General features: G+C 53.4%; 47 protein-coding genes and 1 pseudogene (2 of these 48 cut by a window edge). 15 read left to right on the top strand and 33 right to left on the bottom strand.

Features of this window, described 5'->3' with window-relative positions; all coding sequences use genetic code 11:
- From OGX89_RS09260 to OGX89_RS09245, 4 genes are all read right to left on the bottom strand, one after another.
- Positions 1-41, bottom strand: partial view of a DnaA inactivator Hda gene (locus tag OGX89_RS09260; RefSeq protein ID WP_211924219.1) — the 5' portion only. The gene continues 661 nt to the left of window position 1, outside the view; the window shows 41 of its 702 coding nt (coding positions 1-41); the start codon lies at positions 39-41; its stop codon lies beyond the left edge, outside the window.
- A gap of 95 nt (positions 42-136) precedes the next feature.
- The gene (gene uraA / locus OGX89_RS09255; protein ID WP_125112685.1) at positions 137-1,426 is read right to left on the bottom strand and encodes a uracil permease; all 1,290 of its coding nucleotides are present in this window, start codon (positions 1,424-1,426) and stop codon (positions 137-139) included.
- 96 nt (positions 1,427-1,522) lie between these two features.
- Positions 1,523-2,149, bottom strand: a complete 627-nt coding sequence (gene upp / locus OGX89_RS09250; RefSeq protein WP_003835110.1) for a uracil phosphoribosyltransferase — start codon at positions 2,147-2,149, stop codon at positions 1,523-1,525.
- Between the two features lie 183 nt (positions 2,150-2,332).
- The gene (locus OGX89_RS09245) at positions 2,333-3,763 is read right to left on the bottom strand and encodes a 6-phospho-beta-glucosidase (protein ID WP_125112686.1); all 1,431 of its coding nucleotides are present in this window, start codon (positions 3,761-3,763) and stop codon (positions 2,333-2,335) included.
- A gap of 295 nt (positions 3,764-4,058) precedes the next feature.
- Here OGX89_RS09245 and purM point away from each other — a divergent pair, with 295 nt between their 5' ends.
- The 4 genes from purM to ppx all read left to right on the top strand — a co-directional run bounded on the left by purM (position 4,059) and on the right by ppx (position 9,561).
- The gene (purM, locus tag OGX89_RS09240; protein WP_020996702.1) at positions 4,059-5,096 is read left to right on the top strand and encodes a phosphoribosylformylglycinamidine cyclo-ligase; all 1,038 of its coding nucleotides are present in this window, start codon (positions 4,059-4,061) and stop codon (positions 5,094-5,096) included.
- Complete coding sequence (purN, locus tag OGX89_RS09235) at positions 5,093-5,734, top strand: phosphoribosylglycinamide formyltransferase (protein ID WP_003835118.1); 642 nt, start codon at positions 5,093-5,095, stop codon at positions 5,732-5,734. Before purM ends, purN begins: the two co-directional genes overlap by 4 nt.
- Positions 5,735-5,948: 214 nt before the next feature.
- Positions 5,949-8,015, top strand: coding sequence for a polyphosphate kinase 1 (gene ppk1 / locus OGX89_RS09230; protein ID WP_032944192.1), 2,067 nt, complete (start codon positions 5,949-5,951; stop codon positions 8,013-8,015).
- Between the two features lie 4 nt (positions 8,016-8,019).
- Positions 8,020-9,561: an exopolyphosphatase gene (gene ppx, locus OGX89_RS09225; protein ID WP_003835121.1), complete on the top strand. Its 1,542-nt coding sequence runs from the start codon at positions 8,020-8,022 to the stop codon at positions 9,559-9,561.
- On the opposite strand, the pseudogene OGX89_RS09220 reads toward ppx, so the two are convergent.
- Positions 9,541-11,811, bottom strand: a pseudogene (locus tag OGX89_RS09220) (bifunctional diguanylate cyclase/phosphodiesterase). The gene ppx and the pseudogene OGX89_RS09220 overlap by 21 nt on opposite strands.
- Positions 11,812-12,161: 350 nt before the next feature.
- Between OGX89_RS09220 and OGX89_RS09215 the strand changes: the two are divergent.
- Positions 12,162-12,365 carry a YfgG family protein gene (locus tag OGX89_RS09215; RefSeq protein WP_071692595.1) on the top strand — a complete coding sequence of 68 codons (204 nt, stop codon included), beginning with the start codon at positions 12,162-12,164 and terminating at the stop codon, positions 12,363-12,365.
- 357 nt (positions 12,366-12,722) lie between these two features.
- Positions 12,723-13,601, top strand: coding sequence for a small-conductance mechanosensitive channel MscS (gene mscS / locus OGX89_RS09210; protein WP_063941703.1), 879 nt, complete (start codon positions 12,723-12,725; stop codon positions 13,599-13,601).
- A 134-nt stretch (positions 13,602-13,735) separates the two neighbouring features.
- On the opposite strand, the gene guaA is transcribed toward mscS, so the two are convergent.
- Together guaA and guaB are read right to left on the bottom strand one after the other, a co-directional pair.
- Positions 13,736-15,313, bottom strand: a complete 1,578-nt coding sequence (gene guaA / locus OGX89_RS09205; RefSeq protein WP_003835152.1) for a glutamine-hydrolyzing GMP synthase — start codon at positions 15,311-15,313, stop codon at positions 13,736-13,738.
- A 63-nt stretch (positions 15,314-15,376) separates the two neighbouring features.
- On the bottom strand, positions 15,377-16,843 hold the full coding sequence (gene guaB / locus OGX89_RS09200; RefSeq protein ID WP_003037756.1) for an IMP dehydrogenase: 1,467 nt from the start codon (positions 16,841-16,843) through the stop codon (positions 15,377-15,379).
- Between the two features lie 160 nt (positions 16,844-17,003).
- Between guaB and xseA the strand changes: the two genes are divergently transcribed.
- Complete coding sequence (gene xseA / locus OGX89_RS09195) at positions 17,004-18,377, top strand: exodeoxyribonuclease VII large subunit (RefSeq protein ID WP_125112728.1); 1,374 nt, start codon at positions 17,004-17,006, stop codon at positions 18,375-18,377.
- Here the strand turns inward: xseA and OGX89_RS09190 are convergent.
- The 13 genes from OGX89_RS09190 to OGX89_RS09130 all read right to left on the bottom strand — a co-directional run bounded on the left by OGX89_RS09190 (position 18,374) and on the right by OGX89_RS09130 (position 38,088).
- On the bottom strand, positions 18,374-18,589 hold the full coding sequence (locus OGX89_RS09190) for a zinc ribbon domain-containing protein (RefSeq protein ID WP_063941705.1): 216 nt from the start codon (positions 18,587-18,589) through the stop codon (positions 18,374-18,376). The genes xseA and OGX89_RS09190 overlap by 4 nt on opposite strands.
- Before the next feature lie 52 nt (positions 18,590-18,641).
- Complete coding sequence (locus OGX89_RS09185; protein WP_125112729.1) at positions 18,642-19,724, bottom strand: Gfo/Idh/MocA family oxidoreductase; 1,083 nt, start codon at positions 19,722-19,724, stop codon at positions 18,642-18,644.
- A gap of 63 nt (positions 19,725-19,787) precedes the next feature.
- Complete coding sequence (locus OGX89_RS09180; protein ID WP_003835166.1) at positions 19,788-21,329, bottom strand: peptide MFS transporter; 1,542 nt, start codon at positions 21,327-21,329, stop codon at positions 19,788-19,790.
- A 300-nt stretch (positions 21,330-21,629) separates the two neighbouring features.
- Complete coding sequence (gene der / locus OGX89_RS09175) at positions 21,630-23,102, bottom strand: ribosome biogenesis GTPase Der (protein ID WP_003835168.1); 1,473 nt, start codon at positions 23,100-23,102, stop codon at positions 21,630-21,632.
- Between the two features lie 117 nt (positions 23,103-23,219).
- Positions 23,220-24,398 (bottom strand): outer membrane protein assembly factor BamB, encoded by a 1,179-nt coding sequence (bamB, locus tag OGX89_RS09170; RefSeq protein ID WP_125112730.1) that lies wholly within the window; start codon positions 24,396-24,398, stop codon positions 23,220-23,222.
- A 10-nt stretch (positions 24,399-24,408) separates the two neighbouring features.
- Positions 24,409-25,029, bottom strand: a complete 621-nt coding sequence (locus OGX89_RS09165) for a YfgM family protein (RefSeq protein ID WP_003835172.1) — start codon at positions 25,027-25,029, stop codon at positions 24,409-24,411.
- Between the two features lie 13 nt (positions 25,030-25,042).
- Positions 25,043-26,317, bottom strand: a complete 1,275-nt coding sequence (gene hisS, locus OGX89_RS09160; RefSeq protein WP_003835173.1) for a histidine--tRNA ligase — start codon at positions 26,315-26,317, stop codon at positions 25,043-25,045.
- Positions 26,318-26,427: 110 nt separating this feature from the next.
- Positions 26,428-27,546, bottom strand: a complete 1,119-nt coding sequence (gene ispG, locus OGX89_RS09155) for a flavodoxin-dependent (E)-4-hydroxy-3-methylbut-2-enyl-diphosphate synthase (protein ID WP_003037720.1) — start codon at positions 27,544-27,546, stop codon at positions 26,428-26,430.
- Between the two features lie 26 nt (positions 27,547-27,572).
- On the bottom strand, positions 27,573-28,559 hold the full coding sequence (gene rodZ / locus OGX89_RS09150) for a cytoskeleton protein RodZ (protein WP_125112731.1): 987 nt from the start codon (positions 28,557-28,559) through the stop codon (positions 27,573-27,575).
- Between the two features lie 283 nt (positions 28,560-28,842).
- The gene (gene rlmN, locus OGX89_RS09145; RefSeq protein ID WP_003037713.1) at positions 28,843-30,009 is read right to left on the bottom strand and encodes a dual-specificity RNA methyltransferase RlmN; all 1,167 of its coding nucleotides are present in this window, start codon (positions 30,007-30,009) and stop codon (positions 28,843-28,845) included.
- Between the two features lie 251 nt (positions 30,010-30,260).
- A complete protein-coding gene (gene ndk, locus OGX89_RS09140; RefSeq protein WP_003037710.1) occupies positions 30,261-30,692 on the bottom strand; it encodes a nucleoside-diphosphate kinase in 432 nt (143 codons plus the stop codon).
- Positions 30,693-30,840: 148 nt separating this feature from the next.
- Positions 30,841-33,153: a peptidoglycan glycosyltransferase PbpC gene (pbpC, locus tag OGX89_RS09135; RefSeq protein ID WP_125112732.1), complete on the bottom strand. Its 2,313-nt coding sequence runs from the start codon at positions 33,151-33,153 to the stop codon at positions 30,841-30,843.
- The gene (locus tag OGX89_RS09130) at positions 33,154-38,088 is read right to left on the bottom strand and encodes an alpha-2-macroglobulin family protein (protein WP_125112733.1); all 4,935 of its coding nucleotides are present in this window, start codon (positions 38,086-38,088) and stop codon (positions 33,154-33,156) included.
- A gap of 206 nt (positions 38,089-38,294) precedes the next feature.
- Between OGX89_RS09130 and sseA the strand changes: the two genes are divergently transcribed.
- Positions 38,295-39,140 carry a 3-mercaptopyruvate sulfurtransferase gene (gene sseA, locus OGX89_RS09125; RefSeq protein ID WP_063941712.1) on the top strand — a complete coding sequence of 282 codons (846 nt, stop codon included), beginning with the start codon at positions 38,295-38,297 and terminating at the stop codon, positions 39,138-39,140.
- A 43-nt stretch (positions 39,141-39,183) separates the two neighbouring features.
- Here the strand turns inward: sseA and sseB are convergent, their stop codons facing one another.
- The 11 genes from sseB to trmJ all read right to left on the bottom strand — a co-directional run bounded on the left by sseB (position 39,184) and on the right by trmJ (position 47,960).
- Positions 39,184-39,960 carry an enhanced serine sensitivity protein SseB gene (sseB, locus tag OGX89_RS09120; protein ID WP_063941713.1) on the bottom strand — a complete coding sequence of 259 codons (777 nt, stop codon included), beginning with the start codon at positions 39,958-39,960 and terminating at the stop codon, positions 39,184-39,186.
- A gap of 70 nt (positions 39,961-40,030) precedes the next feature.
- Positions 40,031-41,314 carry an aminopeptidase PepB gene (gene pepB / locus OGX89_RS09115; RefSeq protein ID WP_286560307.1) on the bottom strand — a complete coding sequence of 428 codons (1,284 nt, stop codon included), beginning with the start codon at positions 41,312-41,314 and terminating at the stop codon, positions 40,031-40,033.
- 61 nt (positions 41,315-41,375) lie between these two features.
- Positions 41,376-41,576, bottom strand: a complete 201-nt coding sequence (gene iscX / locus OGX89_RS09110; RefSeq protein WP_003037694.1) for a Fe-S cluster assembly protein IscX — start codon at positions 41,574-41,576, stop codon at positions 41,376-41,378.
- An 11-nt stretch (positions 41,577-41,587) separates the two neighbouring features.
- A complete protein-coding gene (fdx, locus tag OGX89_RS09105) occupies positions 41,588-41,923 on the bottom strand; it encodes an ISC system 2Fe-2S type ferredoxin (RefSeq protein WP_003037690.1) in 336 nt (111 codons plus the stop codon).
- Position 41,924: 1 nt separating this feature from the next.
- The gene (hscA, locus tag OGX89_RS09100; protein WP_125112734.1) at positions 41,925-43,775 is read right to left on the bottom strand and encodes a Fe-S protein assembly chaperone HscA; all 1,851 of its coding nucleotides are present in this window, start codon (positions 43,773-43,775) and stop codon (positions 41,925-41,927) included.
- 15 nt (positions 43,776-43,790) lie between these two features.
- Complete coding sequence (gene hscB, locus OGX89_RS09095) at positions 43,791-44,306, bottom strand: co-chaperone HscB (protein WP_125112735.1); 516 nt, start codon at positions 44,304-44,306, stop codon at positions 43,791-43,793.
- A gap of 108 nt (positions 44,307-44,414) precedes the next feature.
- The gene (gene iscA / locus OGX89_RS09090; protein WP_003835203.1) at positions 44,415-44,738 is read right to left on the bottom strand and encodes an iron-sulfur cluster assembly protein IscA; all 324 of its coding nucleotides are present in this window, start codon (positions 44,736-44,738) and stop codon (positions 44,415-44,417) included.
- A 20-nt stretch (positions 44,739-44,758) separates the two neighbouring features.
- On the bottom strand, positions 44,759-45,145 hold the full coding sequence (gene iscU, locus OGX89_RS09085; protein WP_002913991.1) for a Fe-S cluster assembly scaffold IscU: 387 nt from the start codon (positions 45,143-45,145) through the stop codon (positions 44,759-44,761).
- Between the two features lie 25 nt (positions 45,146-45,170).
- Positions 45,171-46,385: a cysteine desulfurase gene (gene iscS, locus OGX89_RS09080; protein ID WP_003835233.1), complete on the bottom strand. Its 1,215-nt coding sequence runs from the start codon at positions 46,383-46,385 to the stop codon at positions 45,171-45,173.
- A gap of 112 nt (positions 46,386-46,497) precedes the next feature.
- Positions 46,498-46,989 (bottom strand): Fe-S cluster assembly transcriptional regulator IscR, encoded by a 492-nt coding sequence (iscR, locus tag OGX89_RS09075; protein WP_003037674.1) that lies wholly within the window; start codon positions 46,987-46,989, stop codon positions 46,498-46,500.
- A gap of 239 nt (positions 46,990-47,228) precedes the next feature.
- Positions 47,229-47,960, bottom strand: coding sequence for a tRNA (cytosine(32)/uridine(32)-2'-O)-methyltransferase TrmJ (trmJ, locus tag OGX89_RS09070; protein WP_063941714.1), 732 nt, complete (start codon positions 47,958-47,960; stop codon positions 47,229-47,231).
- A 118-nt stretch (positions 47,961-48,078) separates the two neighbouring features.
- On the opposite strand from trmJ, the gene suhB reads away from it, so the two are divergent.
- Positions 48,079-48,882: an inositol-1-monophosphatase gene (gene suhB / locus OGX89_RS09065; RefSeq protein ID WP_003835237.1), complete on the top strand. Its 804-nt coding sequence runs from the start codon at positions 48,079-48,081 to the stop codon at positions 48,880-48,882.
- 103 nt (positions 48,883-48,985) lie between these two features.
- Here suhB and OGX89_RS09060 read toward each other — a convergent pair whose 3' ends face one another.
- Together OGX89_RS09060 and OGX89_RS09055 are read right to left on the bottom strand one after the other, a co-directional pair.
- Positions 48,986-49,966: a nickel/cobalt transporter gene (locus tag OGX89_RS09060; RefSeq protein WP_003835239.1), complete on the bottom strand. Its 981-nt coding sequence runs from the start codon at positions 49,964-49,966 to the stop codon at positions 48,986-48,988.
- Positions 49,957-50,595: a DUF1007 family protein gene (locus tag OGX89_RS09055; protein ID WP_125112736.1), complete on the bottom strand. Its 639-nt coding sequence runs from the start codon at positions 50,593-50,595 to the stop codon at positions 49,957-49,959. Before OGX89_RS09055 ends, OGX89_RS09060 begins: the two co-directional genes overlap by 10 nt.
- Positions 50,596-51,015: 420 nt before the next feature.
- Between OGX89_RS09055 and OGX89_RS09050 the strand changes: the two genes are divergently transcribed.
- From OGX89_RS09050 to OGX89_RS09025, 6 genes are all read left to right on the top strand, one after another.
- A complete protein-coding gene (locus tag OGX89_RS09050; protein WP_003037665.1) occupies positions 51,016-51,999 on the top strand; it encodes an autoinducer 2 ABC transporter substrate-binding protein in 984 nt (327 codons plus the stop codon).
- Positions 52,000-52,102: 103 nt separating this feature from the next.
- Positions 52,103-53,611, top strand: coding sequence for a sugar ABC transporter ATP-binding protein (locus OGX89_RS09045; protein ID WP_125112737.1), 1,509 nt, complete (start codon positions 52,103-52,105; stop codon positions 53,609-53,611).
- Positions 53,604-54,593, top strand: a complete 990-nt coding sequence (locus OGX89_RS09040) for an ABC transporter permease (protein WP_003835246.1) — start codon at positions 53,604-53,606, stop codon at positions 54,591-54,593. The genes OGX89_RS09045 and OGX89_RS09040 overlap by 8 nt, the downstream gene beginning before the upstream one ends.
- 1 nt (position 54,594) lies before the next feature.
- Positions 54,595-55,548, top strand: coding sequence for an ABC transporter permease (locus OGX89_RS09035; protein WP_003037658.1), 954 nt, complete (start codon positions 54,595-54,597; stop codon positions 55,546-55,548).
- 17 nt (positions 55,549-55,565) lie between these two features.
- A complete protein-coding gene (locus OGX89_RS09030) occupies positions 55,566-57,203 on the top strand; it encodes an FGGY-family carbohydrate kinase (RefSeq protein WP_003835250.1) in 1,638 nt (545 codons plus the stop codon).
- Positions 57,200-57,671, top strand: the 5' portion of a protein-coding gene (locus OGX89_RS09025; RefSeq protein ID WP_125112738.1) for a KpsF/GutQ family sugar-phosphate isomerase. The gene runs 128 nt beyond the window's last position; 472 of the gene's 600 nt are visible here — the first part of the coding sequence; it begins with the start codon at positions 57,200-57,202; the stop codon falls past the right edge of the window. The genes OGX89_RS09030 and OGX89_RS09025 overlap by 4 nt, the downstream gene beginning before the upstream one ends.

Here is a 57,671-nt window from a genome sequence, read left to right as displayed (position 1 = left end):
GGAAGATAAAGTGGCAAAGAGAGCTGTGCCGGTGTGTTCAGAGATACCTCAACCCAGGATTTCATAAAATCGCGTTGAGTTTAACACAGAAATACGTCGCGATAGAACCGGGCAGCGCTGCCGCCCGGTCAGAGATTTACTGTTGCGGACTGTCTGCATCTTTCGCGTCAAGCACGACTTCTTCCGGACGCAGCAGGCTGATAACTTTGAAAATCAGGCTCAGACAGACACCAACGATGGTCGCCAGCGCCATGCCTTTCAGCTCTGCGGCACCGATGTGAACTTTCGCGCCACTTACGCCGATAATCAAAATAACCGAGGTCAGGATCAGGTTCTGCGCCTTGTTATAGTCAACCTTCGACTCGATCAGTACGCGAATACCAGAAGCACCAATCACACCGTACAGCAGCAGCGATACGCCGCCCATAACCGGCAGTGGAATGATTTGGATCGCTGCAGCCAGTTTACCCACGCAGGAGAGCAGAATGGCGAAAATTGCCGCACCGCCGATAACCCAGGTACTGTAAACGCGGGTGATCGCCATTACGCCGATGTTTTCGCCGTACGTGGTGTTCGGCGTAGAGCCGAAGAAACCAGAGATTACCGTAGACAGACCGTTGGCAAACATAGAACGATGCAGGCCAGGATCGCGAATCAAATCTTTTTTCACGATATTTGCCGTTACCACCAGGTGCCCGACGTGTTCAGCGATGACCACCAGCGCTGCTGGCAGGATGGTCAGAATGGCAACCCATTCAAAACGCGGCGTGTAAAACGTCGGCAGCGCGAACCAGTGGGCCTGCGCAATCGGCGTAGTGTCCACAACGCCCATCACGAAGGAGAGCGCATAACCGGCCAGCACCCCGATCAGAATCGGGATAATCGCCATAAAACCGCGGAACAATACGGAACCCAAGACCGTTACCGCCAGCGTTACCATAGAAATGATGATGGTTTTTGAATCCGGTAATTGCCCCTCAGCAGGCAGTAACCCCGCCATACCCGCAGCAACGCCAGCCAGCTCCAGACCGATGACGGCAACGATTGCGCCCATCGCCGCAGGCGGGAACATGACATCCAGCCAGCCGGTTCCTGCCTTCTTAACAATGAAAGAAACCAGGCAGAACAGGACGCCACACATAATGAAACCGCCCAGCGCCACTTCATACCCTAACGGCAGCAGCAGCAGTACCGGGGAAATAAAGGCAAAGCTGGAACCCAGATATGCGGGAATTTTACCCTTACAAATAAAGAGATACAGCAACGTACCAATGCCGTTAAACAGCAGAACTGTAGCTGGGTTGATGTGGAACAGGACTGGCACCAGCACCGTTGCGCCAAACATGGCGAACAGGTGCTGCAAACTAAGCGGGATTGTCTGTAAAAGCGGCGGTCTTTCACTCACCCCGATAGCACGGCGCGTCATAGTGTTTTCCTCTGAGTGTTGTTTGTTATTAGCCATTGGGTTGTTTTATTCAAAAAAAAGCCGACTCTTAAAGTCGGCTTCTTTTCACTTATTCGTTTACTTAGTACCAAAAATCTTATCGCCGGCATCGCCGAGCCCCGGAATAATGTATCCGTGCTCGTTCAGTCCCTGATCGATGGAGGCGGTGTACAGCTCCACATCCGGGTGCGCTTTTTCCAGTGCCGCGATACCTTCCGGTGCCGCAACCAGGACCAGCACTTTAATGCTGGTGCAGCCTGCATTTTTCAGCAGATCGATAGTGGCGATAACAGAGCCGCCGGTTGCCAGCATTGGGTCAACGATCAGCGCCATACGCTCATCGATGTTAGAAACCAGCTTCTGGAAATACGGAACCGGCTCCAGCGTCTCTTCGTTACGGTACATACCAACAACGCTGATACGCGCGCTCGGAACGTTTTCCAGAACGCCTTCCATCATGCCCAGGCCCGCACGCAGGATAGGCACAACGGTGATTTTTTTGCCTTTGATTTGGTCAACTTCAACTGGACCGTTCCAGCCTTCAATGGTCACCTTTTCGGTTTCCAGACCAGCGGTTGCTTCATAAGTCAGCAGGCTGCCAACTTCCGAGGCGAGTTCACGAAAGCGTTTAGTGCTGATGTCGTTTTCACGCATCAGTCCCAGCTTGTGTTTGACGAGTGGGTGTTTGACTTCCACGATCTTCATACTCTTCTCCTTTCCTCAGACGAATGGCAACCACAAAAAAAATCGCCGGATTATACCGCTTTTCCTCTCTGGCGCAACACTGCATACGCTTGATATGGATCAACCAAAGTCATTTGCGTCTGAATGATGAGTATAAAACAAGCCCCGCACTGATGGCGGGACTAGCTGTCAATGCTATGAATTTTAAAGATATTCAGCATTGGTCTGGATAACGTTTTGATACCATGAAAAAGATTTTTTAGGTGAGCGCGTTAATGTCCCGCTACCATCATTATTTTTATCGACATAGATAAACCCGTAGCGTTTTTTCATCTCTCCCGTCCCGGCCGAGACTAAATCAATGCAGCCCCACGGGGTATATCCCATCAGATCCACGCCATCTTCCACCACCGCTTTTTTCATCTCACGTATGTGGGCGGCAAGGTAGTCGATACGATACTGGTCGTTAACTGTACCATCGTCCTCGCGCACGTCGATGGCGCCAAATCCATTCTCCACAATGAATAGCGGCAACTGATAATGATCCCAGAACCAGTTTAGTGAATAGCGCAGGCCAACCGGATCAATCTGCCAGCCCCAGTCCGATTTCTGCACGTACGGATTGGAAACCAGGCTTTTCGACTCATCGTAATCCAGTTGCGGGTTGTCGGCCGTAGCCTGGGTTGCGAAAGACATATAATAGCTAAAGCCGATGTAATCAACGCAGCCCTCGGTCAGCGCCTGACGGTCTTCCTCGGTGATATCCAGTTCAAAGCCACGACGGGCAAAGTAGTTGAGAAGATGCTGCGGGTATTTGCCGCGCACATGGACGTCGGTAAACCAGTAACGCCGGTGCATGGCATTCATCGCCATCATCATATCGTCTGGCGCGCAGGTCAGCGGATAGATTGGACACATGGCAATCATGCACCCTATCTGTAATTCCGGGTTAATCTCACGCGCGACCTTTACCGCCAGCGCGCTTGCCACCAGCTCATAGTGCGCCGCCTGGTACATGACCGGCTCGCGGTCTTCGCCGGGCTGGTATTTCAGACCTGAGTTAGTAAAGGGCGCGAAATCTTCGTGATAATTTGCCTGGTTGTTAATCTCATTAAACGTCATCCAGTACTTCACTTTGTGCTGGTAACGAGTGAATACCCCCCTGGCAAAACGGACAAAGAAATCGATAAGCTTGCGGTTGCGCCAGCCGCCGTACTCTGTCACCAGATGGTAAGGCATCTCAAAATGCGACAACGTAATCACCGGCTCAATGCCATATTTCAGGCATTCGTCAAACAGGTCATCATAGAACTGTAGGCCAGCCTCATTGGGTTGTTCTTCATCGCCTAAGGGGAAAATACGCGTCCAGGCAATAGAGGTGCGAAAACATTTAAACCCCATTTCGGCAAACAGCTTTATGTCGTCTTTATAGCGATGATAAAAATCGATGGCCTCGTGGTTAGGGTAATTTTTACCGGCAATCACACCGTCGGTAATCTCACGCGCCACACCATGCGCTCCCGCGGTCATGACATCGGCAACGCTAATACCTTTTCCGCCCTCCTGCCAGCCACCTTCCAGTTGATGAGCGGCGACAGCGCCACCCCACATGAAATCTGCTTTAAATCCTGACATACCCTTCCCCTATCATGATGACTCTGCGCAAAACGCTGTTGATGAGGTCTGCAACAGAAAACAGAAACCGGTTTCAGTACGATACTGTGCATTCGGCTAACAGGATTCAAGCACAAGACTGTACCCGGTTTCATTTTCGTGGCGCAGCTCAAACAAATAGATAAATGATTGTAAAATGCTGAAAAAACCAGCAGATAAAACTTGATGCAGAGCAGGCTCGCAAACGTTTGCTTTCCCTGTTAGAATTGCGCCGAATTTAACTTTTACTGCAAGTAAACATGTGGGGAAGCAGGCAGTGACCGATAAAACCTCTCTTAGCTACAAAGATGCCGGTGTTGATATTGATGCAGGTAATGCTCTGGTTGATCGAATCAAAGGCGTAGTAAAGAAAACGCGTCGTCCGGAAGTTATGGGTGGTCTGGGTGGCTTCGGTGCGCTGTGCGCATTGCCGCAAAAATATCGTGAACCGGTACTGGTTTCCGGCACTGATGGCGTTGGTACAAAACTGCGTCTGGCGATGGATCTGAAACGCCACGACACTATCGGCATTGACCTCGTCGCAATGTGCGTCAACGACCTCGTGGTTCAGGGCGCTGAGCCGCTGTTCTTCCTCGACTACTATGCGACCGGCAAACTGGATGTGGACACCGCAGCCAGCGTCATTAACGGGATTGCCGAAGGCTGCCTGCAGTCTGGCTGTGCGCTGGTCGGTGGGGAAACAGCTGAAATGCCGGGGATGTACCACGGCGAAGATTACGACGTGGCAGGTTTCTGCGTTGGCGTCGTCGAAAAATCAGAGATTATCGACGGTTCAAAAGTGGCTGACGGTGACGTACTGATTGCGCTCGGCTCCAGCGGCCCGCACTCCAACGGTTACTCTCTGGTGCGTAAAATTGTAGAAGTCAGCGGTTGTGACCCAGAAACCACCGAGCTTGAAGGCAAGCCGCTGGCCGATCACTTACTGGCCCCTACCCGCATTTACGTGAAATCCATTCTGGAACTGATCGAGAAGGTTGATGTGCACGCCATTGCCCACCTGACCGGCGGCGGCTTCTGGGAAAATATTCCGCGCGTTCTGCCGGACAACACGCAGGCAGTGATCGACGAATCTTCATGGCAGTGGCCAGCCGTCTTCAACTGGCTGCAAACGGCGGGTAACGTCAGCCAGCATGAGATGTATCGCACCTTTAACTGCGGTGTAGGTATGGTTATCGCCCTGCCAGCTCCGGAAGTGGACAAAGCCCTTGCTTTGCTCAATGAGAAAGGTGAAAACGCCTGGAAAATCGGTATCATCAAAGCATCTGATTCCGAACAGCGTGTGGTCATTGAATGAAAAACATTGTGGTGCTCATTTCCGGCAACGGAAGCAATTTGCAGGCGATAATCGACGCCTGCGAACAGAAAAAAATCAATGGCACCATACGTGCAGTATTCAGTAACAAGGCCGATGCGTTCGGCCTTGAACGCGCACGCGAAGCGAATATTCCGGCGCACTCGCTGGAAGCCGCCCAGTTTGCCAGTCGCGAAGCATTCGACCGCCAACTGATTCAAGAGATTGACGCCTATGCACCCGATGTCGTGGTGCTGGCCGGTTATATGCGCATCCTCAGCCCGGCGTTTGTCGCTCACTATGCTGAACGATTGCTGAATATCCACCCGTCTTTATTGCCGAAATATCCCGGCCTGCACACGCACCGTCAGGTTCTGGAAAACGGCGATGAAGAACATGGCACCTCCGTCCACTTCGTCACCGATGAACTGGACGGCGGACCGGTTATTCTCCAGGCCAAGGTTCCGGTATTTGAAGGCGACAGCGAAGATGATGTCACGGCACGAGTCCAGGCTCAGGAGCATACCATTTACCCACTGGTGGTAAGCTGGTTTACCGATGGTCGCCTGAAGATGCGTGATAACGCTGCATGGCTGGACGGCGTTCGTCTGCCGCCACAAGGCTACGCCGCCGACGAATAATAAAATTCAACCTGTAAGCCGGATCTCACCATCCGGTCTACAGGCATAACTACCTTTTCCGGTTAATACTACCGGTATTCATCTACGCTCCCCCTTTCTCTTTGCTATCAGACGGTTTATTGTCATATTTTTCTGGCACAGTTGGACATCTGAGAGCAATGCTCGCCATAATAAATCGGTAGTGTCCCGTGAATGAAACGGAGTAAAAGTGGTAATGGGTCAGGAAAAGCTATACATCGAGAAAGAACTCAGCTGGTTAGCGTTCAACGAACGTGTACTCCAGGAAGCTGCTGATAAGTCAAACCCGTTGATCGAACGGATGCGTTTCTTAGGCATCTATTCCAATAATCTCGACGAGTTTTATAAGGTTCGTTTTGCCGAACTGAAGCGCCGAATCATTATTAGCGAAGAACAGGGTTCAAACTCTCACTCCCGCCATTTGTTAGGCAAAATCCAGGCCCGCGTATTAAAAGCCGATCAGGAATTTGACGGCCTGTACAACGAGTTGCTGTTGGAAATGGCGCGCAATCAGATTTTCTTAATCAACGAACGCCAGTTGTCGGTCAATCAGCAAAGCTGGTTGCGTCATTACTTCAAGCAATATCTTCGCCAGCACATCACGCCGATCCTGATTAACCGCGAGACGGATTTAGTCCAGTTTTTAAAAGATGACTACACCTATCTGGCGGTAGAAATTATCCGTGGTGATACGATACGCTACGCGCTGCTGGAAATCCCTTCCGACAAGGTTCCCCGTTTTGTGAATCTGCCGCCGGAAACCCCGCGCCGTCGCAAACCGATGATCCTGCTGGACAACATCTTACGTTACTGCCTTGACGACATTTTCAAAGGGTTCTTTGACTACGACGCACTGAACGCCTATTCGATGAAAATGACCCGTGACGCCGAATACGATTTGGTGCATGAGATGGAATCGAGCCTGATGGAGCTGATGTCATCCAGCCTGAAACAGCGTCTGACCGCAGAACCTGTACGTTTTGTCTATCAGCGAGACATGCCCAATGCGCTGGTCGAAGTACTGCGTGAAAAACTGACAATTTCTCGCTATGACTCGATTGTTCCCGGCGGGCGTTATCATAACTTCAAAGACTTTATTAACTTCCCTAACGTTGGCAAAGCTAACCTGGTGAACAAACCGCTGCCGCGTCTGCGCCATATCTGGTTCGACAACGAGAAGTTTCGTAACGGCTTTGACGCCGTTCGTGAACGCGACGTGCTGCTGTATTACCCCTATCACACCTTTGAGCACGTTCTTGAACTGCTGCGCCAGGCCTCTTTCGACCCGAGCGTGCTGGCTATAAAGATCAACATCTACCGTGTGGCAAAAGATTCACGCATTATTGATTCAATGATCCATGCCGCGCACAACGGTAAGAAAGTTACCGTTGTGGTGGAATTGCAGGCCCGCTTCGATGAAGAAGCCAACATCCATTGGGCCAAGCGTCTAACCGAAGCAGGCGTTCACGTCATCTTCTCCGCGCCAGGCCTGAAAATTCACGCCAAACTGTTCCTTATCTCGCGTAAAGAAGGTGATGAAGTCGTGCGCTATGCGCATATCGGGACGGGGAACTTCAACGAAAAAACGGCACGCCTGTATACCGACTACTCATTGCTGACCGCAGATTCGCGCATTACCAACGAAGTGCGTCGGGTGTTTAACTTCATCGAGAATCCGTATCGCCCGGTGACGTTCGATTATCTGCTGGTTTCCCCGCAGAACTCACGCCGTCTGCTGTACGCAATGATCGACAAAGAAATCGCCAACGCGCAGCAAGGACTGCCTTCCGGCATTACGCTAAAACTGAATAACCTGGTCGATAAAGGTCTGGTTGACCGCCTCTATGCGGCCTCAAGTTCAGGCGTGCCGGTCAATTTGTTGATTCGCGGAATGTGCTCGCTCATCCCGAATCTGGAAGGTATCAGCGACAATATTCGCGTTATCAGCATCGTTGATCGCTATCTTGAACATGACCGGGTCTATATCTTCGAGAACGGGGGTGACAAGCAGGTGTATCTCTCCTCCGCTGACTGGATGACAAGAAACATCGACTATCGTATCGAAGTTGCCACACCGCTTCTTGACCCGCGCCTTAAGCAACGCGTGCTGGATATTATCGATATCCTGTTCAGCGACACGGTGAAAGCCCGCTTTATTGATAAAGAACTGAGTAATCGCTACGTACCGCGCGGAAACCGCCGTAAGGTTCAGTCACAATTGGCGATTTACGATTACATCAAATCACTCGAGCAACCTGACTAAAGATATGCCAATACACGACAAGACTCCACGACCGCAGGAATTTGCTGCGGTCGACCTTGGTTCAAACAGTTTCCATATGGTCATTGCCCGCGTGGTTGATGGCGCAATGCAAATTATTGGGCGACTGAAACAACGCGTACATCTGGCGGATGGTCTCGGCGAAGATAACAAGCTGAGCGAAGAGGCCATGGAGCGCGGGCTAAGCTGTTTATCACTGTTCGCCGAACGTTTGCAGGGGTTTCCTCCATCAAGCGTATGTATCGTGGGAACCCATACTTTGCGTCAGGCACTGAATGCGACTGATTTTCTCAAGCGAGCGGAAAAAGTCATCCCCTACCCAATTGAGATTATTTCCGGCAACGAAGAAGCCCGATTGATCTTTATGGGCGTTGAACATACGCAGCCGGAAAAAGGTCGCAAGCTGGTTATCGATATCGGCGGCGGCTCAACCGAATTAGTGATCGGCGAGGATTTCGAGCCTAAACTGGTCGAAAGCCGCCGCATGGGCTGCGTCAGTTTTGCTCAGATGTATTTCCCAGGCGGTGTAATTAACCGTGAAAATTTCCAGCGTGCCCGCATGGCGGCTGCGCAAAAGCTCGAAACCTTAACCTGGCAGTTTCGCATTCAGGGCTGGAACGTTGCGCTGGGCGCATCGGGCACCATTAAAGCAGCCCATGAAGTGCTGCTGGAGATGGGTGAAAAAGACGGTTTTATCACCCCCGAACGTCTGGACAAGCTGACATCTGAAGTGTTGAAGCACGCGTCATTTGATGCGCTCAGCTTGCCGGGGTTGTCAGAAGAAAGAAAAGCAGTGTTTGTACCCGGACTCGCGATTCTGTGCGGCGTTTTTGACGCGTTAGCTATTCGCGAACTTCGCCTTTCTGATGGTGCGTTACGTGAAGGCGTGCTGTACGAGATGGAAGGCCGTTTTCGCCACCAGGACGTTCGTAGCCGTACCGCCAGCAGCCTGGCGAACCAGTACAACATTGACAGCGAACAGGCCCGGCGCGTACTGGAAACGACGATGCAAATGTACGACCAGTGGCATACGCAGCAGCCAAAGCTGGCCAATCCCCAACTGGAAGCGTTACTGCGTTGGGCAGCAATGCTGCATGAGGTTGGGCTGAACATCAACCACAGCGGTCTGCATCGCCACTCTGCGTATATCTTACAAAACAGCGATCTACCTGGTTTCAATCAGGAACAACAGCTGATGATGGCAACATTAGTTCGTTATCATCGCAAAGCGATTAAGCTCGACGACTTGCCCCGCTTTACGCTGTTTAAGAAGAAACAGTTTCTGCCGTTAATTCAGCTGCTGCGCCTGGGCGTGCTATTGAATAATCAGCGTCAGGCGACCACCACGCCGCCGACTTTGACCCTGATAACCGACGACAGCCACTGGACCTTACGCTTCCCGCATGACTGGTTTAGCCAAAATGCGCTGGTGCTGCTCGATCTGGAGAAAGAGCAGCAATACTGGGAAGCCGTAACAGGCTGGCGACTCAAAATTGAAGAAGAGAGCTCACCCGATATCGCCGCATAAGATCTCAGCAGGTGTCAGTTCATCTGGCACCTGCTTTTCCAGAGTTTCATTCAACGGCAGTGGCTTACCAATCAGATACCCCTGCATGTAATCAATCCCCAGCGAAATCACCGCACTGCGTATTTCCTCGCTTTCGACGTACTCCGCAACCACCAGCATTCTTTTCATCCGCGCCAGATGGCAAATAGAGGCCACGATTTGGTAGTCGAGGCTGTTCGAAACAATATTGCGAATAAAGCTACCGTCAATTTTCAGGATATCGGCATTCACATTTTTCAGCCGCGCATAGCTGGCATATCCAGTACCAAAATCATCAATCGCAATCTGACAGCCCAGTGATTGCAGTTGCAGCAACGTTGCCTGTGCCTGTTCCGCATTGGTCAAGGCATTGCTTTCCGTCACTTCAAAGATAAGTTGCCATGCTTCAACCTTGTACTTATTCAGTAACTGATTGATGTCATTAGGAAGTCTCGCGCGACATACTGAGGTGGGTGATAAGTTGATAGCAAACCGGTGGGCGGGCATTTTTTCCCGATTCTGCGCCATAAATTTCAGCGTATTTTCAATCACCCACAGATCGATACGGGAGGACAAACCAAACTCATGGGCTACCGGCAAGAAGCTATCAGGGGCAATAGTTTCACCGTCATCCCCCTCAAGCCGCAGCAGGATTTCGTGATAAACGTCTCCACGCACACCAAAAATCGGCTGCGCCTTCAGGAAAAAGCGATTGTTCTCCAGCGCCTGCTGAATACGGTTCATCATCGCAACTTTATCTTTCAGGTCACGTTGCAGGTGCATCACACCACGCCGCTGCAAATTCTCTGGTGAATTGGTTGCCAGCGATAATTCGGCAATGGTACTTAACTCTCCCAGCAACAAATAGATATGGTTAACAGGAGAACGGACATAGCAAAAGCTGATCCCAACCTGCGGTTGCAAAGGCATACCGTCCCAGACAAAACGAAACTGCTTGATATGCCTGTCCAGTGCTTCAATGCGTTCCTAGTGTAGCTCAGTGTTAAAACGCAGGATTAGATCATTACCCGATAATTGATAGACATGCTCATCCTGTTCAAGCAACGGTGTTATCCACTGAGCCAGTTTTTGCTTGTACTGGATACGCAGCATAATGCCGTAATTTTTCACCAGCAGCTCCATGCCCGGAACCCCCAAAAAGCAAAGCACTGACCATGGCGAGTTTTTCAAATCCCGGTTCAAAGCGCGCAAATTCGGAATATGCACCATAGGGTCAAAGAAGGCCAGGCGATGGTTGCGCCGGGTAACAAAACGTTGACGCGTTGCCAGGACAGCAATGAAATTCACGATGAAGGAAAAAACCAGATAACTTGATGAGGTAATGGCAAGCTGCGTATCGTAACCCGAATACCATGGCATATAGCGCTGATAATAATGAATTGCGGTAATAAGTACGACCGCCCATATCAACGAAATAAATTTATAACCGTAACGCATTGCCCCCCACAGCATGACGGGAAGTAACAGTGACAATGTATAATTCGTGCTGAATATTGAGCTTTGTTCATTGAGCGGCATACACAACATTGCCATTAACACAGTCAATATAATCAACCAGACCGCAAACTCTGTTTTAGTCACTTTGGTATCAAACTGCTGTTTTAACTGAGAAAAATAGCCTCTCAGATGCAAGGGGTTGCGAATTGTTCGAATGATGAAATAACACAGCGGCACACCTACAAGATTCCCTGCGAGTATGGACTGATAGTTGATCAATGTGCCTGTATTGAAGGGCATAACGCCCACCATGCCAGATTTGCTTTCATAAACACCCACAAATGCGGCAAACTGAAAGAGTATCAGAAACAGCGTAGCCGGGCAGAAGACTTGCCAGAACATACGCTGAAACAACAGATGAGAGTCGCCGTGGGAAACGTTGTTTCGTCGGGGAGAAAATACTTTATATCCTCCCCAGCTAAGCACGATTGTAACTATAAAGTGCGAAATTATTGAAAGTGTTTCAAATAACCCGACCTGCGGATATTTGTACCAGATAATGGAAATGATAATACCTGGCAATGCCGCCCAGCCAAAAAAAAGCATCAGGCTAATCATCAGCGCTAACGGCAGGTAGAAAAGAATTACTGTCCCCGTACTAATATGGGCATAGGTAGTGGCAGTGCTCAATATAGGCAACAACAAAGAAGGTAAGATGAGAGGTAATGCCCACCATCTATCTCTAATACCAATATAATTTTTATTGAGTTTCATAGATGCTCAGTAGAATCCCGCACATCCTGTAGGGGGTATTCAGACAGGCATCCCACCTGACTTTAAAACGATAAAGTAAAATACATCACAATGATTCATCGATTTTAGTTGTCAGCAAAGTGTGATGCTTGATACATATCAAAAAACATGCCCCTCATTCATCAATTATTACTCTTTTCATTATTTTTTATCGTTAATACATTATTCATGCAAATAATAATATTAATTTCCATAACATAAGAAGATAAAACAACTGAAGCAATTTTACATAAGGAAGAATTGACCATTTCCTCTCAGTGTGCCTTAATGTGAGTATCGCCCTCAGTTGGGTACACTACAAGGAACCTTTTGTGAGCCAGGTTACCAGCCTACGCAAACGACACCGATTTAACAGTCGCATGATCCGGATCGTACTGCTTATCAGCTTTCTCTTCTTCTTCGGACGCTTCGTCTACTCCGCCATTGGTGCGTGGCATCACCACCAGGACAAAAAAGAATCTCAGCAGACCACTCAGCCGCAACAGACATCTTCTGCACAAATCGACGTACATTGATCGCTCGCGCCTGTGATACCCCCAGCATTAAGATCCCTTACCGGATGGCTAATCGCCTGACATTTAACCATCCGGTAAGGGATTTGAGTGATGAAACTTTACCCCCCTCTCTCGCTTAATTATCAGATAATCGGCCGTATTTTTCGCACAAATGCACAATCTTTTCATCCCACTTCGCCGCACCATTCGCGCTGATTTTTACGTTCCGGTTTAGCGGACATAAAAAGACAAAAAGTGCTCAAATAAACGCTAATTAATATCACCAGCAAATATCACTGACGCAAGCATTTATATTTCGCATGAAAATTAAATAGTTATTTGAATTGTTATCATTTTTAAATACTACAGGGTAATGCCATGAGTGGTTTTTTATTATTTCCAAAGATAAGAAGCGGTCTTGAGTGGGTCGCCGGGCACAGTGATGCGGTCATTCAATTCGGCTGGAATATCGTTGCCGCCGTGATCTTATTGTTTGTCGGTAAATTTATCGCTCGCCTGCTCTCTCGTGGGCTGGAAAAGTTACTGCTTAAACGTAAAGTCGACAGAACCATCATTCAGTTCTTCACCGCGCTGGTACGTTACATCACCCTCGCTTTTTTCGTCGTCGCTGCGTTGGGTCGCGTCGGCATTGAAACATCCTCCATTATTGCCGTCATCGGCGCCGCCGGACTGGCTATTGGTCTCGCGCTACAAGGATCGCTTTCCAACTTTGCCGCTGGCGTGCTGTTGGTTTCCCTGCGGCCTTTTCGCGCAGGGGAAGTAGTGCAGATTGGTGCAGTCACCGGAACAGTAGAAAAAGTGCACATCTTCTCCACCACCCTGCTCACCGCGGACAGCAAAGAAGTGGTGATTCCAAACGGTAAGATCATCGCTGACAACATCATTAACTATTCCCGTCATCCTTTTCGCCGTATCGATCTGGTGATTGGCGTGGGTTATCAGAGTCGGATTGCAGAGGTTAAGCAAGTTATTAATCACATTATCGAGCAGGACAGCCGTATCGATAAGCAACGTGGGGTAACCGTTCGCTTGGGCGAACTGGGCGCTTCAGCGTTGAATTTTTACGTGCGCGTATGGGTGCCCAACATCGAGTACTGGAACACCTATTACGATCTGCTGGAAAACATTAAAGAGGCGCTGGACGCCAACCATATTGACCTGCCCTATCCACAGATGGATGTGCGTATTCAGAATGTCGCACCTCAGCAGCAGCCTCAGCTGCAACTGGTCGATTAGCGTACTATCCGACAGAACATACGCCAGAAGTATTTACTGAAGTATTTGCTGAAATGCGTGCAATAAAAAAACCCTCTGTAAACAGAGGGTTTTTTACATATTACCGGTTCAAAAACCGCTAACGGAAAGGGATATTATTCCCACTCAATCGTAGCTGGCGGCTTACCGCTGATGTCATACACCACGCGGGAAATACCGTTCACTTCGTTGATAATGCGGTTAGAGACGCGGCCTAAGAAGTCATACGGCAGGTGCGCCCAGTGCGCGGTCATAAAGTCGATGGTTTCTACCGCACGCAGGGAAACAACCCAGTCGTACTTGCGGCCATCGCCCATCACACCAACGGAACGAACCGGCAGGAACACGGTGAACGCCTGGCTTACCTTGTTGTACAGGTCAGCTTTGTGCAGCTCTTCAATGAAGATAGCATCCGCGCGACGCAGCAGGTCGCAGTACTCTTTCTTCACTTCGCCAAGCACACGTACGCCCAGACCCGGTCCAGGGAACGGGTGACGGTACAGCATGTCGTACGGCAGGCCCAGCTCCAGACCAATCTTACGCACTTCGTCTTTGAACAGCTCACGCAGCGGCTCAACCAGACCCATCTTCATCTCTTTCGGCAAACCGCCCACGTTGTGGTGAGATTTGATAACGTGCGCTTTACCCGTGGCAGATGCCGCGGATTCGATCACGTCCGGGTAGATGGTGCCCTGCGCCAGCCACTTAACGTCTTCCAGCTTCAGCGCTTCTTCATCGAATACTTCCACGAATACGCGGCCGATGATTTTACGTTTAGCTTCTGGGTCGTTCTCGCCTTTCAGCGCGTCCAGGAAACGCTGCTCGCCTTCCACGTGAATGATGTTCAGGCCAAAGTGGTCGCCGAACATATCCATCACCTGCTGAGCTTCGTTGAGACGCAGCAGACCGTTGTCAACGAACACGCAGGTCAGGTTTTTGCCGATAGCACGGTGCAGCAGCATCGCGGTGACGGAGGAGTCAACGCCGCCGGACAGGCCGAGGATAACTTTATCATTGCCAACCTGCTCACGAATGCGGGCAACGGCGTCATCGATAATTTTTGCCGGCGTCCACAGCGCTTCACACTGGCAGATGTCGCGCACAAAACGCTCCAGCATGCGCATACCCTGACGGGTGTGGGTAACTTCCGGGTGGAACTGCACGCCGTAGAAGCGTTTTTCTTCGTGCGCCATGATAGCGAACGGGCAGCTGTCGGTGCTGGCAACGGTCACGAAACCTTCCGGAATGGCGGTCACTTTGTCGCCGTGGCTCATCCACACGTCCAGCAACGGTTTGCCGTCTGCGGTCAGGGAGTCTTCAATACCGCGGACAAGCGCGCTGTCGGTCTGAACTTCAACCTGCGCATAGCCGAATTCACGTTCGTTAGAACCTTCAACATGACCACCGAGCTGCATTGCCATGGTCTGCATGCCGTAGCACACGCCGAACACCGGCACGCCCGCATTGAAAACGTATTCCGGCGCACGCGGGCTGTTTTCTTCGGTGGTACTTTCCGGACCACCGGAAAGAATGATACCGCTTGGGTTGAATTCGCGAATTTGTGCTTCCGTAACATCCCATGCCCACAGTTCACAGTAGACGCCCAGTTCACGTACGCGACGTGCAACCAGCTGAGTGTACTGCGAGCCGAAATCGAGGATGAGAATGCGATGTTTATGAATATTGTCTGTCATTGACGCTAATTCCGAGGCAAGTGAAACAAATTCGCCCGGCATATAGCCGGGCGCGGAAACTTATCAGGAGCCCATGCGGTAGTTAGGGGACTCTTTGGTGATGGTCACATCGTGAACGTGACTTTCCTGAATACCCGCACCGCTGATGCGTACAAACTCTGCTTTCGTTCGCAGCGCGTCGATAGTACCACAGCCGGTCAGACCCATACAGGAGCGCAGGCCGCCCATCTGCTGGTGAATGATCTCTTTCAGGCGACCTTTATAGGCAACGCGACCTTCGATACCTTCCGGGACCAGTTTGTCAGCAGCGTTATCGCTCTGGAAGTAACGGTCAGAAGACCCTTTGGACATCGCGCCCAGAGAACCCATACCGCGGTAAGATTTGTAAGAACGGCCCTGGTACAGTTCGATTTCGCCCGGGGATTCTTCAGTACCCGCCAGCATGGAGCCAACCATCACTGCGGCAGCACCAGCAGCAATCGCTTTAGCGATGTCGCCGGAGAAACGAATACCGCCGTCGGCGATAACCGGAATACCGGTGCCTTCCAGCGCTTCAACGGCATCAGAAACGGCAGTGATCTGCGGAACACCGACGCCGGTCACGATACGGGTAGTACAGATGGAGCCAGGGCCGATACCCACTTTAACTGCGCTGCAGCCAGCTTCAGCCAGCGCGCGAGCACCTGCGCCCGTAGCAACGTTACCGCCGATGATCTGCAGGTCAGGATATTTAGCGCGAGTTTCACGAATACGCTGCAGAACGCCTTCAGAGTGGCCGTGAGAGGAGTCAATCAGCAGAACGTCTACGCCAGCGGCAACCAGCGCGTCTACACGCTCTTCGTTACCTGCGCCAGCACCTACCGCTGCACCAACGCGCAGACGACCATGCTCGTCTTTACAGGCGTTAGGTTTACGTTCTGCTTTCTGGAAATCTTTTACGGTGATCATGCCGAGCAGGTGGAAGCTGTCATCAACAACCAGCGCTTTCTCAACGCGTTTTTCGTGCATTTTGGCAAAAACGACATCGCGCGCTTCGCCTTCACGAACGGTCACCAGACGCTCTTTTGGCGTCATATATACGCTAACCGGCTGGTTCAGGTCAGTCACAAAACGCACGTCACGGCCGGTGATGATGCCGACCAGTTCGTTATCTTCAGTCACTACCGGGTAGCCAGCAAAGCCGTTACGCTCGGTCAGTTCTTTCACTTCGCGCAGAGTAGTGGTTGGCAGTACGGTCTGTGGGTCAGTTACCACGCCAGATTCGTGTTTCTTCACGCGGCGAACTTCTTCAGCCTGGCGCTCGATGGACATGTTTTTGTGGATAAAACCGATGCCGCCTTCCTGGGCCAGGGCAATTGCCAGGCGCGCTTCCGTCACGGTGTCCATTGCTGCGGAGAGCATAGGAATGTTCAGGCGAATGGTTTTCGTCAACTGGGTGCTGAGGTCAGCAGTATTCGGCAGAACGGTAGAATGAGCGGGAACGAGGAGGACGTCGTCAAACGTCAGGGCTTCTTTTGCGATACGTAGCATGGGCAATATCTCACCTGGGAGGTTATTAAATATTGCCGCGGCATTATACAGAGCGTAACCGATTGCATCCACACTTTTTTGCAAAAAAACCTTGCGCTCCTCTGTGAGCATGTTACTTTCGACTGAATAACTTGCTGATTTAGAATTTGATCCCGCTCACATGTTATCCTCTCAGACCACCTCAATTTTTACCGTAAGCCGCCTAAATCAGACGGTTCGTTTGCTGCTTGAGCAGGAAATGGGACAAGTTTGGATCAGCGGTGAAATCTCGAATTTCACTCAGCCATCCTCCGGTCACTGGTATTTCACGCTCAAAGATGACTCCGCCCAGGTACGCTGCGCGATGTTTCGCAACAGCAATCGACGGGTAATGTTCCGCCCGCAGCACGGTCAGCAGGTCCTGGTACGCGCCAACATTACGTTGTACGAACCGCGTGGCGACTACCAGATAATTGTTGAGAGCATGCAGCCAGCTGGTGAAGGCTTGTTGCAGCAAAAATATGAGCAACTCAAGGCCAAACTGCAGGCTGAAGGGCTATTCGATCAGCAGTTCAAAAAATCACTACCCTCTCCGGCTCACTGCGTTGGGGTCATTACCTCGAAAACCGGGGCTGCGTTGCACGACATTCTCCACGTGCTGAAGCGCCGTGACCCATCCCTGCCCGTTATTATCTACCCGACCGCGGTCCAGGGCGACGATGCGCCAGGACAGATCGTTCGCGCCATTGAGCTGGCGAACGCGCGGGGCGAGTGCGATGTGCTTATCGTCGGGCGAGGCGGCGGTTCTCTGGAAGATTTGTGGAGTTTTAACGACGAACGCGTAGCACGGGCAATCTTTGCCAGCCGCATTCCGGTAGTAAGCGCCGTCGGCCACGAAACAGATGTCACTATTGCCGATTTTATTGCAGATTTACGGGCGCCTACGCCATCAGCAGCGGCGGAAATTGTTAGCCGCAATCAACTGGAACTGCTGCGTCAAATTCAGCATGGCCAGCAGCGTCTGGAGATGGCGATGGACTACTACATCGCCAACCGTACTCGTCGCTTTACCCAGCTTCATCACCGTTTGCAACAGCAACATCCGCAACTGCGTCTGGCCCGTCAGCAGACCGTGTTGGAGCGGCTGCGTCAGAGGATGAATTTCGCCCTTGAGAATAAGATTAAGCAGGCCAATCAGCGCCAACAGCGCGTAAGTCAACGCCTGAGCCAGCAAAACCCACAGCCGCGCATTTATCGGGCGCAAACCCGTATTCAGCAACTGGAGTACCGTCTGGCAGAGAATATCCGCGCGCGTTTAAGTGCACAGCGAGAACGCTTCGGTAATGTGGTGACGCATCTTGAAGCGGTGAGTCCTCTCTCGACGCTCGCTCGCGGCTATAGCGTCACTACCGCGACCGACGGCAAAGTGCTGAAGCAGACCAAACAGGTAAAAACCGGTGATGTGCTCACTACCCGCCTGTCAGACGGCTGGGTAGAGAGCGAAGTGAAAGGCGTAACGACGGCAAAGAAAACGCGTAAGAAAAAGCCAGATTAAACCGGCACAAATTCCACACGTTTCTTCGAGATCAGACCATGGCCATTCTGACAGAAGTAGTCCACCGCCCCGCAGGCTTTTAACACCTGGAGTGGCTGATGGCACTCCGGGCAGAGCGCTTCTAACGGAATATCTTTTTTACAGTTTTCACAGTGTGCCACACCGTTTTGTGGTTCCAGTTCTGCATGACAATCCGGGCAGGTCATCGACATGGTGACTCCTTTAAATGGTGTTCAATTCTGCGCTAATTTTACCATGATACGCTTAGTGTGAACCACGCAACTGTTGCTGTAGGATCAGTAATCGTTCTACCTCATCCAGCCTGCGCTGCGTCGTGCGGCTCACCTCCTGCGGGCTGCGTTCAAACAGACTTTGCGTCCCCAGAATATGTTCCGCCAGACAATGGGCATAAATCGTACCAGGCAGAAACCAGCGTTGCACAACATCACCGTCAATCAATTCGAGCACATCGTCGGCACCCCGTCGGTCGTAGCTGATGATACGCCCATCACGCAGATAAAGGCGCAGACCTTTTTGTCCGCCAGCAGGCCCCGCGTATTTATTCAGCCAGATATCCAACGGTACACCGCTAATCAGTCCTTGCAGATGCGCCTCACCTTCAGCCGTGGTCAGGTCACCCTGGATGATGTTACGTCCCAGACGGTCTTTAGCGCTCTTCACCTGCAGGGTCATGCTGTCATTACCGCCCAGGTAACGCACTGTTTCACGCAGCATGGCCAGTACGTGTGTGCCAATGTCCAGAATCACACCGTCCGGGTGGCGAAGCTCACGCGTATCTGGCTCACCAGTGGCAAAGTTGAGCGCGATCGGCTCTCCTGTAGCGTTATATCCGCTCGGCTCCTGCAAAAAACCGTCAATTTTAACAACGTCTGAAAAGTGAGAGACAAGTGCCTGTTGTGGGTTATCGCCCTGCCACTGCGCACCGAGTTTTCCCAATGCCAGCTGCATTGCGCCATTGCGCGCCATCCAGTGGTCGAGCGCCAGCACACGGTCGGCAGCGTCGGGTTGCTCCAGCAGCGTTTTCAGTTTTTCAATTTGGGAAAGCGTGGCAACAATCGGTTTTTCAACCACGATTCGTGCGATGGGAGCGGCCAGCGCCTGTTCAAGCACATCGAGATGATGCAGGGATGCGGTGGTGATAAACAGGGTATCAAGCGGTGTTGCAAGAAGTTCAGCGAGCGATGCACAGCGTGTCACACCAGCGGGCTGTTTTGCGGGTTGCACGTCAAATCCCACACAGCCCAGGGAATCACCGTAAAGTTTACGCAATACGGGCAAGTATGCCGTTTCAACGACTGCGCCAAGCCCAACAAACCCTAACAGCATGTTCTCACCTCGTAAATGAATTGGCCGGGACATCACGTCTGCCCCGGCACAATCGAGGTGTTATCAGGCGCTAGTAGCCGGTTTAGTTTGCGTATTCTCCAGCATGCGACGGATCGGCACAATGAGGACGATCAGTACCGCGGCGCAGATAAGCAACGCAATCGAGCAGCGAGCGAAGAGATCCGGCAGCATATCCAGTTGGTCGGCCTTCACATGACCACCAATCAGACCTGCGGCCAGGTTACCCAACGCACTGGCGCAGAACCACAGGCCCATCATCTGCCCGCGCATTCTTTCCGGGGCCAGCAGCGTCATGGTCGCCAGACCGATCGGGCTCAGGCACAACTCACCAAGCGTCAGCATCAGGATACTGCCCACCAGCCAGAATGGGGAGACGCCTGCGCCACCGTTACTGAGAACGTTTTGCGCTGCCAGCATCATCAGACCAAAGCCTGCAGCGGCACAGAGAATACCGATAACGAACTTGGTGATGCTGCTCGGGCGAATGTTCATGCTCGCCAGTTTCGGCCACGCCCAGCTGAATACCGGTGCCAACAGAATGATAAACAGTGCGTTTATCGACTGGAACCAGACCGCCGGGATTTCAAAATCGCCGATCATACGGTTAGTGTAGTCGTTAGCGAACAGGTTGAACGAGGTTGGCTTCTGCTCAAACGCAGACCAGAAGAACGCGGCGGAAACCAGCAGGATAAAGCAGACCAGCAGTCTGGCGCGCTCTTTGCGGTTCAGACCAGCAAACACAAACAGGTAGATAAAATAGAGCGCGACGGAGGCGGCAATCACATACACCAGCATACTGGCAACCGCGACCGGATTTATCACAATCACGCCCTGCGCAATCAGCGTAACGATAACAGCTACGCCGACGGCCAGCGCCAGCAGCCACGCGCCCACACCATTACGTTTCACTACCGGGCTGTTCCAGGTTGAGTCCAGACCCACTTCGCTGTCATAACGTTTCATCGATGGAACGGCAAACACGCGGAAGATGATCAACGCCACCAGCATCCCGATACCACCGATGCCAAAGCCCCAGTGCCAACCGTGGGATTTAATCAGCCAGCCGGAGATCAGCGGCGCGATAAACGATCCCATATTGATGCCCATATAGAACAGCGAGAAACCGCCGTCGCGACGCGCATCACCTTTTTTATACAGCGTGCCAACCATCACTGAGATACAGGTTTTAAACAGACCGGAACCGAGCACGATAAACATCAGGCCGATAAAGAACAGGTTGTTCCCCATAATGGCCGAGAGCGCGATCGACAAGTGACCGAGCGCAATCAAAATGGAACCGTACCACACCGCTTTCTGTTGGCCGAGCCAGTTATCCGCCAGCCAGCCACCTGGCAGCGCGGCGAGATACATCGTACCGGCAAAGATACCCACAATCGCCGAGGCATTTTCACGCGCCAGCCCCATGCCGCCGTCATAAACGGTAGCAGCCATAAACAGGATCAGTAACGGGCGAATGCCGTAAAACGAGAAGCGCTCCCACATCTCTGTGAAGAACAGCGAGCCGAGCGGGTAAGGATGACCGAAGAAAGTTCGGCTTTCTTTTTGATTAACAGAGGATTGCATAATTCTCCCGAAAGTTATGTCGTCGTGCGTGTAAACACCGCGATGTACGCCAGCCAGTTACGTATCTGACCGATTTTTTACATGCGGCGAAAAGTTATTTAACCATTTGATAACCTAAGGCTAGTTTTGTCTAGTACCAGCCCCCGGACTTTAAGATGAAAACTCGACAAATGTCTACTTTCTTAGATTTAAACTTGGCAAAAAACGAATAGTGATTGACTTTACACAGGGGGAGATCAGCAATGGGCAGACGAAAAAAAACCCGCGACAAGCGCGGGTTTTTATCTGCATCAGCAACAGTTACTTGCTTTTTTTGATGTGCTTAATCAGACGCTTACGCTTACGCATCTGAGTCGGCGTTAATGTATTACGTTTGTTCGCAAACGGGTTCTCCCCTTCTTTGAACTGAATACGGATCGGCGTCCCCATTACGTCCAAAGACTTGCGGAAATAGTTCATCAGATAGCGCTTGTAGGAATCCGGCAGGTCTTTGACCTGGTTGCCGTGAATCACCACGATTGGCGGGTTATAACCACCGGCATGGGCATATTTCAGCTTCACACGACGACCACGCACCAGCGGCGGCTGATGATCTTCTACTGCCATGGTCATGATGCGCGTCAGCATCGCGGTGCTCACGCGACGTGTAGAGCTATCGTATGCTTCACGGACCGATTCAAACAGGTTACCCACGCCGCTACCGTGCAGAGCTGAGATAAAGTGTACGCGCGCAAAATCAATAAAGCCCAGACGGAAGTCCAGCGTCTCTTTGACCTGCTCTTTTACTTCCTGCGTCAGGCCATCCCACTTGTTCACAACGATAACAAGTGAGCGCCCACTATTGAGAATAAAGCCCAGCAGCGACAGGTCCTGATCGGAAATCCCTTCACGCGCGTCAATCACCAGCATCACCACGTTGGCATCTTCAATTGCCTGCAGCGTTTTGATTACTGAGAATTTTTCTACCGCTTCGGTAATTTTGCCGCGCTTACGCACACCCGCGGTATCGATGAGCACATATTCGCGTTCATCGCGCTGCATCGGAATATAAATACTGTCACGCGTGGTTCCCGGCATGTCGTAAACCACCACGCGGTCTTCGCCGAGAATACGGTTAGTAAGCGTGGACTTACCTACGTTCGGACGGCCGACGATTGCCAGTTTAATCGGCAAATCCTGCGGGTTGAAATCGTCCTCAGGCTCTTCTTCGCCGTTTTCTTTGGCTTCAAGCTGCGCCCAGTATTCTGCGTCTTCATCCACTTCTTCCTGAGGAGCAACGTCATCCATCCACGGCAGCAGAACATGCTCCAGCAGGCTGAGAACACCACGACCATGGGACGCCGCAATCGGATAAATTTCACCCAGACCCAATGAGTAGAAATCAACAACCGCCTGGTCAGGATCGAGTCCGTCAGTTTTGTTGGCGACCAGGAACGTCGGTTTCTGGCGCGAACGCAGGTGTTTAGCAATAGCTTCATCCGCTGGCATCAGGCCAGCACGCGCATCCACCATGAACAGCACAACGTCTGCTTCTTCGATAGCCAACAGCGACTGTTCCGCCATACGGGTTTCAACACCGTCTTCGGTGCCATCAATACCGCCGGTATCAATGCAGATAAACTCACGGCCTTCAATTTCCGCACGACCGTACTTACGGTCACGAGTCAGACCCGGGAAATCCGCAACCAGCGCATCTCGGGTGCGAGTTAGACGGTTAAATAACGTGGATTTGCCAACGTTAGGGCGCCCGACAAGCGCGACCACAGGTACCATGTTTAAAGCCTCATTTAAAAAATCATCAGACAACGGGCACATTTTTGCGCCGTTGTTAAAAACAGTAAAACGGCCCCTGCACCAGGAGCCGTTTTTCAAAGCGAGCGGCCGGGACGATTAACGTGTAATGGAGTACAGCGTACCGTCTTTCGCCTGGATCAGCAGTTTACCATCAGCAGAGACCGGCTCGGTCAGGAAACCTGAGCTGTCGACTTTCTGCTGGGCAACAAAACGACCATCGTCAACGTTAATCCAGTGCAGGTAGCCTTCGCTATCACCGACGACCAGATTGCCATTATACAATACCGGGGACGTCAGCAGACGGTGCAGCAGATCGCTTTGCGTCCACAGCGTCACGCCACCATCGGTTGTCAGCGCCAGTACGCGGTCATTCTGGTCAACCAGGTAGATACGGTTACCGTCGACGATGAAATCATTCACCGAGCCTAGTTCGCGTTTCCACATAATTTGACCGCTGCGCAGATCCAGCGCCGTCAGGTTACCATTATAAGCCAGCGCGTAAACAACGCCATTGACGATAACCGGCGTGGTATCAACGTCGCTCAGACGATCGATTTCCGTTGGGCCTGTCGCCTGAGAGATACGCTGCTGCCAAATCATCTGGCCTTGCTGCATCAGCACGGCGCTCACGCGACCGTTATCACCGCCGACAATAGCTGCGCCAAAGGCAGTTGCCGGAGCGGATTCACCACGCAGAGACAGGGAAGGCATGTCGAGGTTAACGGTCCATTTGATGGCGCCATCAACTTCGTTTAATGCCTGCAACTGGCCGTTGCTGGTGTGGATCAGTACTACGCCATCGCTCACAACAGGACGAGACAGCGCTTCACCGGCGACTTTCGTCTGCCATGCAGTGGTACCGTCGCTGGTATTCAACGCATAAACCTGTGCTTTTTCGCTGCCAATGTAAACATGTCCGCCAGACACGGTTACACCGCCAGAAAGCTGTGCAGATGCACGGGAGAACCAGCCGTCTTTCTCACCCAGATTCACAGACCAGACTTCTTTACCGTCGCCTGCGTTCAATGCTTTCACTACACCAGCGCGATCGGCTGCATAGACAACGTTATCCGCCAGCGCAGGGTGAAGATTGGAATAGAAATCACCAATACCGTTACCTACGGAGGTGCTCCATTCCGTAGACGGAGTAAACTGGTTTTCAACCACCGGTAATGGGGACATCTTAACGACATCTTCTTCGCCACTAAACAGTGAACAGCCGCTCAATAGGGTAACGGAAAGCAGCCCTGGCAGAAGTAATTTACGCAATTGCATCGGGTCCCTCTCAGATGGACAAATTATTGATTTTCATCTGCATCATTTCGCTCAGAGCAGGAGAGGCATCGCTTTTCACACCCGCTTCCCATGCGCTACGCGCACCTTGTTTGTCGCCTTTGCTCAGCAACGCTTCACCGCGCAGATCGGCAACAATGGCCGTCCACCCTTCACCTTTAATAGTGTCGAGCGTTTTCAGCGCGGTATCAGCCTGTTTAAGCTGAACCTGAACACGAGCCAGACGCAGGTTAATCACCGCTTTGAGATTTTCATCGCTGGTTGCAGCCAAGCCCTGTTGCAGCTGACTTGCAGCTTTCTCAAGTTCATTTTGGTCAACAAACTGCTGCGCAAGTTCCAGTGAAGCCAGCGCGCCGTAGGTATTTTTATTCTCTGCAGCAAATTTCTCAGCGGCAGGAATGCTGTCCGGTTTACCCGCGCTAACCGCAGTCACCGTATTTTGATACGCCAGAGAAGCAGAGCGTGCGGACTCCGTCTGATGGCTGGTCCAGTAACGCCAACCAACCAGCGCGCCAACCCCTAAAATGATCCCAACAGCCAGCGCCTTGCCGTTTTCAGCAAAGAAGCGTTTTACCGCATCAACCTGGTCGTGTTCGTTCTCGTAAATTTCCACGCTGTCCTTCTCCTTAGCCCAGTAAAGTGCGCAAATGCGCGGCAACGCTATCCTGCGCTACTGCCGTTTGCTCACCAGAGCGCAAATCCTTCACTACAACAGTACCGTCAGCCACTTCGGACTCGCCCAGTACCAGTGCAACGCGGGCGCCCCACTTATCGGCACGGGCAAACTGTTTCTTAAAGTTGCCGCCACCGTGGTTTGTCATCAGTTTCACACCAGGAACTTCATCGCGCAGACGTTCTGCAAGCGTCATTGCCGCCGACTGCGTGTCCGCCCCTGAAGCAACCAGGTATATATCGACAACAGGATCTGCGTTAAATTCCGGATTAACTGCCTGAACTAACAAAACAAGTCGTTCCAGACCCATAGCAAAGCCCACGGCAGGCGTTGCACGACCGCCAAGTTGCTCTACCAGACCGTCGTAACGACCACCGGCACACACGGTGCCCTGAGAGCCCAGGCTGCTGGTGACCCACTCAAATACGGTGCGGTTGTAGTAATCAAGACCACGAACCAGACGCTGATTGACGGTATAGGCAATGCCTGCGGATTCCAGCAGTTTGCACAAGCCCGCGAAGTGCTCGCGAGAGTCGTCATCAAGATAGTCGCCCAGTGCAGGCGCGTCGTTGAGCAGCGCCTGTACTTCCGGGTTTTTGGAGTCGAGAACGCGCAGCGGATTGGTGTACATACGACGCTTGCAGTCTTCGTCCAGTTTCTCTTTGTGCAGTTCCAGGTAGGCGACCAGCGCATCACGGTAGTTAGCGCGGGCTTCAAGCGAACCGATTGAGTTCAGCTCAAGGCTAACATGCTGAGAAATACCCAGCGCGCGCCACCAGCGAGCGGTCAGCATAATCAGCTCCGCATCGATGTCCGGGCCTTGCAGGCCAAATACTTCGACACCCAGCTGATGGAATTGACGATAGCGTCCTTTCTGCGGACGTTCGTGGCGGAACATCGGCCCGATATACCACAGACGCTGTTCCTGATTGTACAGGAGACCATGTTCGATGCCGGCGCGTACGCAGCCCGCAGTCCCTTCAGGACGCAACGTCAGGCTGTCGCCATTACGGTCCTCAAAGGTATACATCTCTTTTTCAACCACGTCGGTAACTTCACCGATCGCGCGTTTGAATAACGGGGTCTGCTCTACAATCGGCAAGCGGATTTCACTGTAACCGTAGCTACCGAGCACGTTTTTGAGAGTGCCTTCAATGCGCTGCCAGATGGCGGTTTCGCCAGGCAGATAATCGTTCATGCCGCGAATGGCTTGAATGTTTTTTGCCACGTTTATTCTCTTTATGAATATAAAAATGAACCCTCAGCGCTAACCCGAACAATGCGGGCGCCATGCGGGTTCAATCATACACGGGAAGCACGCCGCTTCCCATCACGTTGTTATTTTTCAAGCTGCTGCACGTCGATACGACGCGCTTCGTCCAGAATACTCGCTTTAGCGCGGATGCGGGCTTCAAGCTGCGTAATCATGTCGTCGTTATCGAGTCTGTCCTTACGCACGCCGTCTTCATACAGGCCGCTTTTCTTGTTACCGCCCGTCACGCCCAGCGTAGAAACCAGCGCTTCACCAGGACCGTTTACCACGCAGCCGATGATCGAAACGTCCATTGGCGTAATGATATCTTCCAGGCGTTGCTCCAGCGCGTTAACCGTACCAATAACGTCAAACTCCTGACGCGAACAGGTTGGGCAAGCGATGAAGTTGATCCCGCGCGCGCGAATGCGCAGCGATTTCAGGATATCGAAACCCACTTTGATCTCTTCCACCGGATCGGCTGCCAGAGAAACACGCAGCGTATCGCCGATCCCTTCAGATAACAGCAGGCCAAGGCCGATCGCGGACTTCACCGAACCACTACGCAGGCCACCGGCTTCGGTGATCCCCAGATGCAGCGGTTGATCGATCTGTTTCGCCAGCAGGCGATAGGATTCTACGGCGAGGAAAACGTCAGACGCTTTAACACTGACTTTGAATTGATCGAAGTTCAGACGATCGAGGTGATCCACGTGGCGCATAGCGGATTCCAGCAGCGCCTGCGGCGTCGGTTCACCGTATTTTTCCTGCAGATCTTTTTCCAGCGATCCGGCGTTGACGCCGATACGGATAGGAATATTTTTATCACGAGCGCAATCCACCACCATGCGAATACGCTCTTCACTGCCGATATTACCTGGGTTAATACGCAAGCAATCAACACCGTATTCCGCTACCTTCAGCGCGATACGATAGTCGAAGTGAATATCGGCAACCAGCGGGACGTTAACCTGCTGTTTGATAAGCTTGAACGCTTCTGCGGCATCCATTGTCGGTACAGAGACACGAACAATGTCTGCGCCTACGCGTTCCAGCGCTTTAATCTGATTAACCGTCGCTTCCACATCCGTGGTACGCGTATTAGTCATAGACTGTACGGCGATGGGCGCACCATCGCCGATCGGCACGTTCCCAACGTAAATGCGTGTCGATTTTCTACGTTGAATTGGAGCCTGGTTATGCATTAAAAAATCTCCCGCATTGCCGTCTGTTACTGAGCCGGTGATTGTTCGGCATTAACGGTCAGACGCGCAACCTGGTTAGTTCTGATAAAACGACTCAGATCGACAGGTTTACCCTGGAACTGAATCTGCACTGCCGCCGGGGCGCCAATTTTCAGTTTGTACGGCGCTTGACCGGTCAGGTTTAGATTGCCGTCTTTACGCTGCATCCCGCTGAACAGTTTTTTACCGGTCGCATCGGTTACTTCCAGCCAGCAATCGGCGGTAAAGTTCATCACCAGCGCGTTAGGATCGGCTGCAGGTGTAGTCACACCTGCCTGATCGGTCGGCAGAGGGGCCGATGTAGCTGGCGCGGTTGCGGTATCGACGTTAGCCTGAGAAGGGGCAACAACGGCGTTCTGTTGCGCATCAGCGGCGGGTGCCGGGGTCGCAGCAACGTCTGGCGTTGGCGCTGCGTCCGCCACCGCACCATCGTCAGGAGCCGGAGGGGTATCCTGCCCTGCTGCTGCGCTGGTATCTAACGGTACGTTCTGCGCACCCTCTTTACCGGCATTCAGCTCAGCAGAGGATTGATCGGCCATGGTGGTGATCTCTTCCTGCTGCGCTTTATGGTTCTGCCACCACCAGGCGCCTGTCAGTCCGACAACGACAAACAGCACCAGCCAGGTAAAGGTCATTAACCAGCCGTCACGTTTCTTACGACGCTTACCGAGCGAAAAGCTCTGCATCGGTGCGACCTTAGCTGGTCGAATCGGAGCCTGTTTTTCCAGCCCTGGCAACAGTTCTTCTTCAGGAATATGCACCAGACGCGCATAAGAACGGATATACCCGCGCAGGAATGTTGAAGCAAGATCGGCTGGCGCCTTATCTTCTTCAATATCGCGTACCGTGGAGACCTTCAGGCAAAGTCGCTCCGCGACTGCCTGCTGGCTGAATCCGAGTTGTTCACGGGCATTGCGCAGACGAACGCCGGTGGATAGTGTTTCATTTTTGTCGTGCGTGGCTTCAGTATTCATTCGCTACAGCTGCGTAAATTTGGGTTCTGATGCCGGCGAGCCACAATGCTCACCCACACCGCGAAACATCTGGTCAGTTAACCTTCGTCAGACAGTATAAAACGGTCAGACTATCAATGACAAAACGGCGTAAACCTGAGGGCTAAATACTTGTTACGCCGTTACATACTGCCTTAAAGTCGACAAAAACGCACCGTTATTATTGACCTGACGACGACAACAAAAAACCTCATATGGCTTACGTTGCACTACGGTACAGGAATTATACCGTAGTGCGCCAACATCAAACGGTCTTAATGTCGATAGCGTCGCCCTGCATACGCTTACGCAGAGTACGCTTGGTACGGTCGATAACGTCGCCCGCCAGCTGACCGCAGGCTGCATCGATGTCATCACCACGTGTTTTACGCACGATGGTAGTGAAACCATAGCTCATCAACACTTTGGAGAAACGATCGATACGGCTGTTAGAACTACGGCCATACGGCGCGCCCGGGAACGGGTTCCACGGGATCAGGTTGATCTTACACGGCGTATCTTTCAGCAGTTCTGCCAGCTGATGCGCGTGTTCAGTGCCATCATTGATGTGATCTAACATCACATACTCAATGGTTACACGACCCTGGTTAGCGTTGGACTTCTCCAGATAACGACGAACCGCACCAAGGAATGTTTCGATATTGTACTTTTTGTTGATAGGTACAATTTCGTCACGAATTTCATCGTTCGGCGCATGCAGAGAAATCGCCAGCGCGACGTCAATCATATCACCCAGCTTATCCAGCGCAGGGACAACGCCTGAGGTGGAGAGCGTGACGCGACGCTTGGACAGCCCAAAACCGAAGTCATCGAGCATGATTTCCATCGCCGGAACCACGTTGGTCAGGTTGAGCAACGGCTCGCCCATCCCCATCATCACCACGTTGGTAATAGGACGCACGCCCGTAGCCTTCACCGCACCAACGATCTTCGCCGCGCGCCAGACCTGACCAATGATCTCCGATACCCGTAGGTTACGGTTAAAGCCCTGTTGCGCCGTAGAGCAGAATTTACACTCTAATGCGCACCCGACCTGTGAAGAAACACACAGGGTCGCACGATCGTCTTCCGGGATATACACCGTTTCAACGCGCTGATCGCCAACCGCGATAGCCCATTTGATCGTACCGTCAGAAGAACGCTGCTCTTCCACCACTTCCGGGGCGCGAATTTCAGCCACTTCTTTCAGCTTGTTACGCAGCACCTTGTTGATGTCAGTCATGTCATCAAAGTTGTCGCTGCAATAGTGGTACATCCACTTCATGACCTGATCGGCACGAAACGGTTTTTCGCCCATCTCTTTGAAGAATTCGCGCATTTGCTGACGGTTCAGATCCAGCAGGTTAATTTTTCCATTTTTATTTGGAACCGCAGGAATGACGACTTCAGAGGTGTTAACTAATTCAGACATAATTTTTTCCGGCCTCGTTGTTACACGTTGTGGCCCGTGGAGGGTTAAAAAGAAACGCCCCGGCAAGCGATCTGCTCTTCCGGGGCGTTGCATTGTACAAAGTCTGGCGCAGGGATGCCACGTTTGCACGAAGCATTAGCGAAAATAATATGTAAAGGAAGATCGTAGGCCTGATAAGACGCATCAGCGTCGCCACCAGGCAAAGCAGAGCCGGATGCGCAAACGCTTATCCGGCCTACAGGACGAGCTTATTAGCGCGTACGCGGGCAAACCTCGCCTTCACCAAAGAAATAGGCGATTTCGCGCGCCGCTGACTCAACGGAGTCGGAACCGTGAGTACCGTTCTCGGTGAAGCTGTCAGCATAGTCTGCACGCAGAGTACCGGCCAGCGCATTCGCCGGGTTGGTTGCGCCCAGCAGATCGCGATGACGCTGTACGGCATTTTCGCTTTCCAGAACAGAAACAACGATCGGACCGGAGGTCATAAATTCAACCAGACCGTCAAAGAACGGTTTGCCATCGTGCTCAGCATAGAAGCCACGTGCCTGCTCAACGGTCAGGTGCAGCATTTTAGTGCCGACAATTTTGAACCCTGCTGCTTCAAAGCGCGCAAAGATGCTCCCAATAACGTTTTTTGCCACCGCGTTTGGTTTGATGATGGAAAAAGTACGTTCAATAGCCATGATAACCTCTGTAATGTGTTCTGTTGTTGTCTATATAGATGTACGACCTGGCGCGGATTATAAAGAGCATCCCGGCAATTGACTATTGATGAAGGTAACATTTCTTTAAAATAAGATGAATTTTAGCAACAAACAGTCACCAACTGGTCTACTGCATCGAAAATCTCACCGTCGCTACCTGACCAGCGTCATCCATCACCAGCAGTTGATAATCCCCTTTAGTCGCCAGCCGTAGCGTAAGACGACGTCCACGTTCTTCCAGCCTTTCACCGTTAAGAAACCACCAGCGTTCACCGCTCCCACCACTGGTTTGCACCGGCAATGAGGCTTGAGCAGAACCGGGTAAACGCTTCACAATCGCGCCATCACGAATACCTGTCAACTGCAACGGCTGTGAAGCGTCTTGTCCCAGCGGCGGACACGTGGCAGAAACTGGCGGTAATCTCGCCCCACGGCGTTCTGATTCCGGTAGCCATGGCTCCAGCGGCAACGGCCAGACGATTAACGTTTGCTCGTGCGCCTGCGGGCAATCCGCCGCCACACGTTTGCCTTCATCATCCAGCCAGACAGGAAAACGAATGCCATTAACCCCTTCCTGCTCGGGCAATAATAACGTTGGCGGCTGACTGCCATCCAGTAACCAGGTTGCCAGACGGCGACGGCAGTTGCTGTCTCCTGGGGCAAGGGATTGCCCGCCCGGCCAGCACACCACGCCGCGACTCACGGAACCAGGGCGTGGATCTTCCGGCTGATTTGTCCCGCGAGAGAGCAAAAGATTGTTGACCTGAGTGAGCAGCGGCACGGCGCTGGCAAATCCAAACTGGCCCACCACCGGCGTTCCGTCTGGTCTGCCAGTCCAGATACCGATCACATAACGGGTGTTAACGCCAATCGCCCAGGCATCGCGATAGCCATAGCTGGTGCCCGTTTTCCACGCCAGCGGAACCACTCTGCTCAGCGCGTTATCCGGCAGCGGTTGGGCTTCGTCGGCCATAATACGGCGAATAATCCACGCCGCGCCCGCCGACATCAACGGGCGTTCAAGCAGTGGGTCACCCGGCTGCAGACGCAGTTTTCCCGCTTTTCCCTGGCGGGCAAAGGCGCTGTACGCTGCGGCCATATCTTCCAGCCTTGCCCCCGCGCCACCTAAAATCAGCGACAGATTTGGCGCAGCCCCTGCGGGCAGATACAGCGGTAAGCCGACGTTACGTAACGATGCGGCAAAGCGCTTCGGACCATAGGCTTCGAGCACCTGCACGGCGGGTAAATTCAACGACCTTACCAGCGCTTCGCTCATGCTCACCGGGCCATGAAAACCGCTGTCAAAATTCCCCGGTCGATAGTCCCCAGTTCGCCGCGGGACATCCTGCAACAACGAAGCGGGATGAATGAGTCCGTCATCCAGCGCCAGACCGTAAACAAACGGCTTCAGCACCGAGCCTGGCGAACGGATCGCATTCACCATATCCACATGACCAAAGCGGGAGTCGTCATTCATATCTACCGACCCCACCCAACCACGCACGCTCATATCGGTGTGATCGACCACAATCATTGCCAGCGAACTGCGTGCAGGTAAGCGCCCCTTCCAGTTCTGCGCCAGCTCTTCCAGTTGACGCTGCAATCCGGCATCAAGGGTAGTCACGATTTTATCGCTCCGGCTTTTTCCCAGCATCATGCGCGAGAATAACGGCGCTAACTGCGGCATTTGCCGGGGCGCCAGCCAGACTGGCTCTTCACGCGACTCCTGTACCTGTCTGGCAGGCCAAATGCCCTGGGTCGCCATACGTTCGAGCACTTTATTACGCGCCGCTTCAGCACGGTCCGGCCAACGGTCCGGGCGCAGGCGACTCGGTGCCTGTGGCAAAACAGCCAGCAGCGCGGCATCGGAGTAACTCAATTGCGCGGGTGATTTACCAAGATAGGCCCAGCTTGCCGCCCCCACACCCTGCAGCGTACCGCCAAACGGCGCACGGTTGAGATACAGTGTCAGGATGTCGCGTTTGGAGAGATGCCATTCCAGCTGCAATGCGCGCCAGAGCTGGCGAAACTTGCCGCCAAAGGTTCGCGGATGAGGATCGAGTAATCGTGCGACCTGCATGGTGAGCGTACTGCCGCCCGAAACCACGCGCCCAGAGGAGAGGTCCTGCCATGCTGCGCGCAGTACTGAAAACGGATTGACGCCGGGATGCTTCCAGAACCAGCGGTCTTCGTAGTTAATTAGCGCCTCAAGGTAGCGGGGCGACACCTCATCAATCGTTACCGGATACCGCCAGATACCTTCGGCATCGGCAAAGCGCCAGAGTGGCGTACCATCATGTGCCACCACGACCCGTGCCGGATCGACTTCGTGCAAAGGCAGCGGCCAGATTTTATCTGCCGCCCAAACTGCCGCCACAATCAATAGCGCAACGGCTGCCAGCCAGAGCCAGCAGCCGCGTTTACCCAACCCGCGCATCATTTACGGTCTGACAATCAAAAGTCCCTCTGTCGCACCGGTCGCGCGCCACTGCGGAACATACATTGATTCCACCTGTGGGACGGGAACCTGGTAGGTCCCCGGCGTCACCGCTCGCGCCAGATACACCAGCGTAACCGGTTGTCCTTCATTGACCGCCACCGCAGCGACAAAGCGATCGTCACGGAACTCAACGTGCTGGATATCTGCCAGCTGCATCTGATTAAGCAGATTCGCCACTTCGCTGCCGCTATCCTGCAGGCTGGCGCTGCCGTTGGCCAGATTCTGGTTTTCCAGTTCCAGTCCTGCTGGCAGTAAGTCAACCACCAGTGCATCCGGCACGTTCTGGCTGGCTTTCACCTCCAGCCAGACCAGCACCAGCTCGCCGCTGCGCAGCGAATCCAGCGATTTGCTGTTTCCGTCGAGCCCCAGGATTTGACGCTCAATATGCAGAACGTTGCTGGCAGGCGTTGGTGAGGTTTGCGGATAACCGCTCACATCCAGACGCAGCCACAGCGGTTGATTACCGGTATTGGTGACGCTCAGCGTAGACAGCGCATCGGCATCCAGATTACGCGTCTGTGATTTCTCCCCGGCTAACGGTTGCTCCGAGAATGACGTTTGCGCCTGCCATGTGCCTGGCAAGTCCTGTAACGTACGCGCGGCAAGGAACAACGCATTATTTTCCTGAGTCGAGAGCCAGCGCTGCCCAAAGGCCTGTTCTGACAACGTGTTCAGCAGCGTATTCTGCACGTCAGGTTTGAGCTTGTTCTCTTCGAGCAAGGCCAGCATCAACGCGTTATCCCGCAACGCACTGCCGTAATCCGCCATCCACTGTTGCGTATCGCGGCGCGGCGTATTCAGCGCTAGCGTCAACGCCTGTTCACTGCGGTTAGCATCGCCCATATTTTTCAGCGCGATTCCCAGTTGTAACAGCGGTAAACCAGAGGCCGCTTGCGCACGACGCTCCCAGATCTCACGCAATGCGCCGAGCGGGGCTTTTTGCTGACGCGCCAGAACCAACGCGGCGTATGCTTGTACGGCAAACCGGCTTGCTGAAGAGTCGTCGGTATAGCGAATCGACAACATTCCTGGATCCTGCAAATAGCGCAGCAGCCGCTCGTTGCCACGGTTAATGACTTCTACCGGGACGCTGTAGCCCTGTTCATTTGCCCGAACGAGGAAATCCATGACATACGCGGTCAGCCAGTACTCTTCCGACCCGTTTTTATCCCACAGCGCGAAACCGCCGTTATCACGCTGCATCTGCACTAAACGAGAAATCCCAATATCGACTGCCGCACGGCGTTTTTCATCGCTGTCGCCCACAATACCTAACGCCTTCAATTGCGCAGCATTGGTGTATAAGGATGGAAACAACCCGCTCGCCGTTTGCTCCAGGCAACCGTAAGGGTAAGCCTTCAGTTCGCGGATATAACGCGCCAGATTTAGCGGCGGCTTACCGCTGAACAGCAGTTGTCCCTGCATCGTTGCAGGGGAGAAATTGGTCAGTTCTTCGCCCGGAAGCTGCCAGGTTGCGCCCGGCTGAAGTGCGACACCGTTATTAACGGTTTGCGCCGGGAACGCCGGACGCACGCCAATCTTCCACTGTTTATGCTGAACTGGCAGCGTTTCACCCGGTAAAGTCAGACCGCTAATTTCTGCCTGAATTTCGCCATCGCCAAACCCCTCCCGCGCACGCACCGGAATAAACAACGTAGTCCGTACGCCTGGTGCCAGATTTACCGGAGCAGGATCTTGCCCCATCAGCTCCAGTAAGCCATTGGACGCGAGCTTAATATTCAGCGTTTGCGGTTTGTCAGTCAGGTTAGTCACGTCCAGCGTCAGGCGCGAGGTATCGCCTCCCGCCAGAAAACGCGGCATATTCAGTTCAGCAATTACCGGCGCGGCAACAATCACCTTGCTTTCACTGCTGCCAAAGTCATCCGCCGTCCAGGCCTGTGCCATTACCCGTAGCTCGCCGTTGAAATCACCAATCGGTAGCGTCACCGTACCTTCGCCCTGCTCGTTGAGCGTAACCGGCAGCGCCTGTTGCGCCACGATATTGACGTGATTAACCGGTGGCTTACCGCCGCGTTTTAATTCATCGCCATCTCCACCAAAGCGCAGCGCCGCCAGCCGCCCTTGCCCTTCGATCACCTGGCCGTAAATATCATAAATATCCGCGCCATAGCGTTTTTGCCCGAAAAACGCCTGCCACGGATCTGGCGTGGCGTAATCGGTAATGTTCAACACTCCGCTATCAACAGCAGAGACCAGCACGTTAACCTGTTTTGGTACGTCGCCATTTTTGACGCTGGCTTTAATCTTGACGGTCAACGGCTGGTTTGGCCGTATTTTCGCCGGGTTTTCCAGCGCCAGCGCCAGACGACGGTTTTCATCACCTAACGGCAAATGCAGTAAACCGACCGCCCGTTTTGGCGTGGCCGAACGGGACTTGTCGCCAGGACGAACCACCAGCGCACTGAGATACAAATCGTGGCGATTCCAGGTTTTATCGATTGGGATGGAGATATCGAGACCATCCGCCGGTACGTCTATTTCTTGCCACCACAGCGGGCCTTCGCTGGATTCCACCATCGCATAACCTTTGCCAGCAGCGGGAGCGGCAACGTGCAGCTTCATGGTATCGCCAGGACGATAGCTGGGTTTGTCCAGTTTCAGAGTCACGCGATCGGGACGCACAGCCCCACTGCCATCGCTGTTATCCTGCCAGCTATAACCTGCCCAGAAGCGTACGCTGCTCACCGCATCATTCGGGGCTTTCACTTCCAGACGATAGGCACCCCACTCAACCGGGAAGCTGACTTTACCGGTTTCATCGGCCTTAAGATCCAGAGTCTGCTCACCTTCAACCAGATCCTTTTGATCGAACTGTGATTGCCAGCCCTCGCCTTCAGACCAGTTCCAGTAGTAATCCCGGCGCTCGCGGATCAAACGCACCTGCAAACCGGACACCGCTTTTTTCTCGCCCTGCGCATCGGCATAAACAATGTCGAAAGCGGCGTTGCTGTTTTCATCAACGATAGGCTGATTCACAGTGGTATCAGTGCGGTAGTCATAGACGGCTTTTACCGCAAACTGCGGACGAATACCCGGCAGCGTGTCCGCAGGCCAGATGGCTTGTTCAGCCCGACGCGTCACCGGGCGGCCACCAGATTCCAGCAGGCTGGCTTGCAGGATCACCTGTAACGGAGAATGCGTCTCCTGCCATTGGCTGTTGGTGGTCACTTCGCCGCGACCGTGTTCATCCAGCGTAAGCTGAACTTCATCGAGGCTGCGGGACAGGTTTTCTTCGGCAATATTACCAAATTGGAACCCCGGCAATGCCTGCACCGCTTCGCGCAGCGGGCGCAGGAAAAGCTGTCCTTGCAGAGCATTGCCGTTAGCGGGCGCGCCGTACAGGTAGTAGCCCACTACCGAGAACTTCACTTCATCAGCCGGAGCTACCGGAATCTTATTAGCGGAGAGATTGAGTGCCATCCGCTCAGGCATAAAATCTTCGACGTGGAAATCCCACATCCGTGACTGGTTGTCGCCCGTATTAGCACGAATATGCCACATACCGGTTGGCGCGTTGGTGTCCAGCGGCCAGCTAAAGCGGTACAGACCGTTCTCCGGCTGGCTAACCACCGAACGTAACACTTGCCCGTCGGGCTTTACGACCTCCAGCTTCACCGGCTGGTCGGGCAACGTTTTGCCGTCGCTGTCACGCAGTAATCCGTTGAGGATCACCGTTTCGCCAGGACGATAGAGGTCACGGGGACCAAACATAAAGAACTGTTTGCTGTATCCCGGTGCACCGGCAATATCAAATTCAGCCAGATCCAACGCCGGGAGTTTCAAATCCAGCAGCGTGGTTTGCCCGTCTTTGCGGGCCAGCAATAAAGCCGCGTCTTTATCAGTCTCCAGTTTGAGATGACCCTGCGCGTCGCTGGTAGCCTGCGCCAGCGTCTGTCCTTTTTCGTTGAGTAACGTGACCTCAATACCCTGCTGCGCAGCACCATTTTCCAGACTCTGTGTAAAGACATCCAGTTGATTATGGTAACGGTGCGCAGACACACCAATATCGCTGAGCGTGAACAGCGTAGCGGCATTACTGTAGTTGTATTGTCCAGCCTGATTCATCACCGCGATGTAAACACCTGCTTGCTGCAACGGCTTGATATCGCTCAACGGCAGCAGCAGCTTCTCACGGGTGTTACGCGCAGGATTGAGGTCAAAGCGTCCGGTATACACCAGTTCCGCCATTTTCAGCAGATTGTCAGATTCCCAGTTCGTCAACGAATTGCGGTATTCCCACTGGCTGACAAATGCGCCGAGCGATTCAGGCTTCACGCGAAAGAAGTTCACATCCACGCTGTTAACGTTGAGGGCCATTACCGGCAGGCCTTCAATTACTTTTCCCGGCAGCAGCGAGCCGCGACTGGCAAACCCTACGCTTGGCTGTACATCGCGGGTGGTAATGTTTTTTTCATAATCAATAGCGAACGTCGCTTTATTCAGCGCCAGCAAATCACGCTCAATGGTCACCACCAGTTCCCGGTTAGGTTCCAGATGGCGTAAGCGCAGCTCTTTCAGATTTGGCGCCAGCTCCCAGGCACCATCCACTTTGCCGCTTTTTTTATCAACAACGTGCACGACGCGGGAAAAATCTTGTTCTGGATCGAGGGGAATGGAGAAGGTCAAAACGAGCGTTGCCGCACCGTCGAGCTGGACCTCTGAGGCATCCAGCAGCGTCAGCGACTTGCCCTGGCTTTGCTGCACCAGCTTTTGTAATTGAGCTTTATCTTTTGCTGGCGCAGTCTGTGGCGCAGGCGCATCAGGTTTCGCAGCCGTCGGTGATTTTTCATTATTATTATCGCACCCGACCAGTGCCAGCATCAGCATGCAGGCCGCTACGCGTAAATGTTTCATTTTTCATCCCTGGCCGTAGTGGCCCGTTAGCTACGTAGAACAACTATTATGCGTCAGATTTCCGGCTGTGGAAGTCAGTAACTGAACAACGTTGTCTTAATTTAAGTGATTAATGTGGATTCACCTGACAAATCAGCCTGTTTTACTTGTCGCTTTACGGTAAACATCCGACAATTTGCCAAAACCTGGTAAAAATGGAGATGCCTATGACCACCGCCTTCTTTGTCGCTGCCGACTGGCTTGCCGAACACATTGACGACCCGGAAATACAAATTCTTGATGCCCGGATGGCACCTCCAGGACAGGAAGATCGCGATGTTGGCGAGGAGTATCGTGAGGGCCATATTCCTGGCGCAGTATTTTTTGATATTGAAGCGCTTTCCGATCATACCTCACCGCTACCGCATATGATGCCACGCCCCGAAGCCTTTGCCGTTGCGATGCGCGAGCTGGGCGTTGATCAGGATAAGCATCTGGTTATCTACGATGACGGTAATCTGTTTTCCGCGCCACGCGCATGGTGGATGCTGCGGACATTTGGCGTCGAAAATGTCTCCATTCTGGCAGGCGGTCTGGCAGGCTGGAAGCGCGATGAGCTAATGCTCAAGGAAGGCGATGAGGATTTACCTGAAGGTGAATTTAACGTGGCCTTTACGCCTGACGCAGTAGTGCGCGTTACCGATGTACTGCTGGCCAGTCATGAAAAAACGGCGCAGATCGTCGATGCCCGTCCGGCTGCGCGTTTTAATGGCGAAGTTGACGAGCCGCGTCCTGGTCTGAAACGTGGTCATGTGCCGGGTGCGCTTAACGTACCGTGGACAGAACTGGTTCGTGACGGCGAACTGAAAACCACCGATGAGCTGGATGCTATTTTCTTCAGCCACGGCGTGAGCTTTGACCGCCCTATTATCGCCAGCTGCGGCTCCGGCGTAACGGCTGCCGTCGTGGTGCTGGCACTTGCCACGCTGGGCGTTTCTGACGTCGCATTGTATGACGGCGCATGGAGCGAATGGGGAGCACGCAACGATTTACCGGTAGAACCGCAATTATAAAGCTGGAAAAGCCGGATAGCGCTTCGCTTATCCGGCCTACAATTTAGATAATCCGGTTCTGTTTAAAGTCGCGCAGGAAACCGCCCCAGCGGCGTTCGTAGAACGGTGCGATATGCTCAGTGATAAAGTGGCTCACGCCCTTCTCACCCTTCTTCACCTGGCAGATATCAATAGGTTCATCGCCCGGCAGCGTATCGGTCGCGACGCTGCCAGCAGCGTGGATGATCTCTTCAATATCCCCTTCTGCTTCAATACCAATCAGCAGATTCGGCTGGGCTTCCGCGCTTTCTTTGATTGAGCAGAGAAACGCGCGTTTTACCGGCTTAATGGTTTTAAACAGCGTAGTCAGCGAGTCAATCATTTGCGCCGGAGGTTCAGCGACTTCAGAGAGGATCAGCGATTCACCGCCTTCCAGTACTTCCTGGGTGCTGAGCGGATTCCCCTCTTCCCCCATCAGCAGGCTGATTTCACGCGGCATAAACTCTTTGCCGGTCGGCAGTTTCGCGTTGAGAAACAGCGTTTCGCCGAGCGTCATTTCAAACAACGTACGCACCGGCATAACGACAAATGCTTGCTCATCTTCCACCGCCTGCTGCAGGGCTTCCAGAGAGGTGAAGAACGGGATCACGGTCGTGCCGTCTTCTTTTTCCCAGTGCTGCAGGTCGAGAGCGCTGTCTTCAACCACCGCCTCGCCTTCTGATGCAGTACCCGGCACCCAGACTGTGGATTCCAGTAAAGTACGGAAAAATGCCGGACGATGCGCAGGCTCTGTTGCCGCTTGCTCCAGCAACGTTTCTAATTCGTTTTTTGTTTCGGACATAAGTATCACAAATTGGATGAATACATGTAGGCCGGATAAGCGTAGCGCCATCCGGCAATACAGTAATAAATTATGCGGTCAGCAGATTCGCAATCGTGCGCACACCCAGACCGGTTGCGCCCGCAGACCACTGCTCAACCGGCGCTTTGCGATAGGTTGCGGAGCAGTCGATATGCAGCCAGCCCTGCTGGTAGTTTTCCACGAAATGGGACAGGAAGCCCGCCGCGGTGCTTGCACCAGCCGGGTAAGCCGCGCAGCCGGTGTTATTCAGTTCGGCAAAGTTAGACGGCAACTGACTACGGTGGAACTCTGCCAGCGGCAGACGCCAGAACGGTTCGTTTTCTTGCGCCGCACTTGCCAGCAGGCGAGCAGCCAGCTGATCATCAAAGCTAAACAGCGCGTGGTAATCATTGCCCAGCGCGGTTTTCGCCGCGCCGGTCAGCGTGGCAGCATCAATAATCAGCTCCGGTTTCTGCGCGCTGGCATCGATCAGGCCATCGGCCAGCACCAGACGTCCTTCGGCATCGGTATTCATCACTTCAACTTTTTTACCGTTGCGATAGTGAATGATATCGCCGAGCTTAAAGGCGTTGCCGCTAATCAGGTTATCCGCGCAACACAGATACAGCTTCACGCGCTTGTTCAGACCACGGGTGATGGCAAATGCCAACGCGCCGGTGACCGTTGCCGCACCGCCCATGTCGGACTTCATTGAGTCCATAAATGCGCTTTGCTTGATGCTGTAACCACCGGAATCAAAAGTAATTCCCTTACCAACCAGGCAGGCATAAACCGGGGCTTCTTTGTCGCCTGTTGGGTTGTAGTCCAGCGCCAGCAGCACCGGCGGACGTTCAGAGCCGCGACCCACGGTATGCAGACCCATGTAGTTCTGCTCGCGCAGATCTTCACCTTTGGTGATGCGGTAAGAGACGTTATCGCACGCGACGGAGCACAGCAGATCAACAGCGCGCTGCGCCAGCTGTTCAGGGCCCAGCTCTTCTGCCGGGGCGTTAATGGTATCGCGCACCCAGTCAATAATCTTCAGACGGCTATCCAGCTCTTTGCGCTGCGCTTCGTCCAGAGCGGCCCACTCAACTTTGCGGGTGCCTTTTGGTCCCTTGTAGCCCTGCCAGAACGCCCAGCTACGTTCGGTATCCCAGCCTTCACCATCCAGTTGAACGTGTTTAATACCCAGGCCGTCGATTTTACGCGCGGCACGCTGGATAAGGCCGAGGTCATCTTTTCCGTTCAGGTGCAGGGTAATGCCGTCATTATTAATGCTGTATGTCGCCTTTTCACCCCAGCGGGCATCGGCGGGTTGCGTGGAAAGCGTAATTTTCATGGCTTCTGTCATTTTATTTATCCTTATTTTCGCGCATACAGGAAAACGGGCCACCCGTGGGCAGCCCGTTGACTTATTCGGCTTCGTCCAGCCAGACCAGCAAAATGGCCTCAAGGATTTTTTCGTTCGATGCCTGAGGATCATCATCGAACTCTTCCAGGTCACAGATCCACTGGTGCAGATCGGTGAAACGAACGGTCTTGGGATCGAGATCGGGGAAAGCGTCATACAGCGCCTCGCCGATTTCGCGGCTATCGGTCCACTTCAGTCCCATACTACCCTCTGTTAATGCTCACGCGCATGATTGATTGTGTAACGTGGGATTTCGACCACTAAATCGTCCTCGGTTACCCGCGCCTGACAGCTTAAACGGCTCTCCGGCTCCAGTCCCCAGGCTTTATCCAGCATGTCGTCTTCTTCTTCTGTGCTTTCCGGCAAAGAATCAAAACCTTCACGCACGATGCAGTGGCAGGTAGTGCAGGCACAGGATTTTTCACAGGCGTGTTCAATCTCGATCCCGTTACGCAGGGCAACGTCGAGAATGGTTTCGCCGGTCTCAGCTTCCAGAACTGCGCCATCGGGACAGAGATCCTGATGAGGCAAAATAACAATCTTTGGCATATTAAACCTCGTCCACGGAATGGCCTTTCAGCGCGCTACGGACGGATTTGTCCATGCGGCGAGCGGCGAATTCCTGGGTTTGTTTGTCTACGTTTTTAATGGCTTGTTCTATCGCGTCAACATCGTCACCCTGTGCAACCTCGCTCAAGTGCGCGGCGGCGGTGTCGATAGCCTGACGTTCTGCGGCGCTTAACAGCGCGGCATCAGCGTTCAGCGCACCGGATAAACTTTCCAGTACGCGTGCCGCTTCGACTTTCTGTTCTGCCAGCATACGGGCTTTTACGTCCTGCTCGGCAAAACTCATCGAATCCTGAATCATGGAGGCGATTTCACTGTCGGTCAGACCGTAGGACGGTTTAACCTGGATTGAGGACTCAACGCCGGTGGATTTCTCCATGGCGGTGACGCTCAGCAGCCCATCGGCATCCACCTGGAAGGTCACGCGGATATGCGCGCCGCCTGCTGGCAATGCCGGGATGCCGCGCAGCGCAAAACGCGCCAGAGAACGGCAGTCCTGCACCAGTTCACGCTCGCCTTGCATCACGTGAATGGACATCGCGGTCTGGCCATCTTTAAAGGTGGTAAAGTCCTGCGCGCGCGCCACTGGGATAGTGGTGTTACGCGGGATCACTTTCTCCACCAGACCGCCCATGGTTTCCAGTCCCAGGGACAGCGGGATAACGTCCAGCAGCAGCATTTCGCTGTCCGGCTTATTCCCGACCAGAATATCCGCCTGAATTGCCGCACCGATAGCGACCACTTTGTCCGGGTCAATAGAGGTCAGCGGCGTGCGGCCAAAAAATTCACCGACGCGTTCACGTACCAGAGGCACGCGCGTTGAACCGCCAACCATCACAACTTCCAGCACATCTTGCGGCTCCACGCCCGCATCTTTCAGCGCGCGACGGCAGGCCAGCAGCGTACGCTTGACCAGTGCGGAAATGAGTTCATTAAAGGTTTCACGGGTGATTTCACCCTGCCATCCAGCCACGTTAACCGTTACAGAATCAGCGTCGCTAAGTGCGATTTTCGCTGCAATCGCGGCATCCAGCAGTTTACGCTGTACGCGGTTATCGCTGCGATCGGCCACGCCCGCCTGCTCGCGAATGTAATCGGCCAGCAGATGGTCAAAATCATCGCCGCCGAGCGCGGAATCACCGCCGGTCGCCAGCACTTCAAACACGCCACGGCTCAGGCGTAGAATAGAAATATCAAACGTACCGCCGCCAAGATCGTAGACTGCGATCACGCCTTCCTGACCGGAGTCCAGACCATACGCGATCGCCGCTGCGGTCGGTTCGTTCAGCAGACGCAATACGTGCAGGCCCGCCAGACGCGCGGCGTCTTTGGTCCCCTGACGCTGTGCATCGTCAAAGTAAGCCGGAACGGTGATTACCACGCCGTCCAGTTCGCCGGACAGCGATTCGGTAGCCCGCGCGGCCAGCGCTTTCAGAATATCAGCGGAGACGCGCACCGGATTAAGCAAACCGGCAGCGGTTTCAATCATCGGCAGACCGTTTTCGCTCGCCTGGAACGTATATGGCAGATGCGGGTAACGCGCCTGGATATCCGCCAGAGAGCGGCCCATCATGCGTTTTACCGAGCTGACGGTGTTTGCCGTATCCAACGCTGCATTGGCGCGGGCATCGTAACCGACAGAGTAGCCCTGCTGCTGATAGTGAACCACTGACGGCAACAGGTGGCGACCTTCATGGTCTGCCAGCGTTTCGGCCTGGCCGCTGCGTACGGTCGCAACCAGGGAGTTGGTAGTGCCTAAATCGATACCTACCGCCAGACGACGCTGGTGCGGCGCGGCGCTCAGACCAGGCTCACTAATTTGTAATAAGGCCATTTTCGCTTCCGGAAATTAAAAATCGAGCAGTTTTTCTTCGAGTTGTTCTGCACTGCTTCGCAGTTTATCGAGAAAACGCAGCTTACGCACGGTATCTGCCGCTGCGTCCCACGTCTCGCTATCCAGCTGTTCCACCATCAGTTGATGGCGAACGTTATACATTTCGCTGACGCGTTTCATAAACGCATCTAAACGTTGACTGTCTTTTGCCTGTTCAATCTCGTCCAGCTCTTCACGCAGCTCAAGTTGCTCAATCAGGAACGCGGTATCGCGCACCGTGTGCTGCTCGCTGCGGATATCAAAACCGTGTAAAGACAATAAGTATTCGGCGCGCATCAAAGGATGACGCAGCGTTTGCCAGGCCTGGTTGATAGTGGCGGACTGCGAAACCGCAGCAAGTTGTTCCGCCTGGGAACCGCTGGCGAATTTATCAGGATGATACTGACGTTGTAGATCCTGAAAACGTAGGCTCAGCGCCTGAGTATCGAGCTGATAACGGGCCGGTAAGCCAAAGAGGGTGAAGTAGTCCATAACATTCTCAGGGCATCGATTCTCTGTTGTTCGATGAGGCAAAACCAGAGAGTCAGGTAAAACAAACCCCACGCGCAGGCGACCACGGTGGGGTTATCAGTAAGCGCGTTACACGTGGAAGCTTTCGCCGCATCCACATTCGTCTTTCACGTTCGGGTTAGTGAACTTAAACCCTTCGTTCAGACCTTCTTTGACGAAGTCTAACTGCGTACCGTCGAGGAATTGCAGGCTCTTACCGTCGATCACGACTTTTACGCCTTTGTCTTCAAACACGGTATCTTCAGCCGCCGGCTCGTCAACAAATTCCAGTACATAGGCCATACCTGAGCAGCCGGAGGTTCTCACGCCCAGACGCAGACCAAACCCTTTACCGCGGTTTGCCAGGAAGGTATTTACACGCGCTGCTGCACTGTCGCTTAAGGTAATCGACATAATAAAACCTCAACTCTTAATTATTTTGCTTCACGTTTGCTTTTGTAATCCGCAATCGCGGCTTTAATCGCGTCTTCAGCCAGAATAGAGCAGTGAATTTTCACCGGTGGCAGTTCAAGCTCGTCGGCGATATCGGTGTTTTTAATCGCCTGTGCTTCGTCCAGAGATTTCCCTTTTACCCATTCGGTAACCAGAGAGCTGGAAGCAATAGCGGAACCGCAGCCGTAAGTCTTGAAACGCGCGTCTTCAATGATACCCTCATTGTTGACTTTGATCTGCAACTTCATCACGTCGCCACAGGCCGGTGCACCCACCATGCCGCTGCCCACGTTCTCGTCGCTGTTGTCAAAAGAGCCCACGTTACGTGGATTCTCGTAATGATCGATTACTTTTTCGCTGTAAGCCATGCTGAATTCTCCTTATCGGTACCGATTAGTGATGTGACCATTCAATGCTGTTCAGATCCACGCCCTGTTTGAACATTTCCCACAGCGGAGAAAGGTCGCGCAGGCGGCCGATGGAGTTGCGAACCAGATTGATGGCGTAGTCAATCTCTTCTTCGGTAGTGAAACGACCTAAAGAGAAACGAATTGAGCTGTGAGCCAGCTCGTCGGTCATCCCCAGCGCGCGCAGCACGTAGGATGGCTCCAGGCTTGCAGAAGTACATGCAGAACCGGAGGATACAGCCAGGTCTTTCAGCGCCATAATCAGCGACTCGCCTTCAACAAAGTTGAAGCTGACGTTGAGAATGTTTGGTGCGCCCTGCTCGAGGTCACCGTTGAGGTACACCTCTTCCATATCTTTCACGCCATTCCACAGACGGTTACGCAGACTGCGCAGGCGCGCCATCTCGGTTTCCATCTCTTCTTTAGCGATACGGTAAGCTTCACCCATACCGACGATCTGGTGCACAGGCAGCGTACCGGAACGCATACCGCGCTCGTGACCGCCGCCGTGCATCTGCGCTTCAATACGAATACGCGGTTTACGACGAACGTACAGCGCGCCGATACCTTTCGGACCATAGATTTTGTGGCCGGAGAAGGACATCAGGTCAACTTTCAGTTGGCTCAGATCGATAGGCAGTTTGCCCACGCTCTGGGTCGCATCAACGTGATAGATGATGCCGCGAGCACGGCACATTTCGCCGATAGTCGCGATATCCTGCACCACGCCGATTTCGTTGTTCACATGCATGATGGACACGAGGATGGTGTCGTCACGCATTGCCGCTTCAAGTTCTTTCAGGTCGATAATGCCGTTACGCTGCGGGGCGAGGTAGGTAACTTCGAACCCTTCGCGCTCCAGCTGACGACAGGTATCCAGCACGGCTTTGTGTTCGGTTTTGCTGGTGATGATGTGCTTGCCTTTTTTCTGATAAAAGTTGGCTGCACCTTTAATCGCCAGGTTATCGGATTCAGTCGCACCGGAAGTAAATACGATTTCACGCGGGTCAGCGCCCACGAGGTCGGCAATCTGGTTACGGGCGATATCTACCGCCTCTTCAGCCTGCCAGCCAAAACGGTGTGAACGAGACGCTGGGTTACCAAAGTTTCCGTCCAGGGTCAGACACTGCATCATTTTCTCGGCAACACGCGGGTCCACCGGCGTGGTTGCGGAGTAATCGAGATAGATCGGTAATTTCATTGCTCTATAAACTCCGTACATCGCTTCAATGCAAGGAATCAGGCAACCGGCTGGATGTACGACCGAGTTAACGGGGTGTGTAGCACCCCGGCCTGATTCTAAAATACTTTTATTATGCGCGTAACTTAACGTCGATCGCGTCTTGAGCACGATTAGTGCGTGGAGCGTCATGGGTATGCTGGCGACCAGACACATCCAGGACTTCCTGATTATTTACCAGTTCGCCCAACGTAATGTTGTTGAGGAAACCGGTCAGACGATCGCTCAGATCGCGCCACAGCGCGTGGGTCAGGCATTTATCGCCGCCCTGACAACCGCCTTTGCCCTGGCAACGGGTCGCATCTACAGACTCGTCAACAGCGCTAATCACTTCACCTACTGCGATGCTGCCGGCATCTTTACCCAGCAGATACCCGCCGCCTGGTCCACGTACGCTGGAAACCAGACCGTTTTTACGCAAACGGGAAAACAGCTGCTCCAGATATGACAGGGAAATTCCCTGACGTTCAGAAATATCAGCCAACGGTACCGGGCCCGTTTCGGAGTTGAGCGCAACGTCCAACATTGCGGTCACGGCATAACGCCCTTTTGATGTCAGTCTCATGTCTTACTTAGCCTCAAACTCGCCCCTGCCCGGGGTTTTTTATTGTAAAATGGGGGTATTGCATAGCAGGGGCAAGTCTGACATTCCCGACTAAATCAGTCAACTATTTACTTGACTAATTTAGTCAGGTATTTAACCTTCAGTGCCATTTTCACTTGCCGGATGCGCTTCGCTTATCCGGCCTACGAATCGTGCGGCCTGTAGACCGGATAAGCGAAGCGCATCCGGCATTAGTACAGTTACTTGCTTTTATTCTGCTGCTCGATTGAAGCTAAAATCCCGCGCAGGATGTTCAACTCCTGGCTTTCTGGACGCGCACGGGTAAACAGACGGCGCAGCTTATTCATCACCTGCCCCGGGTGCCCTTCACGGATAAACCCGGTTGACAGCAGCGTTTGCTCCAGATGACCGTAAAAACGCTCTAAATCATCAACCAGCGGATACTCTGCTTCTTCGTAATCTACGGTCTTGTCGCTTTCCTGCGTCGCCAGCCAGGCCATGCGCACTTCATAAGAGATGACCTGCACTGCCATCGCCAGGTTGAGCGAACTGTATTCCGGGTTCGCGGCAATGGCGACGTGATAATGGCACTTCTGCAGCTCTTCGTTGGTCAAACCAACACGTTCACGACCAAAGACCAGCGCCACCGGCGAGCTCGTCGCTTCAGAGACACTTTTTAAACCGCATTCACGCGGATCCAGCATCGGCCACGGCAGCGTGCGGGAACGAGCACTGGTGCCTACCACCAGGCTACAGCCCGCCAGCGCTTCATCGAGCGTATCGACGATCTGCGCGCTGCCGATCACATCACTGGCACCCGCTGCCAGGGCGATGGCCTGGGAGTCCGGTTTAACCAGTGGATTTACCAGCCACAGATTGGTTAAACCCATGGTTTTCATTGCGCGGGCTACAGAGCCCATGTTGCCAGTGTGAGAGGTTTCCACCAGCACGATTCGAATATTTTGCAGCATTGTATTTCTTCGGCTAAAGATTATTCGGGCATATTATCATAAAACGAAGACATATTCCGAACTCGCTGCTATACTCTGCGCCGTTTTCCCGTTCTTTAACATCCAGTGAGAGAGACCGATGCATCCGATGCTGACCATCGCCGTGCGCGCAGCGCGCAAGGCGGGTAATGTAATTGCCAAACACTACGAAACCCCAGACTCTGTAGAAACCAGCCAGAAAGGCAGCAATGATTTCGTGACTAACGTCGATAAAGCCGCCGAAGCGATTATTATCGAAACGATTCGCAAATCTTACCCGCAGCACACCATCATCACCGAAGAAAGCGGTGAACATGTTGGTGAAGATTTGGATGTTCAATGGGTTATCGATCCACTGGATGGCACCACCAACTTCGTAAAACGTCTGCCGCACTTCGCGGTATCCATCGCAGTACGCATCAAAGGCCGTACTGAAGTCGCCGTTGTTTACGATCCAATGCGTAACGAACTGTTCACCGCAACCCGTGGCCAGGGTGCACAGCTGAACGGCTACCGTCTGCGTGGCAGCACCGCCCGCGATCTGGATGGCACCATCATCGCCACCGGTTTCCCGTTCAAAGCCAAACAGCACGCCGCTTCTTACATGAAAATTCTTGGCAACATGTTTACCGAATGCGCGGACTTCCGCCGCACCGGTTCTGCTGCGCTGGATCTGGCCTACGTTGCCGCAGCCCGAGTTGACGGGTATTTCGAAATTGGCCTGCGCCCGTGGGATTTCGCCGCAGGTGAGCTGATTGCCCGTGAAGCTGGCGCACTGGTTTGCGACTTTACCGGTGGTCATAACTACATGGCGACCGGCAACATCGTTGCAGGTAACCCGCGCGTAGTGAAAGCCATGCTGGCTAACATGCGTGACGAACTGAGCGATGCGCTGAAGCGCTAATCGTTGATGCCGGATGGCGGCTAGCGCCTTATCCGGCCTACCAGGGAAGTTCCCCGTAGGCCTGATAAGCGAAGCGCCATCAGGCATTCATCCTACAACAGTGCTAAAACGGTCTTATCCCTCGCCCTACCGGCACCGCACTCATCCACATCACTACCGCAGCAGCGATCAGCACCGCACCACCGGCTAATGCCAGCGTCGTCCAGCCAATCTGTCGCCACAATACCGGCGCTTTATGCCCGCTAAGTTTCACCGCCAGCGAGCGGAAACTGTGTACCAGCAGAGCCAGTGACGTAATCGTCAAAGAGGTTCCTGCCGCCATCGCCAGCGCCGACGCCATACCCCAGCTAAACACGCCAACCACTTTGCTGAACAGTAAAACCATAATGGCCCCCGAGCACGGGCGCATCCCCATAGACAGCACGATCATCAGCCGGGCGCGCCAGTCATCCCCGCTTCGCAACTGTTCAGGATCGGGCAAATGCTGATGCCCGCAGCCGCAACCCTCGTGATGCACATGATGCGGCGTGAAGGCAGTGAATTTTGGACGGCGCAGCAGCTGGCGCAATTTCTTCAGCGCACGGACGCACAATAAAACACCCAACACGCCAACCAGCGCATAACTCCCTTTCTCCAGCCAGAAACTACTCATATGTAGCTGTCGTGCAGGCAACTGCAAGATGGTAAGCACCACAACCACCAGTCCGATGGCGACCAGCCCCTGTAATAAAGATGAGGCCAGCGTCAGACCAATACTCGACTTCAGCTTCGAGGGATGCGTTGCCAGCCAGGTAGCAATGACGATTTTTCCATGTCCCGGCCCCAGCGCATGAAGAACGCCGTAGAGAAAACTAAACAACAACAGCGATCCCCCGGCCTGGGTCGGACTGGCGGCAACCGCTTTCAGCAACCCACTCATCTGTTGGTTAACATCGCGCTGCCAGACGACACTTTTCATCATCACCTGTGGCCAGGCCTGCCATAACCACAGTATGCCGCCTGCCGCCAGCAGCAAAAAGACCGCCAGCGGCCATAGCGTCAGCCAGCGACGTCTGGCTGCACGTTGTTGATAAACTACTGACATTGCAGCGTTACCGTCTGTGCAAACTGTTTACCCAACTCCATATCCTCCGGCGGTGCGTCTTCTTTATCCAGCGACTGCGCAAAGCTCAGCGTTTGTTCATTGGGCGTCGGCGTATGTACTGAAATCCGGCATTTCTGGCTTATGGCCTGCCCCAGCCTGGCGTCGCTGTCTTTGTCATAGCTCATATCAACGTAGTAGGTCGGGTCGAAGGTTGAAAGGGTATATTTTTGACCACTCAGCGGCTGAGCTTCGGCCAGCGGCAAAACGAACGTCAGCACTGCCTGGTGTTCCTCCCGCGCCATGCCATATTCCGTCGGCCTGTTTTTAAACTTTACCTTTTTCCCGTCGTGCCACACTTCGGTGAAATAGTGCTGCCCGAGAACGTTGGCCATCACTTCCGCCGCCAGTTTCTTCCAGATCTCATCACCAGGTTTGGCATTTCCCGCATCGTAAAGCAGATCCGCCGAGGTAATTTCATCCATCGTCCAGCGCATTTTCAGCGCGACGAACTGGTCATTCTCGCTCACTACCTCAGTTTTCAGATGGATAAAGCTGTGGGGATGCGCGCCTGCGCCAAAGGACAGGACAGCGAGAAACAACGTGATAATGATACGTTTAACGCCTTGCATGAGTTCTCCACGATGAAAATCTACACCGCCACAAATAATGATGCCGGGTTTGGCGAAAGTGTGCTGAGGATACCATTGAACGAAAAAATATTGAGCACCCTTTTCCGGTATCGATTCAGTTCTCAATTTCGATAATTTCTTCTTCAGGAAATTCCGCCCAAACACCTTTTCAGCGTCATAACTTAAGTCAAATGATAATAAAATGTTAATTTATAGTTTCATTTTAATATTTAATTAACACTAAATTTGAGCAATTGAATGTAAAATCATGCAAATTTAACCAATTGCTAACTATTTTATTTCCATAAATTCACAATAATGGGCGTATATCACATTTATCAAACTTATGATTCATTCCCTCTTCCATTCATTGTTAACTTCACGCCGTGACATGTCCTGCCCCCTACGAAAGGTACAACTATGAAATTCAAACTCGCATTACTCAGTGCAACCCTGGTTTCTGCATGCATGTTGTCCGGCACGTCCTTTGCGGCGGAAAAATATGAAATTGCTGTGGTTGCCAAAGTCACCGGGATCCCATGGTTTAACCGGATGGAAACCGGCGTAAATGAAGCAGCAAAAAAACTGGATGTGAATGCTTACCAGACCGGGCCTTCAACGCCGGACCCGGCGCAGCAGGTGAAAGTGATTGAGGATCTGATCGCCAAAAACGTTAATGCGATCATCGTGGTGCCGAATGATGCCAAGGTCCTTGAGCCGGTACTGAAAAAAGCGCGCGATAAAGGCATCGTGGTGCTAACGCACGAATCCCCGGATGAGCAAATTGGCCAGTGGGATATCGAAACCATCGACAGTGAAAAATACGCCCAGGCCAACGTCGATGAGTTAGCGAAAAATATGGGCGGCAAAGGCGGATATGCCATCTATGTTGGTTCGCTGACAGTCCCACTGCATAACGCGTGGGCGGATTATGCAATTAAGTACCAGAAAGAAAAATATCCGGAAATGTTCGAAGTCACTTCACGTCTGCCGGTCGCGGAAAGTATCGATAAATCCTACGCCACAACGCTGGATCTGATGAAAACCTACCCACAGATGAAGGGCATTATCGGCTTCGGCTCACTGGGTCCAATTGGTGCGGGTCAGGCTGTGCAGAAAAAACGCGCCAAAGATAAGATCGCCGTCGTCGGGATCGCTATGCCAGCGCAGGCAGCACCTTACCTGATGCGCGGTGATATCAAAAAAGCGCTGCTGTGGGATCCAAAAGACGCGGGCTACGCGCTGGTCACCGTTGCCGATCAGCTGTTGCAGGGCAAAGAAGTGAACGCCGATCTGAGTATCGATGGTTTAGGGAAAGCCGATATCGACACGGAGAAGAAAGTGATCCGCTTTAACAAGATCCTCGAAGTCACCAAAGACAACGCACAATCACTTGGTTTCTAAGGCTTTAGCCAACACCAGGGAACCTTAACGCCGACCGTCTGGTCGGCGCTATCAACCAAACTAACACTCAGCGTCCCCCCGGACGCGCGCAGGGGTATTGTCCATGGCAGACACCACCGCATTTATCACTCTTGAGAATATCAGCAAACAATTCCCGGGCGTGCTGGCGCTGGATAACGTGAATCTGACGCTAAGAAAAGGCGAAGTTCACTGTCTGGCGGGTCAAAACGGCTGTGGTAAAAGTACCATTATTAAAGTGATCTCCGGGGTTTATCACCCGGAAAAAGGCGCGCAAATTTTACTCGACGGAAAACTGTTCCATCATCTGACGCCGCAGCTCTCTTCCCATTATGGCATTCAGGTTATTTATCAGGACCTGTCGTTGTTCCCCAATTTTAGCGTCGCAGAAAATATCGCGGTCAACCGCTATCTACCGGGTGGCGATATCTGGGTGCGTCGTGGCGCCATGAAACAGCAGGCGCTGGCAGCCATGAAACGTATCGGGGTGAATATCGATCCCGATAAAAAAGTTGAAAAACTCTCAATTGCTGATCGACAGCTGGTCGCCATTTGCCGGGCGATAGCCGCCGACGCGCGTCTGGTGATTATGGACGAGCCCACCGCCTCGCTAACCCGCCAGGAGGTTAATGGCCTGCTGCGGGTAGTTAATGAACTGAAAGCGGCCGGAATTTGCGTCGTGTTTGTCAGCCATCGTCTGGATGAGGTGATGGAAGTGGCGGATCGCATCAGCGTAATGCGCGACGGCAAACTGGTGGGCACATACCCTGCCAGCGAACTCGACAGCCACGAGCTGGCCTTCCTGATGACCGGACAACGCTTCCACTACAGCCCACTGCCGGAAAGGCCCGCGATTGAGCAAGAGCCGCTGCTTGAGCTGCGCAATCTGAGCCGCAGAGGCAAATACCAAAACATTAATCTGTCGCTGCACGGCGGCGAGATCGTCTCCATTGTTGGTCTGCTGGGTGCCGGGCGCACTGAGCTTTGTCTGAGCCTGTTTGGTATGACGCATCCGGAAAACGGCGAGATTCGCATTAACGGTCAGCCGGTTACTCTGCGCAATAACCATGACGCCATCCAACACGGGATCGGCTATGTCTCAGAAGATCGCCTGACGCAGGGGCTGATCATGGAGCAGTCGATCTATGACAACACCATCGTCACGGTGTTTGATCAACTGCACACCGGTAGCGGCCTGCTCGATCATCGTAAAGCGCAAAAGTTGGTCGCCGATTTAATCCGCGAACTGAATATCAAAGTGTCCGATCCGCACTTGCCGGTCAAAACCCTTTCCGGCGGTAATGCCCAACGTATCGCCATTGCCAAATGGGTGGCGACCAATCCCCGTATCCTGATCCTCGACTCGCCTACCGTCGGCGTGGATATCGCCAACAAAGAGGGCATTTACCAGATAGCCCGCGATTTGGCGGAACAGGGTATGGCGGTGCTGATGATTTGCGATGAAATCCCGGAAGCGTATTACAACAGCCACCGCGTGCTGGTAATGCGTCGCGGCAAGCTGGTGGCGGAATTTAATCCTCATCAATGCCGTGAAGAGGAGATTGCTGAAGTGGTCGAGGTAATCAATGAATAAGATGCATCTCTCCCGTTTAATCGGGCAACATGAGTTCTGGCTGGGCCTGCTGGTTGTAGCCCTTGCCGTTGGGCTGAGCGTCAGCACCGACGAGTTCTTGTCTTTGGGGAACCTGACGGATGTGGCCACCAGCTACGCGATTCTCGGCATCCTGGCCTGTGGACTGTTTGTGGTGCTGATTTCCGGCGGGATCGACATCTCATTTCCGGCGATGACCGCGATAGCCCAGTATGCAATGGCCAGTTGGGTTATCGGTCACGGCGGCAACTTCGCGCTGGCGTTAATCATTGCCATTGCGGTAGGCCTGCTGCTGGGGCTGATCAACGGTTTTCTGGTCTACTGGCTGCGCGTCCCGGCAATCATCATTACCATCGCGACGCTGAACGTCTACTACGGCCTGCTGGTTTACGCCACCAAAGGCACCTGGCTGTATGGCTTCCCGGACTGGTTTATGAACGGCATTAACTGGTTCTCGTTCACCGCGGCGGATGGCTACGACTACGGTTTGACCCTGCCCCTGCTGTGCCTGGCGGCGGTGATCATCTTTACCGCCGTGCTGATGAACTATACCCGTCTTGGCCGTCAGGTTTACGCCATGGGCGGCAACCGCGACGCGGCCTCGCGCCTTGGGCTGAATCTGCTGAAGCTGCATTTTTACGTCTATGGCTACATGGGCATTCTGGCAGGCATTGCCGCCGTGGTTCAGGCACAAATCACCCAGTCAGTTGCGCCCAATTCGCTGCTCGGCTTTGAGCTGACGGTGCTGGCAGCAGTAGTACTCGGCGGAACCAGCATGAGCGGCGGGCGCGGTACGTTGACCGGAACCCTGCTCGGCGTGGTTCTGCTGGCCTTCTTACAAAATGGCCTGACGCTGCTCAGTGTCTCCTCTTACTGGCACACCGTGTTCAGCGGCGCCATTATCCTGGTCAGCATTAGCGCCACGGCCTGGAACGAAAAACGCAAACTGGCAAGGGAGCTTTGAGATGAAAACAATCGCCAGATTTTTACCCGGTGATGCCATCATTCGTCTGCAATGCGTGATTATTGTGGTCGTCGCCCTGGTCTTCTCGGCCCTGCTCGGCAGCCGTTTCTTTAGCGTCGCTAACTTCCAGTCGATTGGCTCACAGCTACCAATCCTCGGCATGCTGGCCCTCGGGATGGGCATGACCATGCTGACCGGCGGTATTAACCTGTCGATTATTGCCGGGGCGAACGCCTGCTCGCTGGTGATGGCGGCGATTATCGTCACCCATCCGGATAACCCGCTGTTTCTGGTGCTGGCGCTGCTGGCTGGCGCTGCCGTGGCGGTGGCTATCGGCACGCTCAACGGTGCGCTGATTGCCTGGGTCGGGGTCTCGCCTATTCTCGCCACGCTCGGCACGATGACGCTTATCTCCGGGCTGAATATTCTGCTTTCCAACGGGACGGTGATTTCCGGTTTCCCGACCGCCATTCAATATCTCGGCAACGCCACGATTGCCGGTATTCCGGTGGCGCTACTGCTCTTTTTCCTGGTAGCAATCCTGCTGTGGGTACTGCTGGAACACACCACGCTTGGGCGCAGCCTGTATCTCGTTGGTTCCAATGAACAGGCTACCCGCTACAGCGGCGTGAATACCGTGAGGGTACAAATTTCGGTGTACGTGATTTCTGCCCTGCTCGGCTGGGTCGCCGCCATTTTGATGATGGCGAAATTCAACTCAGCTAAAGCCGGATACGGTGAATCCTACCTGCTGGTCACCATCCTTGCCTCCGTCCTCGGTGGTATCAACCCGGATGGCGGCTTCGGGCGCATTATCGGCCTGGTGCTGGCACTGATTGTGCTGCAAATGCTGGAAAGCGGCCTTAACTTGCTGGGGGTCAGCAGCTATCTGACGATGGCGCTGTGGGGCGCGGTGCTGATCCTCTTTATCGCATTACAGAATCGTAAAGCCTGATTTCAGGAGAAAAAATTATGGCAAGTTACTTTATTGGTGTGGATGTCGGAACCGGAAGCGCCCGTGCTGGCGTGTTTGATCTCAACGGCAGAATGGTCGGTCAGGCCAGTCGGGCCATCGAGATTTACCGCCCGCAGGCCGATTTTGTTGAGCAGTCTTCCGATAACATCTGGCAGGCGGTGTGTAACGCGGTTCGCGATGCGATTAACCAGTCGGATATCAACCCTATCCAGGTGAAAGGTCTGGGCTTTGACGCGACCTGTTCACTGGTGGTGCTGGACAAAGAAGGTAAACCGCTGACCATCAGCCCGTCCGGGCGCAGTGAACAGAACATCATTGTATGGATGGATCACCGCGCCATTACTCAGGCCGAGCGTATCAACGCCCTGCATCATCGGGTGCTGGACTACGTTGGCGGCATTATCTCCCCGGAAATGCAGACGCCAAAACTGCTGTGGCTGAAGCAGCATATGCCCAATACATGGGCTAATGCGGGCTACTATTTTGACCTGCCCGATTTCCTGACCTGGCGCGCAACGGGCGATGACACGCGCTCATTGTGTTCGACGGTGTGTAAATGGACCTATATGGGCCATGAAGACAAATGGGATGCCAGCTATTTTCGCCAGATTGGGCTGGAAGATTTGCTGGAGCATGATGCCGCCAAAATTGGTCGCTACGTGAAAACCATGGGCGAACCGCTCGGTCACGGGCTGTCTGCGCGCGCCGCCAGCGAAATGGGGCTGATTCCGGGGACAGCTGTCAGCGTCTCGATCATCGATGCCCACGCCGGTACCCTCGGCACGCTCGGGGCAAGCGGTGTTTCCGGCGAGGTGGCGGATTTTGACCGTCGTATCGCGCTGATTGGCGGCACCTCTACCGGACACATGGCAATTTCCAAAGAGCCACGTTTTATCGGCGGCGTCTGGGGTCCTTACTACTCAGCCGTACTGCCAGAATACTGGCTTAACGAAGGTGGGCAGTCGGCAACCGGGGCGTTAATCGACCACGTTATTCAGTCGCATCCTTGCTACGAAACCCTGCTGGCGCAGGCTAAATCTCAGGGGCAAACCATTTACGAAGTGCTGAATGCGCTGTTGCGTAAAATGGCCGGTGAGCCGGAAGATATCGCGTTTTTAACCCGCGACATGCACATCCTGCCCTATTTCCACGGCAACCGCTCGCCGCGCGCTAACCCAACGCTCACGGGCGCAATCACCGGACTGAAGCTGTCACGTACGCCGGAAGATATGGCGCTACAGTACCTTGCGACCATCCAGGCCATTGCGCTGGGAACCCGCCATATCATTGAAACGATGAATCAAAGCGGCTACACCATCGATACGATAATGGCCAGCGGCGGCGGGACGAAAAACCCGATCTTCGTTCAGGAACATGCCAACGCCACCGGCTGCGCCATGCTGCTGCCTGAAGAGAGCGAGGCCATGCTGCTGGGTGGCGCCATGATGGGAACTATCGCCGCGGGCGTATTCGAAACCTTCCCGGAAGCGATGTCGGCGATGAGTCGGATTGGTAAAACGGTTACCCCGCAAACAAATCGCATTAAGCAGTACTACGATCGCAAATATCGGGTATTCCACGAGATGTATCAGGATCATATGAAATATCGCCAGTTGATGCAGGAGGAAGCATGAGTAACTCCTGGTCTCAGGCTACCGGCGTATTTCAGCTCTATAGCGATGCCCTGGCGGGTCTGGGGCAGCATCTGACTGAACCGCTCTGGCAGTCGCTAATGGCGGAGCTGCGCGGTTGCCGGAGCAAAATCGTTGTCACTGGCGTCGGTACCTCCGGCATTGCGGCGCGTAAAGTGGCGCATATGCTTGCGTGCGTGGAACGCCCGGCGATCTACCTCAACGCGACGGACGCGGCGCATGGCGATCTCGGTTTTTTACGCGACAACGACCTGGTGATTATGCTGTCGCGTGGGGGGAATTCGGACGAACTCACCCGGCTGTTGCCCGGGCTGAATGCGCGAAATGTGCCGATTCTGAGCGTGACTGAAAACGCCGATTCAGCCATTGCTAAAGCGTCGAGATTGGTGATTTCCACCGGCGTCCAGCGTGAGGCCGACCCGCTGAACATGTTAGCCACCACCTCTATTT

It is taken from the genome of Citrobacter sp. Cpo103, from assembly GCF_030332605.1.
GTDB classification, from domain to species: Bacteria; Pseudomonadota; Gammaproteobacteria; order Enterobacterales; family Enterobacteriaceae; genus Citrobacter; species Citrobacter portucalensis.
This window is presented reverse-complemented; position numbering and strand designations above follow the sequence as displayed.

Excerpts from the sequence above, each read along its gene's own strand:
- uraA (WP_125112685.1), bottom strand. The coding sequence starts at position 1,426 with ATGACGCGCCGTGCTATCGGGGTGAGTGAAAGACCGCCGCTTTTACAG.
- upp (WP_003835110.1), bottom strand. The coding sequence starts at position 2,149 with ATGAAGATCGTGGAAGTCAAACACCCACTCGTCAAACACAAGCTGGGA.
- OGX89_RS09245 (WP_125112686.1), bottom strand. The coding sequence starts at position 3,763 with ATGTCAGGATTTAAAGCAGATTTCATGTGGGGTGGCGCTGTCGCCGCT.
- purN (WP_003835118.1), top strand. The coding sequence starts at position 5,093 with ATGAAAAACATTGTGGTGCTCATTTCCGGCAACGGAAGCAATTTGCAG.
- ppk1 (WP_032944192.1), top strand. The coding sequence starts at position 5,949 with ATGGGTCAGGAAAAGCTATACATCGAGAAAGAACTCAGCTGGTTAGCG.
- ppx (WP_003835121.1), top strand. The coding sequence starts at position 8,020 with ATGCCAATACACGACAAGACTCCACGACCGCAGGAATTTGCTGCGGTC.
- mscS (WP_063941703.1), top strand. The coding sequence starts at position 12,723 with ATGAGTGGTTTTTTATTATTTCCAAAGATAAGAAGCGGTCTTGAGTGG.
- guaA (WP_003835152.1), bottom strand. The coding sequence starts at position 15,313 with ATGACAGACAATATTCATAAACATCGCATTCTCATCCTCGATTTCGGC.
- guaB (WP_003037756.1), bottom strand. The coding sequence starts at position 16,843 with ATGCTACGTATCGCAAAAGAAGCCCTGACGTTTGACGACGTCCTCCTC.
- xseA (WP_125112728.1), top strand. The coding sequence starts at position 17,004 with ATGTTATCCTCTCAGACCACCTCAATTTTTACCGTAAGCCGCCTAAAT.
- OGX89_RS09190 (WP_063941705.1), bottom strand. The coding sequence starts at position 18,589 with ATGTCGATGACCTGCCCGGATTGTCATGCAGAACTGGAACCACAAAAC.
- OGX89_RS09185 (WP_125112729.1), bottom strand. The coding sequence starts at position 19,724 with ATGCTGTTAGGGTTTGTTGGGCTTGGCGCAGTCGTTGAAACGGCATAC.
- OGX89_RS09180 (WP_003835166.1), bottom strand. The coding sequence starts at position 21,329 with ATGCAATCCTCTGTTAATCAAAAAGAAAGCCGAACTTTCTTCGGTCAT.
- der (WP_003835168.1), bottom strand. The coding sequence starts at position 23,102 with ATGGTACCTGTGGTCGCGCTTGTCGGGCGCCCTAACGTTGGCAAATCC.
- bamB (WP_125112730.1), bottom strand. The coding sequence starts at position 24,398 with ATGCAATTGCGTAAATTACTTCTGCCAGGGCTGCTTTCCGTTACCCTA.
- ispG (WP_003037720.1), bottom strand. The coding sequence starts at position 27,546 with ATGCATAACCAGGCTCCAATTCAACGTAGAAAATCGACACGCATTTAC.
- rodZ (WP_125112731.1), bottom strand. The coding sequence starts at position 28,559 with ATGAATACTGAAGCCACGCACGACAAAAATGAAACACTATCCACCGGC.
- rlmN (WP_003037713.1), bottom strand. The coding sequence starts at position 30,009 with ATGTCTGAATTAGTTAACACCTCTGAAGTCGTCATTCCTGCGGTTCCA.
- ndk (WP_003037710.1), bottom strand. The coding sequence starts at position 30,692 with ATGGCTATTGAACGTACTTTTTCCATCATCAAACCAAACGCGGTGGCA.
- pbpC (WP_125112732.1), bottom strand. The coding sequence starts at position 33,153 with ATGATGCGCGGGTTGGGTAAACGCGGCTGCTGGCTCTGGCTGGCAGCC.
- OGX89_RS09130 (WP_125112733.1), bottom strand. The coding sequence starts at position 38,088 with ATGAAACATTTACGCGTAGCGGCCTGCATGCTGATGCTGGCACTGGTC.
- sseA (WP_063941712.1), top strand. The coding sequence starts at position 38,295 with ATGACCACCGCCTTCTTTGTCGCTGCCGACTGGCTTGCCGAACACATT.
- sseB (WP_063941713.1), bottom strand. The coding sequence starts at position 39,960 with ATGTCCGAAACAAAAAACGAATTAGAAACGTTGCTGGAGCAAGCGGCA.
- pepB (WP_286560307.1), bottom strand. The coding sequence starts at position 41,314 with ATGACAGAAGCCATGAAAATTACGCTTTCCACGCAACCCGCCGATGCC.
- iscX (WP_003037694.1), bottom strand. The coding sequence starts at position 41,576 with ATGGGACTGAAGTGGACCGATAGCCGCGAAATCGGCGAGGCGCTGTAT.
- fdx (WP_003037690.1), bottom strand. The coding sequence starts at position 41,923 with ATGCCAAAGATTGTTATTTTGCCTCATCAGGATCTCTGTCCCGATGGC.
- hscA (WP_125112734.1), bottom strand. The coding sequence starts at position 43,775 with ATGGCCTTATTACAAATTAGTGAGCCTGGTCTGAGCGCCGCGCCGCAC.
- hscB (WP_125112735.1), bottom strand. The coding sequence starts at position 44,306 with ATGGACTACTTCACCCTCTTTGGCTTACCGGCCCGTTATCAGCTCGAT.
- iscA (WP_003835203.1), bottom strand. The coding sequence starts at position 44,738 with ATGTCGATTACCTTAAGCGACAGTGCAGCAGCGCGTGTAAATACCTTC.
- iscU (WP_002913991.1), bottom strand. The coding sequence starts at position 45,145 with ATGGCTTACAGCGAAAAAGTAATCGATCATTACGAGAATCCACGTAAC.
- iscS (WP_003835233.1), bottom strand. The coding sequence starts at position 46,385 with ATGAAATTACCGATCTATCTCGATTACTCCGCAACCACGCCGGTGGAC.
- iscR (WP_003037674.1), bottom strand. The coding sequence starts at position 46,989 with ATGAGACTGACATCAAAAGGGCGTTATGCCGTGACCGCAATGTTGGAC.
- trmJ (WP_063941714.1), bottom strand. The coding sequence starts at position 47,960 with ATGCTGCAAAATATTCGAATCGTGCTGGTGGAAACCTCTCACACTGGC.
- suhB (WP_003835237.1), top strand. The coding sequence starts at position 48,079 with ATGCATCCGATGCTGACCATCGCCGTGCGCGCAGCGCGCAAGGCGGGT.
- OGX89_RS09060 (WP_003835239.1), bottom strand. The coding sequence starts at position 49,966 with ATGTCAGTAGTTTATCAACAACGTGCAGCCAGACGTCGCTGGCTGACG.
- OGX89_RS09055 (WP_125112736.1), bottom strand. The coding sequence starts at position 50,595 with ATGCAAGGCGTTAAACGTATCATTATCACGTTGTTTCTCGCTGTCCTG.
- OGX89_RS09050 (WP_003037665.1), top strand. The coding sequence starts at position 51,016 with ATGAAATTCAAACTCGCATTACTCAGTGCAACCCTGGTTTCTGCATGC.
- OGX89_RS09045 (WP_125112737.1), top strand. The coding sequence starts at position 52,103 with ATGGCAGACACCACCGCATTTATCACTCTTGAGAATATCAGCAAACAA.
- OGX89_RS09040 (WP_003835246.1), top strand. The coding sequence starts at position 53,604 with ATGAATAAGATGCATCTCTCCCGTTTAATCGGGCAACATGAGTTCTGG.
- OGX89_RS09035 (WP_003037658.1), top strand. The coding sequence starts at position 54,595 with ATGAAAACAATCGCCAGATTTTTACCCGGTGATGCCATCATTCGTCTG.
- OGX89_RS09030 (WP_003835250.1), top strand. The coding sequence starts at position 55,566 with ATGGCAAGTTACTTTATTGGTGTGGATGTCGGAACCGGAAGCGCCCGT.